Raw genomic sequence first — 51,194 nt, 5'->3', positions numbered from 1 at the left:
ACACCCCACACCCCATTCCCTATTATGATCACCACAGAACCTGTAATTTCCATTAAAAATATTAACCATTACTATGGTAAAGGGGCGCTCAGAAAACAAATTTTATTTGATATCAATTTAGAAATATATGCCGGAGAAATTGTGATTATGACTGGTCCATCAGGTTCAGGTAAAACTACATTACTGAGCCTAATTGGTGGACTACGTTCTGTACAAGAAGGCAGTCTGAAATTTTTAGGTACAGAACTATTTGGCGCTAGTCAAAGTAAATTAGTACAAATCCGGCGCAATATTGGTTATATTTTCCAAGCTCACAACTTATTAGGCTTCTTAACTGCTAGACAAAATGTGCAAATGGCAGTGGAATTAAATCAAAGTATTTCTCAATCAGTCGCTATTCAGAAGTCAGAAGCAATGCTGGGGGCAGTTGGGTTAACAGAACGAATGAACTACTACCCAGACAATTTATCTGGTGGACAAAAACAAAGAATTGCGATCGCCCGCGCTCTCGTTAATCACCCTCCATTAGTGCTGGCAGATGAACCCACGGCTGCATTAGATAAACAATCAGGACGTGATGTGGTAGAAATCATGCAGCGTCTGGCTAAAGAACAAGGAACTACTATTTTATTAGTCACCCATGATAACCGGATTTTAGACATAGCAGATCGCATTGTCGAAATGGAAGACGGGCTGTTAACTCGTAATGCCCAAAATGTAGTTAGTAGTCACAAGGTAGCAGGAGAAGTTTAAGAACCTTGTACCTTCTTATTTTGAGTTGGCGTATTCGGGGATGCAGAAGCATTGGATTGGCGAGTAGTACGGAAAGTAACATTTACCCCTTCATTTGATTGTTCTAAAACCAGCAGAGGAGTAGGTTTTGCCTTTTGATCCCAGTGCATATAAACAATTCGACCTTGAATTGTCGGCTGCCATGAATCATCATCTTCTCTAGGACTAAGATAAGTTTCTATACAATCCATGATTTGACTAATAGTCGCAGAAGTAGCTTGAGTGGGTAACTTCATCAAGCGAATCTGAATCCGAAATAACACTCGTTTAACAATATTGGGTGCAACACCAGTTTCATACTCGACATCAAAAATTTCATCTACTTGTCTACCAGTATTGCTGGCAATCCCCACTTGTCCCTGTTGAGACTGTCCAGGACGCAGTGCAATAGAAATTCTATCTTTAATCTTGAGTTTAATTTGATTAACAACGCCAAAATGAAATACTTCTTCTGACATCCGCATTCGCAGATAGTCAAGGTTAAAGTCTCTGGAGTGGACTAAATCGGGGTTGGTTTCCATTTTGCGAATGGTTTCCAGCGCCAATTTCAGCTTTTTTTCTAGTTCTCGCGTGCGAAATTTTTCAAACTTAACTTTTTTTTCATACTGTTGCATTAAAAATTTGCCATAAACAATCAAAGCCAGTACAGCAAAAAGTAGTCCTCCACTGGAAAACATTAATAAAGGTGTGATTTGAGACTCATTGGCTGGTACTGCTTTGACTGCCTTTTGAGTCTTCCCACCTGAAGACTGGGCTAGAAGCATGGTATTAAGCATGATTAGTAAATTGAAAGATATTACTCTTGTATGATTAGGATACCCAAATTTTTATAAGAAAATAGGCTGAAAACCCCAAAATTTAAATTTAAAAACCCAAAAAGTTTTTAGGTTTGAATGTATTTTAAGCCGAGGATGTAACAAAAAACCCCAGGGTAAGCCAAAGGGGTTTAGTTTGTGTGGACTCATTGTAGGCAAAGCCTACTCGAAGAGTAACAAAAATATCCGTGTCTTTAGACCAAAGGGTGTCAATATTACATTACTGTATTGTTAGTATTTTTTTACATCATAATTCCCCAATTCCTATTTTTATATGTCCAGACATATTAGCCATTCTCATGAGTTGAGAAATATTCGTCTCGTAGCCACAGATATGGATGGTACTTTAACCAGCCAGGGAAAATTCACATCTTCACTATTGCAAGCTTTGGAAAATTTAGCAGCCACAGGATTACAGGTACTGATTGTTACCGGACGTTCAGCGGGTTGGGTAAATGCAATAAGCAGTTTAATGCCGGTGGTGGGTGCGTTAGCAGAAAATGGCGGTTTATTCTATCTATCTGGACAACCTGAACCTATATCTTTAACACCTATTACTGACATAGCTAACCATCGTCAGGATTTAGCCAGAGTATTTACTAAATTACAAAGTCAATTTCCTCACATCAGGGAATCTGCTGATAATCGGTTTCGTGTCACCGATTGGACTTTTGATGTTGATTCTTTGACACCAGCTGAACTACAACATCTCAGTCATCTTTGTCAACAAGAGGGTTGGGGTTTTACTTATAGCAACGTGCAGTGTCATATTAAACCGCAAGGACAGGATAAAGCTGTAGGATTGCTACAAGTTCTACGTCAATATTTCCCGGAATATTCACTATCACAAATTGTTACAGTTGGTGATAGTCCCAATGATGAAAGTTTATTTGATCAGGGTTATTTTCCGATTTCTGTTGGTGTGGCAAATGTTAGCAAATATTTCAGCCAGTTACAATATCAACCAGCATACATAACAACTGCGCCTGAAGGAGAAGGATTTTTGGAGTTATCTAGTTATATTTTGCAAAATTTATTGATATAAGCTGTTAAACATTCACAGGTTATACAAAAGATGAGGTATGGGTTTCAGGCATTTAAACCCTGAAATCCCTATCACTGTTAAAATTAAACAAATATATATCCAGGAGTGACTATGGAAACCACTCAAGCAGTGATTAATCCCACTACTCCCCCAATTCAAGATATTCATACACATCAATTTACATTACCAGATCATAGGCAACTACCAGATTCAGATGGCACTTTCGTGAAAAATTTTCAGGAGCATCCACAAAGTATTGTTTTAACCAGTTCTATTGAGCCAGTATTGCAGAAACTACATCCAGATGGTAACTATTGTATTGGTCAAGATAGCGGTATTTATTGGCGTTTGACTGAACCACCAGAAAAAGGTGCAGAAGCTCCTGATTGGTTTTATGTACCTAATGTACCGCCAAAACTGAATGGAGAATATAGACGTTCCTATGTGTTATGGAAGGAATTTGTAGCACCATTAATCGCAATTGAGTTTGTTTCGGGAAATGGTGCAGAAGAAAGAGACACAACTCCTCCCGGTGAAACCGAAAAAGCCGGAAAATTCTGGGTTTATGAACAAGCAATTCGTATTCCTTTCTATGCAATTTTTGAAGCGAGAAAGGCATTACTGGAGGTTTATCGTTTAGTTGATGGAAGTTATCAAAAGATGCTCCCAAATGAAAGAGGAAATTTTGCCATTCCTCCTATGGGTGTGGAATTAGGTTTAATAGAAGATGACGGTGTACCCTGGGTACGTTGGTGGGATGAAGCGGGAAATTTGCTGTTGACTGGTGATGAAAGAGCTATTGTTGAAAAACAAGCTCGTTTACAAGCAGAGGAAATTGCCCAACAAGCAACTTTAGCCCAACAACAAGCTGAGGAAATGGCTGAACAAGAACGACAACAAAAAGAGAAATTAGCAGCTTATTTAAGGTCATTAGGTATCAATCCTGATGATATTTAATTGATCAATAGGTAATCGCTATCATTACTGTTTTGGTAGCGATCGCCTCTAGGATATAGAAAACTGATGGAGAAGCTTTAGCAAATATGAAGAAAGCGATCACTTTATCCAAAGTGGTAGAGGCTGATCGCTATAAAATAAGCTAGTTTAATAATGTGAAAAAAACTTAAATTTAGGACTTACGCAACAAGCATATTTAGTGGTGCGTTAGATATCAAAAATCTGTTTATTGAGAGTATTTATAAGGATTTACAGTATAGAAAACGCAGATTGTTTTTGTCAGAATCAGGATGTCCAGGATTTTAGGATTTACAGGATTTTGTGGTTAATATTTTTGGGTATGGTGATTAATGTTTGAGAATATCTGGGTGAATCCTGATGATATTTGATTTATAGGATCTATATCAATCTCCCATAGCGTGCATGAGGTTGATTACATAACCAAGCCCACATTTGATCACCAAAAGAAAAATGCCACCATTCTCTCGGATTGCGTTGAAATCCTACTTTTAACATGACATCTCGTAACAATTGACGATGGGCATGATATTCTTGATTACTATCAGCATAATAATCTGGGTGCGATCGCTCTGACATCTCATCAATCGCAGAACCCATATTCACAACTTCCCCATTCTTATCTACCAGCGTAATATCCACCGCAGCACCTGTACTGTGAGGAGGAGGAGTTTTCATATCTAAACTTGGTACAGCCCAAATTTCATACACTTGTTGCCAAATTTCTTCTCGCTGCTGATGTGATAATTCCTCTGTACTCAGTCCCCTAGCTCGCAAAGCTGCTGCAAAACTGTAATCTACCATAAACTGCTGCACACCCACAGGGCGATAAGCATCAAAGATTTGAATATACCAACCAGGATGCAGCAATTGTAAATAATTCTGCGCCTCAATCAACTTTTTCATCACACTCTCACGTAAATAATAAGGTGAGTATCCCTCATAGTTAGCACCCAACTTTTCATAGGGATGAGGAGATTCCACCGCAAATAATTCCAGGGGAATCCTCTGCAATGGTTCACCACATTCAACAATTAATATTTGGTGATAAGGTCGCATTAATTTTAGATTTTAGATTTTGGATTTTAGATTTTGGATTTATTAAGAATTTGGCAGTCAGGAGTCAGGAGTTGGAAATCAAAATCCCTAGCATCTGAATAATTTATCACGGCTATTTGTTGTGTAAAAACATCTTTTCTGTAAATACAAGCATAGCCAATTTTGGATTTTAGACTCTCAATCCTGACAAATTTAACCCTATTTACGCTTATGAAATTCAATTTGTTTTTCGAGAATTTTAATATCATAATTCTCAAAAAAACCATGACCCAGTAGACCAATACCAGCTTTAGGTGCAATTGTTACTGGTGCATTATTCACAACAACACCACCAACAGCTACAGAAGCAATTGTACCAGTTGGAAATTCAACCACACTACCATCAGCAATACTAGCTTTTGTAGTTCCCACCGGTTTAACTTTTAGAGATGTTGCCATTTTTTGAGTAATCAAAATACCACTTGCACCAGTATCAAAAACCATCTCAAATACTTGACCACCATTAAACTTAACATCAATAATTGGTGTCTTAGCCTGACGACGCTTAATAGGAACTAAAAAAACATTTTCAGTTTGTGGTGGGACTTTGCACATTTCCCCCAGACTGATAATCCTACCGGATGATGTCTTCATGTAACAAAGACCAGGATCATTAGCTTTTGCTACCAATGGCACTGTTAAAACCATTAACCCAGAAAAAATCCCAATCCATCTGCATTGAATAGGTTGCATTTTTTAGATCAACTCAATTGGTATAAATTATTTTAAACCAGATTCATCTAAAATACCTACATTTTATAGTGGCTTGGGTTGACAAAAGGCACATATAGAGAAGGTGACAGGGAACAGGCAGGAGGTTATTTTTTATTCCCCTACACCCTACAACCCTACACCCTAATTTTATTCATGATGCTGACAACTAGATTTTTCCCCTAGTTCTGGTACTGGGTCATAACCACCAGGATGAAAAGGATGACAGCGTAAAATCCGCAAAGTTGCCATCCAACTACCACGTAGTACGCCAAAGCGTTCAATTGCTTGTATGGCATACATCGAACAAGTTGGTTGAAAGCGACAAGTTGGAGGAAACAGAGGAGAAATGAATAACCGATAGCCTTTAATCAGCCAAATTAATAATATCTTCATAGCTAAATCTATTAAAGTAATTACAGAAGTAAAGAAATTTCCGTGTTGATTACATTTCCCGGTTTAGAACCTATGCCCCTATTGTGGCTGCAAATAACCTCAGCCTCAGCTTGGGTTTTACTGATCATCCTCATCGCTTGGGTAGTTAGTCGTTTTACTAATAGTGAAGCGGAAATTATCCGTAAAATAGTACATATTGGTACAGGTAATGTCATTTTACTGGCTTGGTGGCTAAATATCCCCGCATTTCTTGGCATTACAGCTGCAATTTTAGCCAGCATCATCACCTTATTATCCTACATTTTCCCCATTCTGCCTGGAATTAACAGCGTCGGTCGTCAAAGTCTCGGCACATTTTTTTACGCTGTCAGTATTGGTATTTTAGTCGCTTGGTTCTGGTATTTACAGCTACCCCAATATGCTGCATTAGGAATTCTAATTATGGCTTGGGGAGATGGACTAGCAGCCTTAATTGGGCAAAAATTTGGTCAACATAAATATAAACTTTTTGGCTCACAGAAAAGCTGGGAAGGTTCTTTAACCATGACTTTGATTAGTTTCCTAATTAGTAATTCTATTTTACTGGCAACACAAAGCAACATTTGGCAAATCTGGATAATATCAATAGCTGTGGCGATTGTAGCTACTCTTTTAGAAGCTTTTTCATTTTTGGGTATTGATAATTTAACAGTTCCTTTAGGTAGTGCAGCTTTGGCTTATATGTTAACGCAGTTACTCCTATAGTTCTTTGATTTGATTTTTCTTGACTCCACCTGTGCTTTACACTTCAAAATTTTGTACACATCTACCAGCCACATTTCCCTTCTTTCTTGTTCCCTCTTCCCTATTCCCTATCTCCACAAGTAATTTCATCAATCAAATTGGATTGCTATATAGCAAATAAATGAAAATACATCCAATATTAAAGACAACTCCTCTCAGAGTATTACTATATCGGTAAAAATTAAAAAATTTTATATCTGCTTTGAGAAGTAAAACTATAAATTGCACTTTCTAACCTTAGATTTATGAATTCCTGACAAACAATGCTTATAGTTAGTTGCATAGGTGACAAATCACCTAGTTTCGTAAGTGAGGCTAAGAATTGTGTTAAATCAAATCAATAATTCCGATTTATTTGTTGCTTTATCCGATGAGCAGCAAGAGCTAGTGACTGGTGGTGCTGACTTTGAATTAGCTGGCAGTAATTACGCTAACAAACTGTCAGCCTTACGAGGTGCAGCCACCTCCGGCCCTCAAGGTAGTACAGCTGTTTCCGTAGGTGCAAGCAATGCTATCAACACCGCTGCACAAGATTTCTTGGGCTTAGGTGGATTAATTCCTCCTAATGTTACACCTTTAGGCAATGCACCTAGTTTTAACGGAACCAACGGATTACCATCTGGGGGAGGCGCTGATCAAACAGGCATCCCAACTGTACCAGGTGTAACAGGTGAACAACCAGGTGCAACAGGTGAACAACCAGGTGTGCTACAACAACCCGAAACACTACTACAAGGTGCATCAGGACTTGGAGCAGCACCTGGACAAGGGGCAGCCCCAGGACGTTAAGATAGTTAACCATTACTCCAAGTGATTTGCAAAGACTAGCTATCACATCATTAACTACTTAAATAGCTTCGCAGATTTAGGTAGACAATGGTGAGCAGGAATTCTCAAATTAATCAGATTTCTGATCAAAACTGAATAGCTAATCATTGCAGATATCACTTGCTTCTGTTTCCCCTTAACAGCACCATCACAATCATGAATGTAGATGGTGCTGACTAATCCGAATAATCCAGAATTTTTTTCCTTAGTGTGATACAGCATTCCCTGGGGTAGTGCATGGGAAGCAGAGGAAAAAACTGACAACTGATTGCAGCAAATGAAAGTAAAAAATTAATGTATTTTCCCTATGTCCTAACTGGGTTTTACTTCTGACTGCTGCTGTAGTTTCTGCAATATTTTATTTCCAGAATACTAAAATGAGGAGGAAATCAATGTTAATGCAAATATGCAAATCTGAGTTTTTGGTTGACTTATCTGATCAGGAACAAGAATTACTATCTGGTGGTCAAGGCTTCGACTCCACCAGTTCCAATTTTAATCAAAAAACTACAAATGTAGAAGGAACAAGTAGTAATCAACCATCTGGTAATACAACGTCTAATTCTAATGTTAAAACACAAGAAACTAGTAACTCTGCACAAGATTTTTTTAGCTTGGATCTAGCAAATCCTTTCTCTGTCACAGATTTAGGTAATATAAACATCAGTTCATTATTCTCATAGGTCAATCAAAAAACCTATTCACAAATTTTATTTCATCTACCCAAGGACGGATATTAATCACATAATCGAATATGGGAATGAAAACATCTGAGAGTTATTATTGGCAATTATTGGTCGCCAATAAAAAGGGGGCAGGAGGAGGGTATTGTCATCCGCTCAACGTAAGTGAGGACTTTGAGGGAGTTTGAGCTTCCTCCTCCATAATGCCAACGCATTGACTACGTTAGATATATAAGAAAGATAATTGCTGTACCGATGGTGTTTATCTTTCTTTTCCCCTAGCACTAATTATAGAGCATGATGCTTGATTAGATGAACAGAAATTATCAATTTATAATTGATAATTGACAAGTGATAATTGGTTGATTTAGTTTAAAATCTCTAGTTTTCAAGAGAAATATCAAGAAAAACCTTTCCTTACTTTCAATTCTCTATCCTTTAAGGAGGGGTAATTGTCAATTATTGAAACATCAATTCTAACTAAAGGTGCAACATTGTGAACTTTCTGCGTCGTGAGGAAAAGTATGTTATAAATGAGCCTCAAGAACCAGATCCAGAGCAACTCCACTTAATAGACGTGAATGAATTCCTTCCTCAAATTGGTAAATGGACTAATATTGGGGGAGTGATTTTAGTGAGTATTTTTATAGCTGGAGTCGGATTAACTTCAGTTCTGAATTACCATGTCACAATTAAAGTACCTACGAGTATTAGACCTGTAGGAGACTTGCGAGTTGTTCAATCTGCTATTGCTGGCACTATTCAAACAATCAAAGTTAAAGAAAATCAAGTTGTAAATCAAGGTGAAGTTCTTGCTTATATTGATAATTTCAACCTACAAACACAAAAAAGTCAATTAACAAATAGTATTCAACAGAGTCAATTACAATTCAGGCAAATGGATGCCCAGCTAGTAGAAATAGATACTCAAATTGCTGCTCAAGTCAGCTTAATTAATCGCACAATTATTTCTGCACAAGCTCAACTCAGTGGCACTCAACGCAATTATGAAGATCAGCGAATAAAAGCTAACAGTGAGATGGAACAAGCGCAAGTAGCTTTACAATTTGCTAGGTCACAATTCGAGCGATTACAAAAAGAAAGAGCTTTAAAAGCAACTATAGAAGAAGCAGAGGCAGCTTTACGTTTAGCTATAATGCAACGCGATAGATTACAACCTATTATTCAATCAGGAGCAATTTCTCGTAATCTCCTAGAAGAAAAAGAACAAGCTGTGAGGTCTGCCGAGGCAAAATTAGAACAAGCTAAAACCAATGCTAGTAATTTACTGGAAGAAAGGGAGCAATCGCTAAAAGTTGCCGAACTTAACTTAAACAAAGCTCAAATTGCGATCAATCCTAATGATGCAAATGTAATTATCGCCTTTGAACAAATTCAGCAGGAGCGAGCAAAAGGTAATGCTAATTTAGCAGCTTTAAGAAAAGACAAGGAAATTCTTCTTCAGCAACGAATTGAATTACAAAAACAACTGATTCGTACTCGTAAAGAACTAGAACAGATAGATTCTGAACTGAATAAAAGTGTAATTCGATCGCCAATTACAGGAACACTTTTGAAACTCAATCTTCGTAATCCTGGCCAGGTAGTGCAATCAGGTGAAGCGATCGCTCAAATTGCTCCTCTTGATGTACCAATGGTAATCAAAGCTCATGTCCAGACTCAAGATATTGATAAAGTTGAACCAGGACAAAAAGTAGTTGTGCAAGTTTCCGCTTGTCCTTATCCAGATTACGGTACTCTCCAAGCATCTGTAATCAGCGTTGCTCCAGATGCCTTACCCACTGTCAAAAATGGCGCAAATCCCAACGCACCTCAGTTAGTTACCTACGAAGTAAATATTCAACCACAACAACTATACCTGGGTAAGGGCGATCGCCAATGTCATCTCAAAGCAGGAATGGAAGGTCGAGCTAGTATTATTACCCGCGAAGAAACCATACTTCAATTCATTCTCAGAAAAGCAAGATTAATCGCAGATATTTAAAGGCAAAAGCAGGTGACAGAGAAGATGAAAAGGAGCAGGGGAGGCAGGGGAGGCAGGGGAGAAATAAATTCTTCTTATTCTTCTGAACTCCTGATAGCGCAGCGTGGCGTAAGCCATACTCCTGATAGCGAAGCGTGGCGTTAGCCATACTCCTGATAGCGAAGCGTGGCGTTAGCCATACTCCTATTCCCTATTCCCCATTCCCTATTCCCTATTTACTATGTTTAATTTAAAAAAAAATTATCAATGCGTTCTCCAAGCCAGTGAAGAGGACTGTGGAGCAGCTTGTCTAGTGTCAATTTGTAAGCATTACGGACGCTTTTTCAGCATTAATCGGTGTCGAGAAGCGGTAGGAACTGGACAGTTAGGAACAACAATGTTGGGTTTAAAACGTGGTTCAGAAACACTAGGTTTTAATGTCAGAGCAGTGAAAGCTGCACCAGAACTGATTGACAGAATTACAGAAGTACATCTACCAGCAATTATTCATTGGCATGGTTATCACTGGGTTGTTTTATACAATCAGCGTGGTAGAAAATATGTAATTGCTGACCCCGCAGTAGGCATCCGTTATATTACCCGTCAAGAGCTAACAAAAGCTTGGAACGGGGTAATGCTCCTACTAGAACCAGATCCAGACCGCTTTTTTGCCCAGCCTATAGAAAAACCTAAAAATGGTTTTGGGCGCTTTTTCCAGCGCATTTGGCCTTATCGTGGTTTACTAACTCAGGTATTGTCTATCAATATTGTTTTGGGTTTACTTAGTCTAGGAACTCCTGTTCTCATTCAACTACTAACAGATGATGTTCTGATCCGTGGTGATATCGACTTACTAACTATTGTCGTGGTAGCCGTGATGATCATGAGCGTTTTTAGTAGTAGTTTGCAAGCACTACAATCAATCATGATTGCTCACTTTGCTCAACGGCTACAATTAGGTTTAGTCTTGGAATTTGGGCGTAAACTTCTTCAGTTACCTTTGAATTATTACGAAGCTAGACGTAGTGGTGAAATTACTAGCCGACTAGGAGATATCAATGAAATCAATCAGTTTGTATCCCAGATAGTGGTTTTTTTACCTAGCCAGTTTTTTATGGCCACTGTGTCTTTGTGTTTGATGCTTTTTTATAGCTGGCAGTTAACTGTAGTAGTTCTCTTGATTATTGGGTTAATAACTCTTGCCACTCTGCCGTTTTTACCTATCCTCCAACAAAAAACTCGTAGTCTTTTGGTTTTGGGTGCAGAAAATCAAGGTGTTTTAGTAGAAACATTCAAGGGCGCACAGGTTATCAAAACTACAAATGCTGCTCCTCAATTTTGGGATGAATTTCAAAGTCGTTTTGGTCGGTTGAGCAATCTTACTTTCAGCACTATTCAAATTGGTATTCTCAATGGAACTTTCTCTAAACTACTTTCTAGCACTGGTGGAATTATTTTACTTTGGCTAGGAAGTATGTTAGTCATTCAGGGAAATTTAAGTGTTGGGCAGATGTTGGCTTTTAACACTCTGCAAGTTAATGTGTTTTTGTTAGTTAGCACATTAGTTGGGTTAGTAGATGAATATTTTCGCTCGCAAATAGCAATTTCTCGTGTTTTAGAAGTTATTGACTCGACTCCGGAAGTAATTGCCGGTCAAAAACCAACTGTGACAATTTCCAGTGATGCGGATATTCGTTGTTCTCATCTTACATTTCACCACCCTGGTAGAGTTGATTTATTAGAAGATTTTTCCCTCAAACTTCCTGGAGGTAAAGTAATTTCTTTAATTGGTCAGTCAGGTTGCGGTAAAAGCACTTTAGCAAAACTAATTGCTGGGTTATATCCAGTTCATTCTGGCAATATCCGCATTGGTTTTTATAATATCCAAGATATTTCTCTCGATAGTCTCAGACAACAAGTAGTTTATGTACCTCAAGAACCGCATTTTTGGAGTCGTTCAATCATTGATAATTTCCGCTTAGGAATGCCCTATATTCCTTTTGAGCAAATTGTCGAAGCCTGTCATATTGCTGACGCAGATGGATTTATCAGTCAACTACCAAATAAGTATCAAACTGTGTTAGGTGAATTTGGTGCAAATCTTTCTGGTGGACAAAGACAAAGATTAGCTATAGCCAGAGGTATTCTCAATGATCCACCTATTCTGATTTTAGATGAAGCAACTGCTGGACTTGATCCAGTTAGCGAATCTCATGTATTAGATCGATTATTAGAACACCGCAAAGGGAAGACTACAATTCTTATTACCCATCGTCCGAGCGTGGTGCATCGTTCTGATTGGATAGTGTTGTTGGATAAAGGTAAAGTTCAAATACAAGGTACACTAGAGAATTTTCTCATGCAACCAGGAGAGCATTTAAAGTTTTTATCAATGTAAATTTTTTTCAGTCCCCCAAGGTAATACTATGTCTGAAAATTATCCATATAACCAGCATCAATTATTTAGAGATTTATCTCCAGAAGAACAAGAAAGTTTGACTGGTGGAAAATCCATGAATCTGCTCAAAGCAATTAACTTCTTTTTGCAGAAAACTGACATTGATACAGAAGCAGATAGTAATTTAAATATTGGTGTAGGTGAGGATACGGGAGAACATACTAAATATAAACTATCCCAACTCACTATAGGATATTCTATTTTATTTGCAACGCCGAATTCCCATCAAACTATGAATGAGTAAATCCATTATCAACTATCAAGGAATTATATTCAGGACTTACGCACAGAAGTTATCTGTGACGACTGGGTGTAGGGGTGTAAGGGTGTAGGGGTGTAGGGGTTTTCCTCTCCTCGACCTTGATTTTTCCATCACTTTACCCCTTTGTCGAAACCCTTGATTTTTCGTTTTTTTGCGTAAGTCCTAGTCATGACAATAAAATCTATCCATCAGCATACACATCTCCCTATTTGAAAGTATTTACATCATGTGAAAGACTGATAAATTTTATTGAATTCATCAAATATGTGTATACAGCAGATTGCAGATCAATGAGGTACAGAATCAAAATTGAAACCTATACACCAAGCCAGTTTTACTCCTGAATCCTGACTCCTGATAGCGTAGCGTGGCGTAAGCCATATTCTGCTGTATGTAACGCAAGACAGACAAAATCTATTTACTCAAAAATCACTGATAGTTTTAATAGAAATTATTACCACTAAATCTCATTCTTTAGGTTAATTAAAATTAACATAATCAACTTTATAACTAAAGCTATAGGTGTATAACACCTCAGCAAGTACGTGAGGCTAAAATCGATGTCAACTCAACTCATTAATTCTGATTTACTCGTGAATTTGTCCACAGAAGAACAAGAGCTTTTATCTGGAGGATTCTGCCGTTCAATGCGTCCTAAATATGACCAATGTGGAGGCGATAGTCAAGGTGATCAATGTGGTGGCTTTGGTAGAGGCGATCAAAGTAGTGGCTATGGTGGTGATAGAGATAATAAACCTGATTACAAAATCATATCCTATCGTCCCACCTACTACCGTCCCAAATACTTCATCAAAGCCTAAGTGCTAAAAATCCACGCACTTGGTTTTGTGTAGTCTCAGCCTTCTAATTAATCTCAGATAGCGAAGACTAATATCACTAATATACTAAGGATAAACAGGGAAAGAAAAAACTTTTTTCTTTCTCTCTTTTTTATTGAAAAATTAGTGTAAATAAAATTAAATATTTGTATACAATAAATAAATTAAATTTACCATTGGTGTATTATTTGTTCTGCTATAAGATAGATAAATATTATTTTAATTTTATACCTTGAGAATCATTTAATTAGAAAAGAATCTATTTATAAATATAATCAATAGATGTTAAACATCTATTATGTAAGTAAGTGAGGCTAACAATCATGTCTGAGAAAATAATTTCTGAACAAATGACTTCAAAGCAAGTCATCAAATCTGATTTGATTACCGAATTATCCACCGAAGAACAAGAGCTTCTAAGTGGAGGAAGTTGGTTATGTAGACGCTGCCGCTGGATCGGCTATGGCTATGGAGGCGGAGGCGGAGGCGGTTGGGATGGCTAAAACCTGCCAATAGTTTCAACTCTGCCATCGGTCAATAGAGGATAAAATTCTCATAACTTTCGTAAAATCTATCTATTATTTTGAGAATTTTATCCTTCTTCGATGTATTTTATCAAAACAATCGGGTTTAAAACCGGACTTCGTCCAAAGTTTTTGGAGCGGGGTATAAATCCCCGTTACAACAACGGCCTTCTGCCTTCTGCCTTCTGCCTTCTGCCTTCGTTAAAGGGGGAGTAAAACTCCTATAAATCAATTTTCCATAACTTCTATGAGGCGTTTATGTTGTATCCAAACAGAACTTTCTACTCCCATCAGACTAATTTTTATTTACCTAAATAACTTGCATAATCCTGAATAATCCTCACAAAAAAACATATTACTGAATGTTTAAAAGTTAAGCAATCTCTCATTAATCCAATCCAGTAAAATGGGATTTACCAATTCTGGAGCTTCATCTTGGGGGCAATGTCCCACTCCTTCTAATGGAATAAATTTTTGTACTTGAGGAAAATCAGCTAACTCTCTACCTAAATTAATAGGTTCCCAAGGATCAGCTGTTCCCCACAAAATAATTGCTGGACAAGGTAATACAGGTAAAAGTTCTTCTGGTAAAGGTCCACTGGAATAAGCTGTAAAAGCCAAGAATACAGCCGCAGCACCAGGATCTTTTGCTGGTGCCATCAGAATCTCTACTAATTCATCGGTCACTGCTTCCCCATTGGCATAAGCTTGGAGAAGAATCTTCTTAACAGTTTTTGGTTTAGCTAGTTGACTAAAAAAGAATTCACCCACTGCTGGAATAGATAAAATTCTTTGTAAAATTGGCGCACCAACACGCTTTGTCCAAGGTAAAGTGAGCCGTTTGCGATCGTGTAATAATCTGAGAGAACAATTGAGTAAGGCAGTTCCCAAGGCTATATCAGGGTTACTTACCGCAGCTTGCATAGCTACAATAGAGCCAATAGAATTACCTACTAAAAACGCAGGTTCTCCTACCACTTCCCGACAAAAATCTGCTATTTGCTGTCCCCAGGTTTCCAGTGTGTAGATCATTTTTACCCCTGGTTCGGGTTTCGCCGAAGCACCAAAACCAATCAAATCAATGGCATAAACTCGACAATTTTCTGCTAAAACTGGTATATTTTTGCGCCAGTGTAACCATGAAGCACCAAATCCATGTACTAAAACAACCGCAGGACCGGTGTTCCCTTGAGTTTGGTAACAAATAGGGAATCCTTTCCAAGTCCAAGTTTTTGTTGAGGTAAGAGTAGTTGTAGAAGCTGTCATAAAAAATTCAAATTTGCTTAACTTAACTATAGGAATCCTATTTGCTTTTTGAAAAAAACGACCTATAGTTTTTGTAATCGTTTAGATGTCTGTCGATGTGCAGGTAATAAAGATTGTAATCACGATTAATTGATTTGATAATCTGCCCGGAAACCAGAACTGGTAAAAATGCCGGCTGGTTGGATGTTAAGGTTGCTAGATTATCTATGCCTAAATCAATCGCTGCTATGGAATTAGAAATAATGTTTTTTAGTCATGAAGCTAGTGTGACAGAGTGAAAACAACTAGCAAGTGGTCAAGCTTTCTTACTTCCTTTATTATTAAACTACTATCAGCACTAGATATGGTAGTTTTACAATTTACGTGGACTAGACTAGTATATAAAATTAATTGAATATACAAAAAAAGCTCAGGCGTAGTTTTACACCTGAAAACTAACATCGGGTTTAAACAAGTTTCTGTTCCTAGTTCCTTTGAGCAAAACAAAATGATTATACTAGAAACAATAGATACTCCTATTGGCAGTTATGCTCCGGATTTTGAATTGCCTGGAATTGATGATCATGTCCACCATCTCAGCCGTTATCGAGAAAATTTACGCGCCCTATGCGTAATTTCTATGTCTAACCACTGTCCTTATGTGGATTTATATCTGGAAAGGCTCAAAAATATTCAAACAGAATTTTCTCCTAACGGTTTTACACTCATAGGACTCAATGGTACTGATGGCAACAATGATATGAATGCTGAGGCAGAATTTAGCACGAAGTTAACCTTTGAGAACATGAAAACTTTTGCCCTGCATCATCAGTTAAATTTCCCATATCTATGGGACTCAACCCAAGATGTGACTCGCAGTTTTGGGGCAATTAGCACACCAACTGCTTATTTAATTGATCATGAGGGGATTCTGCGCTACAAAGGTCAAATTGACGATCACCCGACAGACCCATTAATCAAGGGGGTAGATTATTTGAAAAATGCGATCGCCTCTTTATTTCAAGGTCAAGAAATCCAGCCAGAACAAACACAACAGGCAGGTACACCATTAATATGGCGCAAATAGATGTATCATGAGATATTTAATTATCTAACTATTTCGGCTGAATCCACTTACTGCAAGAGTCAGGAGTCTGAATTGAGGAGACAGGAGTAAATTCCTACTAAATATTTTATAGTTAACAGGTGGTATCTATCATAGAAACTATGTTGATTATGTGGTAAACAACTGCGCTGATTTAAAACTCAAAACCTGTGTTTATCAATGTCAGAATATTCAATGTTCAACATTGATAATCAAGAGATATAGAGATTAAAATGCGGCTAATAACCTGTTGAATACACCATAATTGTTTGTACGCTAGGCTCTGGCGGAAGTTACGCCCGTAGACAAGAAGTAGCCTTCTACCTTGGTGGAAGCGGGAAATAAACAGCAATGTATAGCTAATGCTATTAGCATTGTCTAAGTTTTATTGAGCAGGCAATTGCAACTTATTTGATAAAGCGTGACTTCATGGGAACGAATTACCGACGGGTTTTACTTAAACTAAGCGGTGAAGCCTTAATGGGCAACATGGGCTATGGCATTGATCCAGAAGTAGTCAAGGGAATAGCTCAAGAGTTAGGAGAGGTAGTAGCCACTGGCGTTCAAGTCGCTATTGTCGTTGGCGGCGGGAATATTTTTAGAGGCGTTAAAGCTGCATCGGCGGGCATGGATAGGGCAACAGCAGACTATATAGGCATGATTGCCACCGTCATGAACGCCATGACCCTGCAAGACTCCCTAGAACGAATAGGGGTACAGACGCGAGTACAAACAGCGATCGCTATGCAAGAATTAGCAGAACCCTATATTCGTCGTCGAGCTATTCGCCATTTAGAAAAAGGACGAGTGGTAATTTTTGGGGCGGGTTCAGGAAATCCCTTCTTTACTACAGATACCACTGCCGCCTTAAGAGCAGCAGAAATTGAAGCAGAAGTGATTTTTAAAGCTACCAAAGTAGACGGAATCTACGACGCTGATCCCGAAATTTATCCTGATGCCAAACGTTATACAACCCTCACCTACGCCCACGTCTTGGCTAAAGATTTGCGAGTTATGGATAGTACCGCAATTGCTTTATGTAAAGAAAATAATATTCCCATTCTCGTATTTGACCTAACGGTGCGAGGAAACATCCATCGAGCAGTTATGGGAGAATCTATAGGCACCCTTGTGGGAGGTTCTTGTGAAATTAGCTGAAGCTGAAAGTAAAATGCAAAAAACTGTTGAATCAACTCAACAGGCTTTTAATACCATTCGCACTGGTCGCGCCAATGCGAGTCTACTAGATAAAGTACAGGTGGAGTATTACGGTACACCTACTCCACTAAAATCTCTGGCAAACATCACCACACCTGATGCCTCAACAATCCTAATTCAGCCTTATGATAGGAGCAGCTTGAACCTGATTGAAAAGGCAATTTCTCTCTCAGATGTGGGTTTAACCCCTAGTAACGATGGTTCTGTGATCCGACTCAATATTCCGCCCTTAACAAGCGATCGCCGCAAAGAATTTGTCAAACTTGCTGCTAAGTATGCCGAAGAAGGTAGAGTCGGTATTCGCAATATCCGCCGTGATGCCCTCGACTCCATTCGCAAACAGGAAAAAACTGCGGAAATTTCCGAAGACGAATCACGAGATCAGCAAGACAAACTACAAAAACTGACTAACAAGTACACAGAAAAAATTGATCACTTGTTGACAGAGAAGGAAAAAGACATCACCACCGTCTAAGCAGTGCTGAGTAACGAGTACCGAGTGCTGTGGGGTGTGGGGTGTAGGGTGTAGGGTGTAGGGTGTAGTGTGTAGGGGAAGAATTTTCCCTGTTCCCTGTTCCCTGTTCCCTGTTCCCTGTTCCCTGTTCCCTGTTCCCTGTTCCCCGTTCCCTGTTCCCTGTTCCCTGTTCCCTGTTCCCTATTCCCTGTTCCCTGTTCCCTTTATTTATAGAAACTTTACAAAAAATTGGAAACCCTTATATATACTGGGAAATCAATTAATCAAAATAAAAACCAAAAATTCAGCCATTATGTACGACTGCATCATCATCGGTGCTGGCCCAGCGGGTGGAACAGCAGCATATCATCTAGCCAAGCAGGGACGCTCGGTATTGGTTTTAGAGAAAGAATCCCTGCCCAGATATAAACCTTGTGGTGGTGGTGTGTCACCAGCGATCGCTCAATGGTTCGACTTTGACTTTAGCCCCGCAATTTCTGTCAAAGTAGATTCTTTGCGATTCACCTGGAAATTAGGTGATCCTGTAGAGGCTAAAATCGGCATTAAAGAACCAGTGTGGATGGTGCGGCGAGACGTTTTTGACCATTTTCTAGTGAAGCAAGCTCAAAGCCAAGGGGCTGAACTCCGAGATAATACAGAAGTCACAGGCATTGAATTTAAAACTGATCACTGGCAAGTCAACACAGCTAATGGATCTGCTACAGGTCGTTACTTAATTGCTGCTGATGGTGCAAAAGGTCCAATGGCAAAATGGTTAGGTTTTAAAGACCGTAAACGTCGTTTAGCAGGAGCATTGGAAGCTGAAGTTGCCGCTGAAGTCGTCAACAAAAATATGGCTCACTTCGAGTTTGGCTTGCTGAAAAACGGCTATATCTGGAACTTCCCCAAAGCTGATGGTTACTCCATCGGTGTCGGTACATTTATTGGTGGCGAACCTCAAGACTTTAAGAAAATTTTGGATGAATACGCCCAATCCTTTAATGTAGATGTCAAAACCAGCAAGCAGTATGGTCATCCTATCTGCTTGTGGGATGGTAATCAAAAGCTACATACTCAAAATGCAGTTTTGGCTGGTGAAGCCGCTTGTGTCGTTGATCCCTTTACCGCAGAAGGTATTCGCCCCTCCATTTTTAGCGGTGTCCTAGCAGCAAAATTTATTAATGATGCTCTGAGTGGTGATATCAATGCCTTGGAAAATTACACCGAGGCTATTAATGAACAGTGGGGAACTGATATGGCCTGGGCGCAAAAATTAGCCGGCGCATTCTATCGCTTCCCTGGTATTGGCTACAAAGTCGGTGTTAAGCGTCCCTCTGGCGCTCAAATTATGGGTAAAATCCTCTGTGGTGAATTGCGATATGGTGATGTAGCAGGTCGCGCCTTGAAGAAGTTAATTCCTGGTTTTGGCGGTTAAAGAATAGGGTGTAGGGTGTGGGGTGTGGGGTGTGGGGCATTGGTAAAAATTTTATATCTTGTCTTCTGCCTCCTGCCTTCTGCCTCCTGCCTCCTGCCTTTGTTAGATAAAATACCAAAGAATTATTCCTGTTCCCAGAACGCATAGAACCCCAGCTAACCCAGCTAGGGGTTTTTTGTTTTTACCTGTCACCCATTCTGAGACTTTTCCAGTGTAGGTAATGAGTCCTGCTGTATCTATGGTAGCGATCGCCCATACCCAACCAGCATGAAGTCCCCAGGCTATCCCTAAATTACCACCATCAGCTAACCTAGCCACTACTAAAACCATTCCCATCAGCCATAATCCTGGAATTTGCGGTAAAGTTTCCTGTTGTTCCCACACTAAATGCAGTAAAGCAAAAATCAAGCTAGAGATAATCGCTGCTATCCAAACTGCATAATCTTTCTCTAAAGTAGTTAACAAAAAACCCCGAAAAACTAACTCTTCTATTCCACCAACAAACAAAGCCACCAAGAAAATCGGCAGCAAAATAGATGGGATTAATTTGATATTTGATTTTTCTAAATAGCACCACCCTAGCCAAAATTGGCCAGTAAACACTATTACAAGTCCTAATACACCTAAGCTAAAACCCAGCAGTAAAGAAGCAAAAATAGAAAGGTTGACCACTAGGCCATCATCAGCAAAAGATCCTAATCCTAGCCAATTAATTCCCCCCATAATTAGGGGTGCTAATAAATAGAGAGATACCAATAAAGGTATTTTTTGTTCTGATTGTAAAGGTTTGTTAATTTGCCAATTTAGGACAACAGCAATTATTCCCGCTAATGGCAACCAACACACTACCCAAACAACAAAAAAAGCCATGACAACAAAAACTACTGGCGAATTTTTTAGTAACGCCAGTAATGTATTGACCGATGGCTCTAAAAGTGATAAGAAGACAGACCAAAAAATCACGATAGACTTCAGGTAAAAATAGAGTTCTTGATGATTATTCAAGACTCTACTACAATTTGTGACTTATTTAAGAGGTCAAATCGTATTTTATTGTGTGAATAAATTCTTATAGCGGTTCTCAGTTGGATGAGAACAGACAGTAATCATAAAAATCCGATCCAAAAAGACTTTCAAACTGTTTCCTGTTCCCGATTCCCTGTTCCCTGCTATAAACTACAAATACTATTTACTTGTAGCAGTAGGGACAAGTTATCAAGCATTGATCTCAAACTTACCCCTACCATCAGAGAAACTTAATTCTCCTCTTCATCTTCTAAATCGGCTTCGTCAGTGTCGATATCTGGTGCGGTTAATTTTTTATCACTTTCGCCTAACTGAATCAAGTGAATATGCTTGTAACCTAGCCGAATTTCAAACTCATCACCAGGCTTTAAGCCCATTGCTTTGGTGTAAGTAGCACCAATCACAATCTGACGATTTTGATGAACACTCACACGATATGTCGGTTCACGACCACGACCATCTTTAGGAGCTTCTGGACTCAGAGGAATACCTCTAGCAGACAACAAAGCATCATAAAAATCGGTGAGATTTACCCGCACCTGGTTATTCTTAGTAACGGTGTAATAGCCACACTGCTTTGCTCGTTCTCGGCGTGGTAAATTAGAAAGCTCTTTTACTTTAGCCAGCAGTGCTTTTCCTGTTAATGGGGCGGTTGCAGTTTCAGTCATTATGCTCAAATTTTCCTTAATTTCTCCAAACTGATCATCAATTTAGTCTTATCCTTTGAACTTGGCTTCTTAGCCAATTTACAAAGCCACTGAAGACTTGAGGGTGATTGTGAATTCCTGCTGATTTAAGCGGACAAAGTACCTCTATATATGGTCAGATTATCCATATTAAACTAGAGGTCGTAGTTGTCACAGACATTTATTTCGGTGATTTTACAGCAATTTTAACCATCATCCGCCATCAGAAATCAGAATATTTTTTTTATCTTTTGGCGTTGCTGTAGCGGTGTATTTTTAAGCCACCTTTACAAATCAGGTTAGTTCTACTCCAAAAAAAGTCGTAGCTACAATAAATTGCAGGTTTTTTACTGCTAGTGCTTGCCTTTCTTGACCTTGAGTTGTAGGGTTGTCCCTACTCATCGTCTCAAGCTGAGGACAGCATAGTATTTGTTGATGGTCTTACGGACATACACCCTTTTGTCCTGCCAGTAGAGACATAAATTTCTGGTCTCTACATTACGAATAAACAAAGCAGTAGCCACCGCACTTGTGCGGTGATTGGTAACTGGTTTTGTGAGTTCGTAATTTTATATTAAATACTATCATGGACTAATAATAGCAAAATATTTGTTTAATTTAAAATACAATTTACAAATTAATTTTTTTTCAAATCCCTGGACTTGGGCAGAGAAAAAGCAGTCTAGATTTTCAACCATGCTTTATGCTGTCATGAGTATTGACTCAAGACTTTTAGAAAAAATAATCTCATGGAAACGAGCAATTGGGAGTGAGGAAGTTAAATGGAGGTTTTCTTGATATAGATGAGACAAAAAGCAGCGGGTATGAAACCATCATGTTTATCACCATCGGCCAAAATCTCTCAGATTAATATCCACCTCTAGAGAAAAATCAATCTACCACATCTATCCGCTGTTTGATTGCCATCAGCAGATTATTCTCTGCCGCTTTAACACTTCTATATATTTAAAAAATTTCTACTTCACTACTGCTTGATGACTTTTTACAAATAGGACTTGACTAAATAAGTGTGAAGTGTAGATAGTAAACTTGTGTTGGGTAAGCATTGAGCTATCCGCTCTTGGCTGTTAGCCAAAACCCGATTGACGATTAATTTTTGCTTTCGGCTTGCTGGCAGAAGATAAATTTCTCTGACAACACTTCCACAACTAAAATTTGAATGGTTATCCTGGAACTAAAATCATGAACGCCTTCAGCGTCAGGTTATTAGCCACTAGTCGGAAATAAAAGGCTAATTTTTTCCAAAAACCTGCCTGTACTCATGGTTTGTGGAGCAGATAAAGCAATTTTAGAATTGGGTTGGTAATAATGGAAGTTATTTTTAAAATTATTCGGCAACAACAAAACTCTGAACCTGTTGTACAAACTTATCCTTTGCAGGTAGAACCAGGAAATACAATCCTTGATTGCCTAAATCGGATTAAGTGGGAACAAGATGGAACTCTGGCATTTCGTAAAAATTGCCGCAACACCATTTGTGGCAGCTGTGCCATGCGAATTAATGGACGTTCGGCTTTAGCCTGTAAGGAAAATGTAGGCAGTGAACTGGCTAGACTACAAAAAATTCCATCGCCGCCAACCCAAAACAATACTATTCATGAAATCACGATCGCTCCTTTGGGTAATATGCCCGTAATTAAGGATTTGGTCGTGGATATGAGCAGTTTTTGGAATAATTTAGAAGCAGTTGCTCCTTATGTAAGTACAGCAGCACGACAAATACCAGAAAAAGAATTTTTGCAAACACCACAGGAGCGATCGCTTCTCGATCAAACTGGCAATTGTATTATGTGTGGTGCTTGTTATTCAGAATGCAATGCCCGTGAAGTCAATTCTGACTTTGTGGGACCTCATGCCCTTGCCAAAGCATATCGCATGGTAGCAGATTCCCGCGATAGTAATACGGAAAATCGTTTGGAAAACTATAACGAAGGAACTAAAGGAGTTTGGGGTTGTACTCGCTGTTTTTACTGTGACTCAGTTTGTCCAATGGAAGTAGCGCCATTAGAACAAATTACCAAAATTAAACAAGAAATTCTTGATCGCAAACAAGCCAGCGATAGCCGTTCAATTCGTCACCGCAAAGTATTGATTGAGTTAGTTAAAGCAGGTGGTTGGATAGATGAACGCCAATTTGGGATCCAAGTAGTTGGTAACTATTTCCGCGATTTGAAAGGTTTACTTAGTCTTGCACCTCTAGGTTTGCGGATGCTTGTCCGGGGTAAATTTCCCCTCTCCTTTGAACCCTCAGAAGGTACAAAACAAGTGCGATCGCTCATCGAATCTGTACAAAGTACCGAGTGCTGAGTGCTGAGTCCTGAGTCCTGAGTACCGAGTCCTGAGTTTTGAGTGCAATAAATTTTTAATTTTTAATTTTTAATTTTTAATTGTACTCACCTTGGGTCTTGTGGGATATTCAACTGTTGTCCAGAACGGTCATATAGTAAAATATCCCATTGACCATTGTTGCTAAACTCAAACGCAATTGTCGTACCATCAGCACTAATGGTTGGATTGCGAACTTCCGCTTGTAGATTAGGAGTTAAATTCCTAGATTGGCGTGTTTCCCGGTTGTAAATAAAAATACTTTTTCTCCCTAGACGACTCGCGGCAAACACAATATAACGACCATCTTGAGTCACAGAAGGATGGGAAGTAATAGTATCAAAGGCATTTAAACCTGGCAAATCCACCAAATTCCGTGTCACAGTATCAAACAGATAGACATCTTGACTACCTCTACGCTCAGTAGTAAACACAATATATCTTCCCGATATTTGTGGATTTAACTCTGGCGAAAGACTATTAAGACCCCGACCACCAGGATCAAAAGGATAACTTAATATACGAGGATAACCAAAACACCCAGTTAATAAACTAGAGCTTAAAAATAAAATAATAGGTAATTTGTAATTGGTCGTTCGATTTTGGATTTTGGATTTTAGATTTTGGATTGATTCCACAGAATTTTCTGGGGACTGTACCATTGAGGAATCATCAATCATTGTTAATTTTTAATTTTTAATTTTTAATTACTCACAGTTGAACCATTGGGAATATCTAACTCCACAGTCGGACCTCGGTCTAAAACTTCAACATCCCATTGTCCACGACCAGCAGACTCAAACACAACATAACGTCCATCAGGACTGATCTGAGGATTTCTGACCCACCCCCGATAGGTGGGAGTAAGGATTTGTGATTGTTGCATAGCGCGATCGTAAAGTGCTATCACTGGTCTACCTTGATCGCTAGTAATGTAGCAAATATAACGACCTGTATAACTCAAACTAGGACTTTCAGCAATTGTTTCGCGTCGGTTTAAACCAGGTGTGGAGATAAAACTTTGGGTTTGTAAGTCGTACATCAACAATAGCTGATTACCATTTCGATTAGAAACAAAAGCCAAAAAGCGACCATTTCCACTCAAAGCCGGTTGTTCTTCAGTATAACGACTGTTCAAAGAAGATACACCCAAAGGAATCTCACCAGAACCACAAGACACAAGTAAACTGGTCAAACTAAAAACTAGGCTCCAACGAATAGGTCTTTGGAGCCAATATATAGACGTAAATGTTTTCACATCAACCGCTTTCCGTCGCCTTTGAAACTTCCATCACCTAGCTGTGTTAAATATCATCATCGAAATCGTTGCCATTCTCTGATTCCTGATTTGGCTTTTCAATTGGATTATATGGTACATAATCCGTGGGAATAGCATCATCATCTTCCCTTTCTCTCCGAGAAGAAGAATCAGACGGTGGACGACGTTTTCTCGGTCTAGGAGTAACATCATCTTCACGGCTTTCTGGGCGTTGAGGTCTGTTACTACTGTTAGTGCTGCGACGTGACGGTTTTCTTACTTCCTCTGAGGAACTTTCCCAATCATCTACTTCCCTAGGGACAGATCCCCAATTTTCTTCTTGATAACTTTCACTAGGGCGACTTACTGAACGTCCAGAACTAGTGCGACGTTTGCTTTCAGTTGTTTCTGGTTTTTCCCTATTATTGCGGCGTTCTGTGCGTCGTGGAGGTTGCTCTTCATAGTAATTATCACGGGTTGAACGCTCATCTCGGCTACCGCGAATCCTGGGACGTGGAGTCCGTTCTTCTTCCTCCTCTTCGTAATACGGTAGCGGTTCTAAATCTGCATCCATCTCAGCTTGATAATTCCGACGTTCAGAGTAAGAGTATTTTCTGCTTACCTCTCGCTCATCGTCCACAATGGGAGTATTCCGTTTCGCTTGTTGGGTAGCTATACTTCGTAGACGAATACTTTCAACCGCAAAAAATACAGTAGTACCAACCAACAGCAACTGACCAAATTGTAAAATTGGGTCAAGTCGCCATCCTTGGAAAATAAGAATAAATCCGCATAACAAGCCCACTGCGGCAAAAAAGATATCCTGATCTCTCGACAGTTCTGGACGCACAGTACGGAGAAAATATAGTGCTGCCCCAGCCACAGCCAGGAAAATTCCTAGAACACTGGCTGAGTTAGCCCCAAAATTTACCTGAGCCAAAACACTGGCTGAGTTCAGCCCAAAATTTATCATTGCTGTTTTCCCAATATCAAATCTATGTTAGCGAGTCAAAATTAAAATCACTACTTTAGCTATTGAAAATATATTTAAGCTTCAAAGCATCTGGCAAAGAAGCTCTGAAGCTATTTACCTTAATTGGGAACTGGAAAGAAGCAGGGGAGCAGGGTAGCAGAGGAGCGGAAGTATTTCTTCTTTTTGTCACCTTTCACCCTATGGCTAACTCCACGCTACGCTATCGGGTTCAGCAGTCACTCATGGAGGAAACCCCTAAGACCGCGCTGCTTCACCTGTTACCTGTTACCTAACACCTGTTCCCTATTGTTTAAAAACGTTGGATTTTATCTTTCTGGCTAATGAAAATCAAACCAACAGTAGCAGGGATTACCACAATAGCAGTACCCCAAACCAGACTCCAAAGAAAATTTGCTAAAGAGGGTGTCATAGTTCTCAACCTTTTTTTACACAGTTCATTTTAATTTTAATGGTGTATCACTTTCTTGAGAAGCCATTAACAGTTATCTGTTATCTGTTACCTGTTCGAGAAAATGACAGCATTTGGTTACAATGTGAGAGAGAATGCTTTACAAAGCTTAAACTTTTTTGGCTTACGCCCTCCAAGTTCTTTTGATTTGATTTCTTCACAGATAGAATAGTAACTCAAAGCCATGACTGGTGTTAACCTGACTGTTTGGATTCTCGGCCCTGTTTTGGGATTGATGACCTTTTTGTTCATTTTCCGTATCATTCTCACTTGGTATCCACAAGTGAATCTCAATCGGTTACCGTTTAGTCTCATAGCTTGGCCGACAGAACCATTTTTAGTATTGTTGCGAAAAGTAGTACAACCCATTGGTGGGGTAGATATCACCCCCATTATCTGGGTTGGTATTTTTAGTCTTATCCGCGAAATTTTACTAGGCCAGCAAGGATTACTGACTATGATGGCTCGTGTGAATTAGGTGACAGGTGACAGTGAAGAAAGCAGGGGAAGCAGGGGAGGCAGGGGAGGCAGGGGAGGCAGGGGGAAATTTTCGTTCTTTCCTCTTACTCCTGATAGCGCAGCGTGGCGTTAGCCATACTCCTGGAACTCCTCAACTCCTGAACTCCTGAACTCCCTAATTACTGATCTTTCATCTCCTGCACAAAATTGGTATAAACGTTGCCTTGTAAAAACTGTGGGGTTTCCATAATTTTTTGATGAAACCCAATAGTGGTGGGTAGTCCGGTGATTGCACACTCTCGCAATGCCCGTTTCATGCGGTTAATAGCTGTAGCTCGGTCAGGACCCCAGGCAATTAGCTTACCGATGAGGGAGTCGTAATAAGGCGGAATTTGATAATCTGTATACACATGAGAATCAATCCGCACCCCTGGACCGCCTGGTGGTAGATAGCCGCTAATTCTGCCAGGGGAAGGACGAAAATCATGATCTGGGTCTTCGGCGTTGATGCGGCATTCAATAGCGTGACCCCGCAAAATCACTTGTTCTTGAGTTAGTTTGAGTCTTTCACCTTGGGCAATGCGAATTTGTTCCACTAGCAGGTCTACACCAGTTACCATCTCTGTGACTGGATGCTCAACTTGTATGCGGGTGTTCATTTCCATGAAGTAGAATTTACCGGATTTATCTAGCAGAAATTCGATAGTTCCTGCGCCAGTGTAGTTGATGAATTGGGCTGCTTTCACGGCGGCTTGTCCCATTTTTTCCCGTAGTTCTGAGTCAAGTGCAGGACTGGGAGCTTCTTCTAGTAACTTTTGGTTACGGCGCTGAATTGAACAATCTCTTTCGCCTAAATGAATAACATTACCGTAGTTATCTGCTAATACTTGAAATTCAATGTGGCGCGGACGTTCGATAAATTTTTCTATATAAACGCCTGCATTACCAAAAGCTGCGCCGGCTTCCCCTTGGGCTGCATGGAAAAGTTTGACGAATTCATCTTCGGAACGGACAAGCCGCATACCCCGACCACCACCTCCGGCTGTAGCTTTAATCATGACAGGGTAGCCGATATCTTTAGCGATCGCTAACCCTTCCTCTTCTGTTTCTACTAAGCCGTTGCTACCAGGTACAGTTGGTACTTTAGCTTTTTGCATGGTTTCTTTTGCTGTGGACTTATCCCCCATTAAGCGAATGGCTTCAGGAGTCGGGCCAATAAAGGCAATTTGATGATCAGCACAGATTTCTGCAAATCTAGCATTTTCAGCCAAAAAGCCATAACCAGGATGAATAGCTGTAGCACCGCGTGTTAAGGCAGCGGCAATTATATTGGGAATATTCAAATAACTTTTACTGCTGGCAGGTTCGCCAATACAAACGGCTTCATCAGCAAGTTGCACATGAAGAGCATTCCGGTCAACGGTGGAGTGAATTGCAACTGTCGCAATTCCCATTTCTTCACAGGCGCGGAGAATGCGAAGAGCTATTTCTCCCCGATTAGCAATTAAAATTTTGTCAAACTTCATTTTCTAGCTGCGATATTAGTACCAGTAGATTGACATTCTCTCTTATCCTGTGGGAATAAAGCTGTCGCATTACTGCAAATTCTCAAAAATTTGTCAGGGACCAGGGAACTCTGAACAGGGAACAAGTAAAGAATTTTCTCCCCATCGCCCCATCTTCTCACTTCCCTAATGCCTCATGCCCTGATTAAAACATTTAGGAAAATTTGGAAAATATTTGCTTATATCTATTTTTTATGCTATATTATATATCTAGTCAACTTTTGCGGATGTGGCGGAATTGGTATACGCGCACGCTTGAGGTGCGTGTGGCTTTGCCTTGGGAGTTCGAGTCTCGCCATCCGCATTTTTCAACTTTTATCGGCGATTTGTGGAATAACCGCTAAGATGCTGACAGCTGATTGGTGATCATTTTTCAGAACATTTTACCCAGTCTCCCTGTATGAATCTGGGTTTTTTGTGCTTTTATAGAAGTAAGTGAAGTTTAGTAACTAAAATTGTAAATAAAATTGACTACTATTATTACGCCCACAAATAACCTTACACTGCCAACCGATTGGCATCGCCTCAATCCTATTTGGCAAGGTGAAGAAGAAGATATTCAAAAAGGTTTACCTCACTCTCAGTTAGCACCAGCATGGCAATTGCTACTTTTAGGTGATGGTTCTCCAACCAGACATTTACAATTACTCACTTGTGAGCCAATAGAAGTGGATGTAATTGATATGTCTTTAATTGGTATGAACTCGGATCATGCTCCTAGCTTAATCCAAGTTGTTCCAGGACCAAGACTGCGCCGGCAAGTATGGCTGCGTACTCCCTCTGGTCAGCGTTTGGGTTATGCTACTTCCTGGTGGGAAGCTAGTCATGTGGATGAGTTTTTGCAAAATCGCTCTCTACCGATTTGGGCAAGTTTAGCTCGTATCCGTACAGAGTTGTATCGAGATATTAAAGGAATTTACTGTGGTTATTCAGCCGCGTTAGAGTCGGGCTTTGGTGAAGTTGGTCCGTTTTGGGGTCGCCATTATTTATTTTGGCATCATGGACAACCTCTAACTTTAATTTATGAGGTTTTTTCACCTTATTTAACTAAATATTTGGGTCAGCAAGAAGGGTGTAGGGTGTAGGGTGTGGGGTGTAGGGGTTTTTCTCATTCCATTGACCTATCCCATGAAAACCTTATTTTTTCGTTCTTTTGCGTAAGTCCTACCAATGATTTCTGCTCCAATCTAAAATCCAAAATCCAAAATCGGATAGCATCCAGAGATGTCTTCTGCTTTTGTAGAGTGAAATTTTACAAACCGTGCTAAAAGAAATATCTATCAACCACAAGATTTCCAACTGCTTTGAGAAGTCGGGAGTCTGAACTGATATCTGTCTGATGTAATGAAGAAACACAAGAAACCGTCTTTGACGCTGACATTATCAGCATCAGGGTTATTGATTGGTCTAGGAAGTTTAGCCTACTGGTTTTTCACCCAAGGACAACCATTTTCTAGAAACTTGCCAGTGGGTGCAAATATTATTCCTCAAGATGCATTGTTTACAGTTTCTTTGACTACGGATACTAAACAATGGCAAAAGTTACAGGAGTTTGGGACACCGGAAACTCAACAGGAACTAAATAAAAATTTGCGACAACTGCGCGATCGCTTATTAACTAATAATGGCTATGACTTTGAAAAAGATATTAAACCTTGGGTAGGAGAGGAAGTCACCATCGCTGTTTTAGCTCCGACCATAGTTAAACCTGTGCCGCCTGTGCCTAAACCCGTTGCAACTAACACGGCTGAAGAACAATCTACTGTGATGGTGTTACCAATTAAAAATCCAGAAATTGCTACCAGGATTTTGGCACAACCCAAACCCCTCAAACAAGGTAAATGGATTGATAGCACTTATCAAGGAATCACTATTAAACAAACTGAAGGAAATACTGGAGAGAAACTTTCCGCAGCATTAATAAATGACAAGTTACTGGTCATTACTGATAATGCTAAAGCAATAGAAAAAACAATTGATGCCTATAAAAATAGAACATCAATGGCAAACTTGGGAGGTTTTGCTGAAAATTTTGCTAAAACCTCTAGTTATCAACCATTTGCTCAATTTTATATAAATGTACCATTAGCAGCAAAAATAGCAGCTACAGCCCCAGAGCGGCGTTTACCGTCTCAGGTTCTCGCTCAACTTCAGAATAACCAAGGTTTAGCGGGAACTGTTACCCTAGAACCCCAAGGAATGCGTTTAAAGGGTGTTTCTTGGTTAAATCCTAATAGTCAGCGAGTTTTGGCAGTAGAAAATAAAGCTGGAAGTATGCAAAATCGCCTTCCCAGCGACACCTTCATGATGTTATCTGGTAGTAACTTAAAGCGTTTGTGGGTAGACTATGTTTCTACTTCTGGGGGAAATCCTTTGTCTCCCATCAAACCTGAAGAATTACGACAGAGTGTAAAAAATTTGACAAATTTGGATTTAGATCGAGATTTGCTGAGTTGGATGCAAGGGGAATTTTCTGTAGCGATGATTCCCAATACACCGAAGGATGGTTCACCAGAAAATTTTCGGGTGGGTTTAGTGTTTATGCTCAACGTTGGTGAGGCTAAGGGTGAAGTACGCCAGTCAGCTAAAACAGCTTTGCAGAATCTGGATGATGTGATGAAAAATCAATACCAGTTTAAAATTCAGCCAGCAACTGTTGCGGGTAAACCTGTTGTCAACTGGATTTCACCTTTTGGGACTTTAACTGCTACTCATGGTTGGCTAGATGACGATGTGGTTTTTTTCGTCTTTGGCGCTCCTGTCAGCGATAAAATCGTTTCCAAACCTAGCAACACACTAGCCAGCACTTTACCTTTTCAACAAACTGTTCCTCAAGAATTGAATCCAGCCAAAGGTCAGTTTTTTATAGATATGGAACGGACTGTTAAAAGTTTTACTCCTAATTTTGCATCTCCCAGTCAGCAAGCATTCCTGGCCGCAATACGCACTATAGGCATGACAACTGCTGTCAACGATAATCGTAGTCAGCAATATGACATTTTTGTGGAATTGAAAAAAGGGAATAGGCAGAAGAAGGAGTTCAGGAGTTCAGGAGTTCAGGAGTATGGCTTACGCCACGCTTCGCACTTCAGGAGTTCAGGAGTTACAGGAGAAAGAATTAATTTTTCTTCCCCTGCCTCCCCTGCCTCCCCTGCTCCCCTGCTTTCTTCACTGTCACCTATCACCTGTCTTCTGTCCCCGTTTCCCAAAACTAGATAGGATCAGGGTAGTCGGTTTGAGTTAAATTGATTCTCTAACTGGGTCTGATAACTGATAACTGATAACTGATTCACTGGAGAAAAGAGTGTATGAATCTGGTTGTACTCCAGAACTGGTTAGATAATGCTTCCTTTGCCGTCTTATTCTGCACTATGCTGGTGTATTGGGTAGGGGCGGCTTTTCCGAATTTATCGTTGACAGCGGCTTTGGGGACGGCTGGAATGGCGATCGCAAATTTGTGTATTGCTACTCTATTGGGAGCGAGATGGATTGAAGCTGGTTATTTCCCTCTCAGCAATCTCTATGAATCCCTATTCTTCCTGACTTGGGGAATTACTGCCATCCATCTAATTGCAGAGAATAGCAGCCGCAGTCGGTTGGTGGGAGTTGTCACTGCACCTGTAGCAATGGGAATTAGTGCTTTTGCAACTTTGACTCTACCATCCGAAATGCAGGTTTCTGAACCTTTAGTTCCAGCTTTGAAGTCGAATTGGTTAATGATGCACGTCAGTGTGATGATGTTGAGTTATTCGGCTTTGATGGTGGGTTCTTTGTTGGCGATCGCTTTTTTAATTGTGACTCGCGGCCAAAATATTCAATTACAAGGTAGTTCCGTTGGTAATGGTGGTTATCGTAGCAATGGTTACAAACTAATTAAAGTTGGAGAATTGGTGACTCAATCCCCAACTCCTGCATCTGAAAATAATGGTTTTTCCCGGTTGGAAAGCAATAACAATGGTCATGGTACTGCTGTTTTGGATGTAGTTAAAACTACGCCTATTTCCACTGCACAAGTTCTTTCTCCCCAACGTCTCACCCTGGCAGAAACCCTGGATAACATCAGCTATCGTGTAATTGGTTTGGGATTTCCTCTCCTCACAATTGGTATTATTGCCGGTGGTGTTTGGGCGAATGAAGCTTGGGGTTCTTATTGGAGTTGGGACCCGAAAGAAACTTGGGCTTTAATTACTTGGTTGGTTTTTGCTGCCTATTTACATTCTAGAATTACTCGTGGTTGGCAAGGAAGAAAACCTGCAATTTTAGCTGCTGGTGGTTTTGTTGTGGTTTGGATTTGTTATTTGGGTGTGAATCTTTTGGGTAAGGGTTTACATTCTTACGGTTGGTTTTTCTAATTCAGTTTTTACCCCCTTTCTGTTGAGAGGGGGAATATTTCTATCAGGACTTACGCACAAAATTTATCATCCGGGCTGGGTGTAGGGTGTAGGGGTTTTTTCTTTTGATGAACCTATCCTCCGAAAACCTTATTTTTTCGTTCTTTTGCGTAAGTCCTATCTATAAGAAAATAGGCTGAAAACCCCGGACTATTTAAACTAGTGACAAAAATTAATTAGGTAAAAATTACTGTAAAATAGTCACAAACGTGAGCCAAACACCTATGCAATCAAAACAAAGGATCAATCAACTAGAGTTTGAGCGTGTATTTAATAAGCTGACAGATCGACGCAAAGAAGTATTGCAAAAAATATTAACTGGCGAAACGGATGCTGACATAGCTGAAGCCATGAGTATTGGAGAAGCATCTGTCAGAAAATATATCGAAAGAATATGTCAGGAATTTGGACTAAATAATGAACCTTCTGATACTCGTCGCTACAAACGCTCGGAGCTAGTTGCGTTATTTGCTAAATACAAACCTGAGTTACTGACTGAACGTAAACCTCAGTTTGGAAAAGATTCAACACCAGCAGAAACCCTAGAGGAAGATGATGCCAACATTACAGACAATATTTTGCACTTGTTATCTGTTAACCAGCCAATATCAGAAGATTTCAAACAGGTACTAAATCGCATTAACTTTAATGAACATGAAAGGAAACAAATTGCTAAATATCTCAATCAAGTTGGACATAAACACTACCTCAACAGTGATTTTTTAATTGCTGGCTCTTATCTGGAATTAGCAGTTGAAGTGAATCCTAACAATGGATTTGCTCACTATAATCTAGGTGCAACTTACGAAAAGTTAGATAATTTAGCAGGGGCTTGTTATCACTATCAGATTGCAATTAAATATCAAAATCGTGCTGCTGATGCTGCTGTGAATAACTTAGCCCGGTTGCAAATACTCCAAGGTAATAGTGCAGATGCTTTGAAAATAATTGAACCAATTTTATCCAGGGTAAAAGATACAACAGTCGAAATTACATTGCACAAAAATATTGGTTGGGCTTATTTTCAGCAAAATCGTTATGAAGAAGCCAAACAACATTTACTCCTGTGTTTGGAATTAGAAAGTGATTATGCTCCCGCGTATTGCTTATTAGCACAAGTTCAAGCAGCACTGGGGGATCAAAAAAATGCTGTCATATCATGGCGAAATTTCTTAGAATTTTACTCCCATGACCAGCAACTTAAAAAAGTTCGTTGGCAATTACCAGAGCTAGAAGTTTGGAAGCTTGATGCCATGAGAATTTTGAATGTTCAAGACAACTGATGTATATCAGATGCAACTGCATCTACCATTCAGATAGGGAGCATCCCAATGAAAGAGAAAATAACCTCAGCAACACCAAAAACTCTCTGAAACTCTTTTACCTTTGTTTCCTTTGATCCCTTTGCGGTAATGCCTCCGGCACGCTACACGGACAATCATATCAAGCCTTGGATCATTTTATTTCGTTAGATAAAAATAAATTTACATATTTGGGATGCTCCCTTCAGATACAGAACTTATCATCATGTACATCTTGATCAGGATACTTCAGATAAAAAATAATTGTTGATAGTTGCCAATTTATCAAGTCTGAAGCATCCTACAAGATACATTATCTATTTGCTTTTCCTGAGTGATAAAAAAGCAATATCTAATTAGGAGGAACTATGGGATTGTCTTTATCATCTCCCCCTGAAAAATTTTGTATAAATGGAATGGTTTCTATTTTCAGTGTTTGTACTGGGGTGAGTCGAACCATATTCTCTTGTCTGTTACCATTCACAACTTCTGTTGGTGAAATAACTAGATACTCAATTGTAGGTGTGAATGAGTATTGGTGAGACATATCAACCTCTTTTTTGTCCTTACACAAAAAAGTATCTCGGAGATATATGTGATAGTCATCACTAACTTATTTAAGTATTTATGTTAATAAAGTTAATAAAATGCATACATATTAAGATACAATCCAGAATACGTGAGCGCGAGAAACATAGATTATGGATGGGAAAGAGTTAATCAAACTACTCAAGGATTGGGGAAAGAATCAAAAAGGAATAGAGTTAGAGTTAGAGTTTTGTGAAGAAGCTATGTTAGAATATTCTTTAGCAGGTCAATCTGATAGTGAGAGGAGTGACTATATTACCAATTATGAATTAAGTAAAATCAGGAATATAAAAGCTCCCAAAATATTTAGACAATTGAGACAAGTCACAGAGAAAGAGGTTACTAAAAAAAAGTGCAGATTAGTTTTAACACAACTATTAATACAAAATAATCAGCAAATTAATAATAATACTAATACTAATAATTTTTCACATATAGATTTGAATCAAGCACCAGATATCAGTGATTTTGATTTTTATGGACGTGAAAAAGAATTGTCTAATTTACAAAAATTGATAGTCACAGAACGCTGTCGTGTAGTAGGTGTGTTGGGGATAAGCGGGATTGGTAAATCTGCACTTGTTAGGGAGTTAGTTGAAAATATTCAACAGTATTTTGATTATGTCATTTGGAAGAGTCTGAAATATTCTCCATCTTTGGCAGAGATTTTGACTGATATCGAATCTTACTTTCCCTGCAACAATTTAGTAACAAGTATAGATCAAAGAATTTTTAACCTGATTAATTACTTCAATACTCATCGTTGTTTGCTAATATTTGATCAATGGGAAGGGGTGATGGAGACTAGTGAAGCATCACCAAAGCAACAGCAAATTGACTCTAGCTATGAGATTTTTCTAAAAATAATTGGCACATCAAAACATCAAAGTTGCTTGGTTTTTACTAGTCTACAAAAACCTAAAGTAATGGATTTATTGGTCACTAAATCAATTAAGCAATTTTCATTAACAGGTTTAGAAAATAAAGATGCTAAAACATTATTACAAGATTTAAAACTTTCAGGTCAGGGCATGGAATTATTGATTGAACGCTACCAAGGGCATCCATTAGCTTTAATTGTAGCGTCTGATCATATTAAAAGGATGCATAATGGACAAATTGAACAATTCCTAAAAGGAACACTTTTTTTGCCTGGTGTAATACTGACTTTATTGGATAAACTCTTTTCTTATTTATCAAATTTAGAAATAAAGATTCTGCAAAACTTAGCAATGGAAACAGAGCCGAAATTATTGTCTCAATTTTACGGATATTTTCCATCTAATCCCCAATCAGACATTAGTCAAGCTATAGATAAGTTATGGCAAATAGGACTAATTGAAAAAGAGGATATACAAATAATCGACGAGAAAAATAGACAAGAATATAAAATTCTTTGGGTTATTAATCCTTTACTGAAAAAATACATTATCAAGCGATATAAAAACTAGAATTGAAAGTTATATTCTTTGTATTTCAATATTTCAGGTACATGGCTGACGGCTGAATGCTTACTAAAAAACATATAATTTCAACCAGCTTTTGATTAACTTAAGAGACACAAAATTATGATTGAACCAGGAGATATAATCAATAATCGCTATCATGTAATTAAACAATTGGGTAAAGGATCTTTTAGTAAGACATTTGAAGTAGAAGATAAATTGATTGGTGATCATAAAGTTATTAAAATTCTCACTTTATTTGATTTTGGTAACTCCAAAATATTGCAACTCTTTGAACAGGAATTCAATGTATTAAATAATTTAAATCATCCAGGAATCCCCAAGGTAGAAATTGATGGATATCTGAGATTTTTATGCACTCACACTAATGAAATTTTACATGGTTTAGTGATGGAGAAAATCGAAGGACATGATTTAGGTGAATGGTTAAGACAAAATAAAAAAAATGCTAATGAAACACAAGCTATTGATTGGCTAAAACAACTAATTGATATTTTAGCTCATGTTCATAGTCAAAATTATTTACATCGAGATATTAAGCCAGATAACATTATGTTAAAACCTAATGGTAAATTAGTATTAATTGACTTTTGTATTGTTAAAGATTTTATACAAAGAACTCAAAGACAAACTAATCCCTCTACAATGGTCGGAACACCAGGTTATTGTTCACCAGAACAAGAGGTTGGCAAAGATATAAACTATGCCTCTGATTTTTTTTCTTTAGGCCGTACCTTTGTTCACTTACTAACGGGAACTTTTCCTGGCAATTTCCTAGAAACAAAAAATTCAAAATTATTATGGCGAGATAAAGCACCAGAAATTTCCGAAACTTTCAAAGATTTAATTGATGATTTAATGGAGGACAATCCGAAAAGAAGACCAAAAAATATAGCAGATATTTTACAAGTAATCAAAAAAATTGAAGAGAAAAAACAACACGATCTATTACCTGCACCAATTGTATTTTTAAGCTTTGCTCTCAATCTCATTTTTATAACTTTACTAGCTACAGGATTAACATTAAATATAGGTTGGATAGTTTTTTTCGTTGTTGTTGTATGTGTGATTGGTGGTTTCCTATTTGTATCTTTAATTTAAATATTTCTTCTATATAGCTGTAGCCAGGATAATTAGGACATTATGAATCCTAGAAACGTAGATATAACAAGGCTTTTCCTCCTGCTATACATCCCACCTTCTTTAATCACTATTCTGTATGATCTGGACTCCCCTGCACGCTAAAATACATCGTACTAACCGCGATCGCCATTTATTTGCACGCAACCAAAAACTATTAGTAGCGGTTTCTGGTGGACAAGATTCTTTATGCCTAATTAAATTATTATTAGATTTGCAGCCTAAATGGGGATGGGATGTAGGTATTGCTCATTGTGATCATCGCTGGCGTGAAGATTCCCAAGCTAATGCTCATCATGTAGAAAATTTAGCACAAACTTGGCATACACCTTTTTATTTGCAAACAGCTAATGAACCTATAAATAGTGAAGCATCAGCGCGAAATTGGCGTTATCAAGCTTTAACAAAAATTGCCCAAGTTAATAATTATCAATACATAGTTACTGGACATACTGCCAGCGATCGCGCAGAAACTCTACTCTACAACTTAATGCGTGGTACAGGAGCAGATGGTTTACAAGCTTTAACTTGGCAACGTTCATTAACTGAGAATATTATCCTAGTACGTCCACTATTAGAAGTTACCCGCAATCAAACTCAGCAATTTTGTCAAGAATTCAACTTGCCGATTTGGGAAGATTCTACCAATCAAGATTTACAATATGCCAGAAATCGTATTCGTCGAGAATTGCTACCGTATCTAAAACAAAATTTTAACCCCCAAGTAGAAAAAAATTTAGCCCAAACAGCAGAACTCCTGCAAGCAGAAGTAGAATATCTGGAACAAACAGCCCATCAGTGCAGGTTAGAAGCCTCAGCAAAGACAGATCATGGTGATTTACAACTAAATCGTCGGATTTTAAAAAAAGTACCCTTAGCCTTGCAACGTCGGGTCATGCGTCAGGTTCTTCAAGAAATACTTCCCAATACTCCCAACTTTGAGCAGATTGAAAAATTAACCGCTTTAATCACAGCCCCCAATCGTTCCCAAACCGATCCTTTTCCTGGAGAATGGACAGCGATAGTACAAGATGACTGGATTAATATTATACCGACTTGCGTTTAAATATCTGAGTTATGTCCCGCAGAAGAACAGCGGTGCAGAGGAGAAAATTTACCAAAAAAAACGGGTCAAAAGCCTTCCCTTTAAAGGGGAAAAACAAAAAAACTTATTCCTTGTTCAATCCTCTTGATTGATCAAGAGGTAATACTTTTGACTTTTGACTTTTGACTTTTGACTTGTGAACCTACACCCTACACCCCACACCCCATACCCTCTTCCTAAACATTCGGCAGACTGATCAAACTTTGCAGAGTTTGACGCATCTCAGTAATAGTCTGGAGTTGAGAATCACCAGTTTCTTGCACATGGGTTAAAGAGTCCGAAATTGTCTGCAACTTATCCCGTAAATTATCCAAACAATCTTGAATCGGTTGTAGTGCCTCTTGATAAAGCTTGACCCTACCCCAACATTCAGCAGTTGCTGTTTGCAAATTGAGTAAATTTTCTTCTATTGATTTGAGTTCTTGACGCTTGGACTCCAACTCATGGGTTTGATGATCAATTTCTCCTTGCTTCATCTCAATATCAGTACTCAGCTGTTGAATCTCATTTTCCAACCTTTGCAGTTCCTGGGACTGTTCCTGTCGTTGGTAATCAATTTGGGCAAGAATAGACTCTAGATCAACTGCGTTATCTCCTGGAGAATAGGTAACAGGCTGTCCTTGTCGTTGTAAAAGTACATTTTGGTGTTGTTTGAAAGTTTGCTGTTGTTTTAATAAATTATTGCGTTGTGGAATTAAACTTTTATTAAGCATCTGATAGAGGTCTTTTTCTTCAGCTAGTTCCAGTTCCAATTTATTTAACTCTTCTCCAGATACTTGCTGTATCTTTGCTTCTATTTCTTTTATACCTTGTTGTTTGTAATTTAATTCTTGTTCCTGGTCTTGAACAAAACTAGAGTCAATTTCCAGTTTCTCCTGCAAATCGTGAACTATTTTTTGTAGTTCATCTAATGGCATATTGTGCAAAGCTTCCACATCAACTTGATGACCAAACACCAAATTTCCAACCATTGCCGCCAAAGTCTGGGTATTGTGGTATAAATCTGCTTGAGTCTGCAACTGCTCTTTAAATATTGCAGACAATTGCTGTTTATTATCAAGTTTTGCCTTTTTCAGTTGTAAATCGGCTGTTTTTTGCTCCAGAGAATTTTGTAAATGTTGCAATTCGGTTTGGCGATCGCGCCAAGTTTGGGATAATTGTTCTACTTCACCTTGTTGTTGATGAGCTAAAGACTGTTGCAGTTCCAGTTGTTGCCAATGGGGATTGAGAGTAGCTTGTTGTTGTTCTATCAGTCCAAAAGCAAAATTGAGGTTTTCCTGCAATGTAGCAGTAGAACTCACACCACCAGATAAACGATTGAGCAAATCAATGATTGCCCTAGTTTGCGACTCATCGACAACTGTTCCTTGGGGGGAACTGGCTTTCAGGTCTTCTAACCGATGCTGTTCTCCTCTCAAATGCTCCCAAGCGCCTTCTAGTTCCTGACGATTGCGCTCAACTTCTGCCTGTAATTTTTCAATTTGTTCACGGGCTGTTTTGACTTCCTGCTGTTGTTTTTCTAAGTTTTGCACCTCCTGTTCCAGATGTTGCAGTTGTTCCCACCGCGATTCCATGTCCATTTCTCGGCGATTTAGCTCTTGGACTTGAAACATGAGGGACTGCTTCCACTGGTCAATTTCATCTTCTTTGAGCTTAAATTTTTCCATTTGCCGGGAAAAATTCTGCAAAATATTTACTAGCGGACGACCTGCTTCCTGAATCCGCTGTACTTGACGATTCGGACTCAATTCCACTAGTACCAATGCGCCATCATTTAACTTGCTTGCTTCTTCAGCCGCAACAGTTTCTTCCGACACAGTATTCCAATTCTGCTCGCTGCGTTGACAAGCTAGTAGTTTGAGTTCAGTTTTAGAACCACCACCGAGTAAACCGCCTTTCTGCTTTTGTACTTCTGCTAGATACAGCACACCGCTAGTCCTTTTGATGCACTTTACGTCCGTGTTTTGGGATATACCTTGGATTATTCTGTTAATTTATCTTGTTTAACCTAAGTTTAGCAGCACAGGATAGACAAAACTATTTATGGAACTGATATCTCACATATTGATATATCTTGATATTTGGTAGATGCAGCTAGAGCGCATCTTCTAGATTCTGTACACCATAATAGTGACTGTGACTACAGTGTGAACAGTATCTTTGTCAAATATCTATCACAAAAGGTTCATGTCCAGCTGCCTGAACTGATTGAATAGATAATCATCCTGCCATTCTAATGGAAATATGAAAAAACTGACGGTAACAATTAATCACGAAATCTCTCTAGAAAGCCCAGGAGGGTATTGGAGCTAAATGCAAGGAAATTTAAATGAGATTGATATTTGCAGTATTCTACAACTGATATCTTTAGGGCAAAGAACTGGACAGTTGTGGGTGGAAGCACACAGTTCTTATCATAGTCACAAACTTAGCCCAGAAGACACTATCAAGTATCGTCAATCTGGAGAGAGCAAGCCACAGTCTTGGTTTGTATTTTTTCTCAATGGTCAAATAGTTTATTGTCAAGCTGGTGAAAGCAGTTTATCCCGAATTGATGATTACTTACGTCATTACCGAGTTGAGCAACGGCTGAATAAAACTCAGCTTGCCACCTTAGCATCAATGAATTCTCCAGAGTATGGTTACATTTGGGCGCTCTTAGAACAAAATATTATCACTCCCAAAATAGCCAGGAATATCATTCACGGGTTAGTACATGAGACACTGTTTGATTTGCTGAGTTTACACCAAGGTAGTTTTATTTTCGATTTAGGTGCAGCACTTGTACCCCAATTAACTAGCTTAGAAATTAAATCTTTAGTAACAAAAATCACTAAACAAGTACAGGAATGGAAACAGCTATATCCACATATCCAATCTCCAGAACAGTTACCAGTATTGGCTGACATAGGTAAATTGAGCGACTCACTACCAGCATCAACAGTGAATAGGTTACAACAATGGGCAGATGGTAAAACATCTTTACGCCAGTTGGCTCGTTATCTTAATCGTGATATTTTAACCGTTGCCAAAGCTATATATCCTTACGTACAACAAGGATGGCTACAGTTAGTATATTCAGGAACTTCTAGTCCTAGTAGTCAAAGACCAGACTGGGAGCAGATAGATAAACGCAAAGGACGGGTAGTATGTATTGAAGATGCGATCGCCATCTGTGAAATTGTAGAGTCCATCTTATGTCCACAGGGGTACGAAGCCATTTCCATTACCAAACCCTTAGAAGCCCTCAGCCTCGTTTTTCAACTCAAACCAGACTTAATTTTATGCGACATTGCCATGCCAGAATTAGACGGATACGAAATTTGCTCCATGCTGCGACATTCCACTGCCTTTCGCCTAGTACCCATTATCATGTTGACTGGGAAAGAAGGATTTATTGATCGCGTCAGAGCCAGGATGGTTGGGGCTACAGATTATTTGACCAAACCATTTGCAGATACTGAATTACTGATGTTGGTAGAAAAATATATCAACATAGATTCTGTTGTGGGAATATAAACAGAATATCTAGACTTGTGGATTTGCTCAAATATGGGGTAAAAAATGTTATCACAGAATCAGCCAACACCAGCAAAACTGCCATCATCAGTAAGATAGTGAAATTAGTAGAATTAATTTATACAAAAAATAGCTTGTATAGAGAATTGGTGAAAATTCCCAAACAGAAAGTCTCAAGCAGGAGGTAAATAGAGATTTATGAGTACAGTTCTCATTGTTGAAGACAGTATCGCCCAGAGGGAGATGATTACAGACCTCCTCAAAGCTAGTGGACTTACTGTCACCCATGCCGGGGACGGAGTGGAAGCTTTAGAAGCAATTCAAAGCACACCTCCCGATTTAGTCGTTTTAGATATTGTCATGCCCCGGATGAACGGCTATGAACTGTGTCGGCGCTTAAAATCAGATCCCAAGACCCAAAATGTTCCTGTGGTCATGTGTTCTTCCAAAGGAGAAGAATTTGATCGCTACTGGGGGATGAAACAGGGAGCAGACGCTTACATAGCCAAACCGTTTCAACCAACCGAGTTGGTGGGAACAGTCAAACAACTGCTGCGAGGATAAGGATGAAAACAATATGGTTAGCAAACCAGACTTTTTAAGCGGTAGTGGTCAAGACCAATTTCGCCCGGAATTACAACTAGAAAGTCCTGAAGGCGAGCTACATCTAAGATTTTACATTCCCTCGCATCAGGAGTTTGCATTACAAGCAACTGGCATCCGGGAAGTGATTGAACTCAGTCCTGATCGTATCACCCCAATTCCTAATGCTTCTCCGCTGCTATTAGGCACTCTGAATTTACGAGGGCGATTAATTTGGGTGGCAGATTTAGGTCAATTTTTGGGGGAAGCAACTCCGTTAAACACAGATAAATCTGAGATACCAGTAATTGCTATTGAAGATCAAGACATAATAGTAGGCTTAGGAGTAGAACAAATCTGTGGCATGGGTTGGCTTGATACACAGTATCTCATGCCAGCAAATAACGTCCCGGATACGATGGCTCCTTTTTTACGTGGAGAATGGTTAGATACTAAAAATAATAAGTATCTGCGACTGATAGATCAAACGGCAATTTTGCGGAGTGCTAGGTGGGCAGGATGAAGTCGGGAGGGTGGAAATGGCAACAAATATAGATGATCACAATTCCAAATATCAGCAGGCAGTAAAAGCATATACACAAGGAGATTATGAAGTTGCTGCTACTTTAGTAGACCAAGCAGTCAGTAATCTACCGGATGATCCTAATTCTCATCTGTTGCGGGGTCACATATACTATGTTTTACAGCAGTTTGCAATAGCAAAAGCCGAATATCAACAGGTGTTTCATTTGACAGATGATCAAGAAATTATTAGTTCTGCTACTAGTTGTCTGGAAAATATCAATCAATACCTAAATCCATTTGGCGAAGAGAACTCAGCCGTAGCTTTGAATGAACTGATCGGTAGTGGAGAATTTTCTAATGGTTTGGTAACTAATGAAGGAGAATTACTAGAGTTAGGAGTTGGTAGCGACTTGGATAACAGTGGTTTTGATCTGAAATCTTTTGAGGATTATGAACTATCGGCAGAGTCTCTCGAAGATATATCTATGCATAATCCTTTTGATAGTTCATTAGACAGTATGGACTTTGATCAACTATCAAGTAATTCATTAGATTTTAGTCATGATCCTTTTGCTTTAAATGAACAATTTACAGAACCAGCAGCAAGTGGTGATGGTGATGAATTAGGAGTATTTGATTCACCTCTGACTTATCAACCATTTACAGAACCAGTAGCAACAGATAGTCAAGTATCAGGTGATTTGGAGTTACCATCTTTTTGGCAAGAAGATATTGCTTCAGGGAATATAGAACAGGCAGCAGAAAATGATCATTTTGCTGACTTGGAGGTAAATCCCACACCCACAGATGCCGCTGCAATTAGTGATGAGCAGATTAGTTCAGCTTTGGGAGATATGGATCAATTAGCTGACGACAAATGGGAATCTTTACCTGCATCATTTACAGAACAAGATGAACTAGAATTGGCAAATATGAGTATGGGGAATCTGGGCTTCTCCAGTAACATTCAGGCAAATGTTAATGTCGTCGTTGCTGAACAGGAAATCAATGATGATTTAGAAGATTTAGAAGATTTAGAAGATTTAGAAGATTTAGAAGATTTAGAAGATTTAGAAGATTTTAGAGACAACAGTGACGAGACATCTTTGAGTGGCGCAGATAATTGGTTAGCACAAATGCCAGAGGCAGTACAAAACCAATCAGCATCCAGCTTTAATAATCAAGTATCCTCATCTTTGAACAGTAACTTTGCTAGTTCTGACCAGCAGGTTAACTCAAATTACCAACATGATCAAAAAAACTTTGATGATGATAGTTTTGACTTAGAAGCCTTTGAATCTGCTTTTGGCTCAGAAAGCTTTGTCAGTGATGAAGAGCAAAACCATAACTCCCAGGGAAGCAATGCTCAAAACATCACCTTTTTAGATGATTTTGATGAATTTGATGATTTAGGTGGTATTCCCAGTTTTGATCTAGGAGGAGATTCTGGCTACAGTGATGTGGAGTTATTATCTGACACTACCAGTAGCAATAAAACTAGTTCCATCAATTCTTTTAGTGAAGACTTTTCTATTAATAACTCCATTGACCGTGATGAGGAACTGTTCACAATCACTGGAGCCCAGGAAGCAGTTCCTGTATTTACGGAAACAGACGCTGCCAAACTAGAACCAACTGTCAGCGTAGATCAAGGTTTGTTGGGATTTTTTGAGAATGCTTCTTTAGATAAAAAACAATGGTACATTGCTGTTACAGTCGGATTAACCTCCTCAGTAGTAGCTGCTTTGATTAGTTTTGGGGCGACACATTTTTCCGAACCTGCACAACGGGAATCGGTGCGGAATACAGGTTGGGCAATGGCTTTAGCCGCAGGAGTAGCAGGTGGGGTAACGGCTGGTTTTATGAGCAATCTGGCACTCAAGCAAATTCGGCGCACTACCAAGGATCTGCAAGTGCAGTTTGATGCTGTGCGAGAAGGAAATCTGAATGTTCAAGCCACAGTTTATTCAGAAGACGAATTAGGTTACTTAGCCACCAGTTTCAACGACATGGCGCGGGTAATTTTCACAACTACCAATGAAGCGACAAGAAAAGCCGTTGAACAGGAAGAAGCAAAAGAAAACCTGCAACGTCAAGTGATTCGATTGTTGGATGACGTGGAAGGAGCAGCTAGAGGAGACTTAACAGTTCAAGCCGAGGTGACAGCAGACGTACTCGGCGCTGTAGCAGATGCCTTTAACCTGACAATTCAAAACCTGCGGGATATTGTGCAGCAGGTGAAAGTAGCAGCCAGGGAAGTAACCAAAGGTTCAACTAATTCGGAAACCTTTGCTAGAGCTTTATCAGGTGATGCTTTGCGTCAAGCGGAAGAGTTGGCTGTGACTTTAAACTCCGTACAAGTCATGACGGAATCTATTAAACGGGTAGCAGATGCTGCTAAAGAAGCAGAAGCTGTAGCCCGTGATGCCAGCGTCATCGCCGTCAAAGGAGGAGAAGCAGTAGAAAATACCGTGGCGGGGATTTTGGAAATTCGGGAAACAGTGGCGGAAACTACCCGCAAAGTGAAACGGTTAGCGGAATCTTCCCAAGAAATTAACTCTATTGTCGCCTTGGTATCTCAAATTGCTTCTAGAACCAACTTATTGGCACTCAATGCCAGTATTGAGGCAGCAAGAGCCGGAGAAGCAGGTAGAGGATTTGCGATCGTGGCTGATGAAGTCCGCCAATTAGCTGACAAATCCGCCAAATCTTTAAAAGAAATCGAACAAATCGTCATGCAAATCCAGAGCGAAACCAGTTCTGTGATGACAGCGATGGAAGAAGGTACACAACAGGTAATAAAAGGTACTAAACTAGCAGAAGAAGCCAAGCGATCGCTAGAAAATATTATTCAAGTAGCTGATCATATTGATCGGCTAGTGCGCTCAATTACCAGTGACACCGTAGAACAAACGGAAACCTCTCGCGCTGTAGCTCAAGTAATGCAATCAGTGGAACTCACAGCCCAAGAAACTTCCCAAGAAGCACAGCGAGTTTCCGGCGCTCTCCAACACCTAGTGGGAGTATCCCGTGACTTAATTGCTTCTGTGGAACGTTTCCGAGTGGAAACCATTGAATCCAGGTAAAGGAGAAATTAAATTTTGGATTTGCGATTTTCAATTGGAGATTGTTCAATCCAAAATCCAAAATTCAACCTGAATCCTGCATTAATCCTTCATCCTTTATTCTTCATCCTTGTTTATGCAGCCGGAACAACAACAACGGATTTTGGGTTACTTTATCGAAGAAGCCAGAGAACACCTGAATACAATCGAACAGGGGTTACTGAAGCTACAAGATACCCTCAATGACCCAGAAATGATCAACGAAGTCTTCCGGGCTGCTCACTCGATCAAAGGGGGAGCAGCTATGCTGGGTTTGGGGAGTATCCAGCAGACATCTCACCGTTTGGAAGATTGTTTTAAAGTTCTCAAAGAGCATACAGTCCAGGTTGACCAAAAGTTAGAATCTTTGTTTCTGGGTGTCTCTGATACTTTAAAAGCGTTGTTAGATCATTTGGGTAGTCCGTTTGGTTTGTCAGAAGAAACGGCTAATACTTTGATGTTAGAAACAGAGCCTCTTTTTCAAGGACTCAACGAGCATCTAGAGCAACTTGTCAAATCGCAAGATAGCAATACACCTGTGGCGACACAGACAGTTATAAAACCACCAATACAAGACGCAGCACCTCAACAACAGCCACAAAAAACCGTAGTAGCCAACGAGCAGTGGTCAGAGTTTCATACTCAAGTGCTACAGTCGCTGCGGGAAATGTTACAACTGTTTAAGCAAAGCAATACATCTTCATCTAGGGAAAAATTACAGGCTTGCTGCCAGAGATTAGTTAAACTGGGTGAAAAGTTGAATTTGACGAATTGGTGTAGATTGTCTCAAACCGCAGGCAATGCGATCGCTAATCCTGACAATACCTATCTCACTTTAGCTAAAATTGTGATTACCGAAATTAAACAAGCACAAGAATTAGTTACTCAAGGTAGAGAAGCAGAAATAAACGTTAGTCCAGAACTAGAAGCATTAGAGTTAATTCCAGAACTTGAGTTCCCAGAAATACAATTGGATTGGGTTGATGACCAACCACAGGCAGAAACACAAATTGCCAATACATTAGAAATACACACAGATAATGTACTGCTACCAGCAAACAGCACAATTAAATTTACACCAATACAAGAACTAAATTTAGCAGCAGATACAGATCAACTGCCAAATCTAGCACGAACTGATACAAATGCTACTGCTGAAAGGGCAGATTCCTTATTTACTAATCAAAATGACATATTTAATCTCAACAGTGATATTTTTGATCTGAATGGACTAGAGGTAGGAATTGCTGAATTAAATACCCTAGCCGATTTGTTTGAAGGTGATACTCCCGAACTAGAAATAGAAGCAGGTTGGCAACAACCAGAAATAGTAGAAACTACTACTAATATCATAGGAATTAGTGACAGTGAATTTGAAGATGTTGATCATGATTTCAGTGATATCCTGTCATTGGATAATGACACCAGCAATCATCAACCACAAAGGCATACCAATATTACAGAAGACCTAGCCCTATTATTCGGTGACACATTTTTAGAAACGGAAAATCCAGAACATAATGATGTGTCCCTGACTAATCCAAATTTAGAATTATCTGTCACCAATATTAACAGTGAAGACCTGGCGGTAGATACTCTAGAAATAGCACAATCTATTGAAGAAAATGATTTAACAAATATTAATGCTGTTGAATTAATAGGCAGTCTCTGGGAATTAACACCTGATGCTAATGAATCAATTTCTCTAGAAACAGTCACTTCATCAGCATCTTTAGGAACTGCCAACAGCTTGGATGATTTATTAGCAAATACAAATGCCGATGTTCTGGAGGAACTTGCTTTTGGTGAACCAGAATTAGAAACGAGCATTCCTCAATCAGAAAGCTTGTCTTTGGATAATTTGTTTGGCGAACTTACAACTCATACATCAGCCAATACAATCGCCACCACCGATGATTTAGAAATTAATGAGATAAATATATTTGCTTTACCAGAAACAATCTCAACAGCAAGTTCCCAAATAGAAGATGACTTCAACAACTTCTGGAATTCAACAGATATAACCTCAACATTGCCCCTGACTCCAGGAGTTAGAGAAGATGTGGTCAAGGAATTAGAGGATGATATATTTGCAGCCGCATCTGGGGAAACAGTAAATGATAGCCAGCAGTCGCAGGTCAGCCTCAGTTTTTACTTGGAAGACTTTGATTTCACTATTCCTAAGCCAGTAGAGACAGGATACATAACATCAAACACAGATGCAATTGATAACTTATTTGCTGACTGGACAGATTCCCAAACTACTTCTAGCACCGTTGATGATGATAAATTGTCCTTACCGACGATTGATAGCTTCTCCCAAGAGCCAGAAGTCCTGGATTTTATCCCAGAATTTACTCACCAATCTTCCCAAATAGATGCTGATTTAGAAGATTTGTTTGCTGGTTTTGATGACAATCACAATGAGAATAGACTAGCATTTTTAGAAAATGTAGTTACGAGTCTCTCAATTGATGAACACGATCAAATCACAGAGGTTGATCCTGATCAAGCTGTAGATCTCAGTTTGAGTGAACTAACACAGCTAGAATTATTAGACCAAGAGAGTGATACAGGTTTGGTACAAGAAGGTGAAATAGCTTTGGATTCTCAGTTGCTAGAATTGGAACTGGGACTAGAAGCAGAAATCACTGCTGATATCGCTGATCAAACTCCTGTCACCCTAGAAGAAGCACATCCGCAACAACTAGAACCAGAAATTACAGCCGCATCTACCCAGACAAATCAGGCGGCTATGGCAGAAGATGAATTTGCAGCCTTAGATGCCTTACTAGATCAAGAAGCAGATTTATCCACAAATCAGGTTTCCATCCCAGACTTGGATTTTGCGGCTTTAGAAGCATTGTTGAACACAGATGAAGTCCAAGCAACAGAAATTCCCACACCAGCACCGATAGTCGATCCACCTATGACTATTAAGGTTCCGAGTGCGATCGCATCTTCAGCACCCACAGATGAATTTAAGGAATTAGAGGATTTGCTCGCTCAAGCGGATCAAACCATGAACGCAGCAGGGAGAACTGCCAAATCCAATACCAGCAAAACACCACGTCCAAGTATTCGTCGTTTTAAAGAAGAAAGCATGAAGATTCCAGTCAAGCAACTGGATGAGATGAGTAACTTGGTTGGGGAGTTGGTAGTAAATCGTAATACCTTAGAACAGGATCATGAACGTCTGCGACAATCATTAGATAACTTGCTGATTCAAGTGCAACATCTTTCCGATGTGGGCGCAAGAATGCAAGAGTTATACGAGCGATCGCTTCTGGAAGCATCTCTGTTGAGTAGCCGTAGAACCAGAGAATATGGACATTCTAACCATGCCCATGACAGAGGGTTTAGCGAGCTGGAAATGGATCAATTTACCCTCTTCCATACACTCTCCCAAGAAACAATAGAATACATTGTGCGAGTCCGGGAGTCAGCCAGCGATATTGATTTTGTCACGGAAGAAACCGAACGAGTAGCTAGACAGTTCCGTCAAGTCACCACCCAACTACAAGAGGGATTGACCAGAGCGCGAATGGTACCTTTTGCCCAAGCTATTGATCGCTTGCGCCGAGGAGTGCGGGATAACGGTATTAAGTATGGAAAACAAGTTGATTTGGTGACAGAAGGGGCGGATACACCAATAGACAAGATGATTTTGGATCATCTGACAGATCCGCTCACTCATATGCTCAACAATGCGATCGCTCACGGGATTGAAACCCCAGAAGTCCGCAAAGCCAAAGGTAAACCACCGATAGGCACTATTACCATTCGTGCTTTCCACCAAGGCAACCAAACTGTCATTTCTGTCACCGACGACGGTGCTGGTATTGACCACGAAAAGGTGAAGCTAAAGGCGATTCAAAAAGGTGTTATCACACCAGAAGAAGCCCAAAAAATGACTCGCCAAGACTTTTATGAGCTGTTGTTCCTACCCAGTTTTAGCACTGCCGATGAAATTGATGATATCAAAGGCCGGGGTGTAGGCATGAACGTGGTGGAAAATGATATTAACGAAATTCGTGGCACAGTTAGCACCGATTCAGTATTGGGTAAAGGAACTACCTTCACCATTCGCTTACCACTGACCCTTCAGATTTGTAAGGCTTTGTGTTGTATCTCCGATAAGTCCAGAATTGCCTTCCCAATTGACGGCGTAGAAGACACACTAGATATACCCGTCACAGATATTCACAAAGATTTTGATGGACAATCATTTATTTACTGGCGCGATACCTCTCTACCATTCCGACCTTTACAGGAAATTTTAGCCTTCAATCGCCAGATCAGTCGCGGTAGTGTCTATAGCAGCACCAGAGAAGATGACATGGTTTCTGTCGTCGTTTTGCGATCTGGTAACACAATGGTGGCTTTACAAATTGACCAAGTTCTCAGCGAACAAGAAATTGTTATTAAACAATTTGAAGGTCCAGCCCCCAAACCAAGCGGTGTAGCTGGTGCGACAGTTCTCGGTGATGGTCGCATTATGCCCATTGCCGATGTTTTAGAAATTATCGACATCTTCCAAGGTAAGATGTCCAAACACATTGGTGGTGGTTCTTGGCAGCGGAAAGCCGTTCCTCTCATGCATGAAACCCCAGATGTGAAGATTGAACCCACAGTTTTGATTGTGGATGACTCAATCACTGTCCGGGAATTACTGTCTCTCACCTTTAACAAAGCAGGTTATCGCGTTGAACAAGCCCGTGATGGTCAAGAAGCCTGGGATAAACTGCGTTCGGGTTTACCTTGCGATATCGTCTTCTGTGACATCGAAATGCCCAGATGTGATGGGCTGGAATTGCTCTCTCGTATCCAAAAAGATGGTACTCTCAATCACTTACCTATAGCCATGCTCACTTCACGGGGTGCTGATAAACATAAACAAATGGCTGTTCAACTCGGTGCTAGTGGTTACTTCACCAAACCTTATTTAGAAGAAGCACTGCTAGAAGCAGCTACCCGGATGCTGAGAGGGGAGAAATTAGTAATGGCTTAGGGGTGTAGGGGTGTAGGGGTGTAGGGGTGT

Annotated in this window: 44 protein-coding genes and 1 tRNA gene; 31 read left to right on the top strand and 14 right to left on the bottom strand. The window is 39.5% G+C overall.

Annotated features, from left to right (window positions below; genetic code table 11):
* Positions 1-24: 24 nt before the first annotated feature.
* The gene (locus A0J48_RS11285; protein ID WP_200323113.1) at positions 25-753 is read left to right on the top strand and encodes a DevA family ABC transporter ATP-binding protein; all 729 of its coding nucleotides are present in this window, start codon (positions 25-27) and stop codon (positions 751-753) included.
* On the opposite strand, the gene A0J48_RS11280 is transcribed toward A0J48_RS11285, so the two are convergent.
* Positions 750-1,568: a hypothetical protein gene (locus A0J48_RS11280; RefSeq protein ID WP_200323111.1), complete on the bottom strand. Its 819-nt coding sequence runs from the start codon at positions 1,566-1,568 to the stop codon at positions 750-752. The genes A0J48_RS11285 and A0J48_RS11280 overlap by 4 nt on opposite strands.
* A gap of 313 nt (positions 1,569-1,881) precedes the next feature.
* Here A0J48_RS11280 and A0J48_RS11275 point away from each other — a divergent pair, with 313 nt between their 5' ends.
* Together A0J48_RS11275 and A0J48_RS11270 are read left to right on the top strand one after the other, a co-directional pair.
* Complete coding sequence (locus A0J48_RS11275; protein WP_200323100.1) at positions 1,882-2,652, top strand: HAD family hydrolase; 771 nt, start codon at positions 1,882-1,884, stop codon at positions 2,650-2,652.
* Between the two features lie 111 nt (positions 2,653-2,763).
* Entirely contained in the window at positions 2,764-3,609 is an 846-nt protein-coding gene (locus A0J48_RS11270; RefSeq protein ID WP_200323098.1) for a Uma2 family endonuclease, read from the top strand.
* Positions 3,610-4,008: 399 nt separating this feature from the next.
* Here A0J48_RS11270 and A0J48_RS11265 read toward each other — a convergent pair whose 3' ends face one another.
* From A0J48_RS11265 to yidD, 3 genes are all read right to left on the bottom strand, one after another.
* A complete protein-coding gene (locus tag A0J48_RS11265) occupies positions 4,009-4,686 on the bottom strand; it encodes a M15 family metallopeptidase (protein WP_200323096.1) in 678 nt (225 codons plus the stop codon).
* A 198-nt stretch (positions 4,687-4,884) separates the two neighbouring features.
* A complete protein-coding gene (locus A0J48_RS11260) occupies positions 4,885-5,418 on the bottom strand; it encodes a retropepsin-like aspartic protease family protein (protein ID WP_200323094.1) in 534 nt (177 codons plus the stop codon).
* Positions 5,419-5,586: 168 nt separating this feature from the next.
* Positions 5,587-5,832: a membrane protein insertion efficiency factor YidD gene (gene yidD / locus A0J48_RS11255; protein WP_200323091.1), complete on the bottom strand. Its 246-nt coding sequence runs from the start codon at positions 5,830-5,832 to the stop codon at positions 5,587-5,589.
* A 42-nt stretch (positions 5,833-5,874) separates the two neighbouring features.
* On the opposite strand from yidD, the gene A0J48_RS11250 reads away from it, so the two are divergent.
* From A0J48_RS11250 to A0J48_RS11215, 8 genes are all read left to right on the top strand, one after another.
* Positions 5,875-6,576, top strand: a complete 702-nt coding sequence (locus A0J48_RS11250; RefSeq protein ID WP_325078660.1) for a diacylglycerol/polyprenol kinase family protein — start codon at positions 5,875-5,877, stop codon at positions 6,574-6,576.
* 363 nt (positions 6,577-6,939) lie between these two features.
* Positions 6,940-7,404, top strand: a complete 465-nt coding sequence (locus A0J48_RS27585) for a CTB family bacteriocin (protein ID WP_200323089.1) — start codon at positions 6,940-6,942, stop codon at positions 7,402-7,404.
* A 431-nt stretch (positions 7,405-7,835) separates the two neighbouring features.
* Positions 7,836-8,126 carry a CTB family bacteriocin gene (locus A0J48_RS11240; protein ID WP_200323087.1) on the top strand — a complete coding sequence of 97 codons (291 nt, stop codon included), beginning with the start codon at positions 7,836-7,838 and terminating at the stop codon, positions 8,124-8,126.
* Positions 8,127-8,622: 496 nt separating this feature from the next.
* Positions 8,623-10,131, top strand: a complete 1,509-nt coding sequence (locus tag A0J48_RS11235; protein ID WP_200323085.1) for an HlyD family efflux transporter periplasmic adaptor subunit — start codon at positions 8,623-8,625, stop codon at positions 10,129-10,131.
* A gap of 220 nt (positions 10,132-10,351) precedes the next feature.
* The gene (locus tag A0J48_RS11230) at positions 10,352-12,508 is read left to right on the top strand and encodes a peptidase domain-containing ABC transporter (protein WP_200323083.1); all 2,157 of its coding nucleotides are present in this window, start codon (positions 10,352-10,354) and stop codon (positions 12,506-12,508) included.
* Positions 12,509-12,536: 28 nt separating this feature from the next.
* Positions 12,537-12,812 (top strand): hypothetical protein, encoded by a 276-nt coding sequence (locus A0J48_RS11225; RefSeq protein WP_200323081.1) that lies wholly within the window; start codon positions 12,537-12,539, stop codon positions 12,810-12,812.
* 578 nt (positions 12,813-13,390) lie between these two features.
* Positions 13,391-13,651: a hypothetical protein gene (locus A0J48_RS11220; RefSeq protein ID WP_200323079.1), complete on the top strand. Its 261-nt coding sequence runs from the start codon at positions 13,391-13,393 to the stop codon at positions 13,649-13,651.
* A 341-nt stretch (positions 13,652-13,992) separates the two neighbouring features.
* Complete coding sequence (locus A0J48_RS11215) at positions 13,993-14,172, top strand: hypothetical protein (RefSeq protein WP_200323077.1); 180 nt, start codon at positions 13,993-13,995, stop codon at positions 14,170-14,172.
* Between the two features lie 387 nt (positions 14,173-14,559).
* Here the strand turns inward: A0J48_RS11215 and A0J48_RS11210 are convergent, their stop codons facing one another.
* Positions 14,560-15,459, bottom strand: a complete 900-nt coding sequence (locus A0J48_RS11210; protein WP_200323075.1) for an alpha/beta fold hydrolase — start codon at positions 15,457-15,459, stop codon at positions 14,560-14,562.
* Positions 15,460-15,593: 134 nt separating this feature from the next.
* On the opposite strand from A0J48_RS11210, the gene A0J48_RS11205 reads away from it, so the two are divergent.
* The 5 genes from A0J48_RS11205 (at position 15,594) to A0J48_RS11185 (ending at position 19,650) form a co-directional block, all read left to right on the top strand.
* The gene (locus A0J48_RS11205; protein ID WP_200323073.1) at positions 15,594-15,737 is read left to right on the top strand and encodes a hypothetical protein; all 144 of its coding nucleotides are present in this window, start codon (positions 15,594-15,596) and stop codon (positions 15,735-15,737) included.
* A 209-nt stretch (positions 15,738-15,946) separates the two neighbouring features.
* Positions 15,947-16,525: a thioredoxin family protein gene (locus A0J48_RS11200; protein ID WP_200323071.1), complete on the top strand. Its 579-nt coding sequence runs from the start codon at positions 15,947-15,949 to the stop codon at positions 16,523-16,525.
* A 447-nt stretch (positions 16,526-16,972) separates the two neighbouring features.
* Positions 16,973-17,701, top strand: coding sequence for a UMP kinase (gene pyrH / locus A0J48_RS11195; RefSeq protein WP_200323069.1), 729 nt, complete (start codon positions 16,973-16,975; stop codon positions 17,699-17,701).
* Entirely contained in the window at positions 17,688-18,236 is a 549-nt protein-coding gene (frr, locus tag A0J48_RS11190; protein WP_200323066.1) for a ribosome recycling factor, read from the top strand. Before pyrH ends, frr begins: the two co-directional genes overlap by 14 nt.
* Positions 18,237-18,528: 292 nt before the next feature.
* A complete protein-coding gene (locus tag A0J48_RS11185) occupies positions 18,529-19,650 on the top strand; it encodes a geranylgeranyl reductase family protein (RefSeq protein ID WP_200323064.1) in 1,122 nt (373 codons plus the stop codon).
* A 102-nt stretch (positions 19,651-19,752) separates the two neighbouring features.
* Here A0J48_RS11185 and A0J48_RS11180 read toward each other — a convergent pair whose 3' ends face one another.
* Together A0J48_RS11180 and A0J48_RS11175 are read right to left on the bottom strand one after the other, a co-directional pair.
* Positions 19,753-20,613, bottom strand: a complete 861-nt coding sequence (locus tag A0J48_RS11180; RefSeq protein WP_200323062.1) for a CPBP family intramembrane glutamic endopeptidase — start codon at positions 20,611-20,613, stop codon at positions 19,753-19,755.
* 293 nt (positions 20,614-20,906) lie between these two features.
* On the bottom strand, positions 20,907-21,344 hold the full coding sequence (locus tag A0J48_RS11175) for an AbrB family transcriptional regulator (protein ID WP_200323060.1): 438 nt from the start codon (positions 21,342-21,344) through the stop codon (positions 20,907-20,909).
* A gap of 1,347 nt (positions 21,345-22,691) precedes the next feature.
* On the opposite strand from A0J48_RS11175, the gene A0J48_RS11170 reads away from it, so the two are divergent.
* Positions 22,692-23,690 carry a succinate dehydrogenase/fumarate reductase iron-sulfur subunit gene (locus A0J48_RS11170; RefSeq protein WP_200323058.1) on the top strand — a complete coding sequence of 333 codons (999 nt, stop codon included), beginning with the start codon at positions 22,692-22,694 and terminating at the stop codon, positions 23,688-23,690.
* 86 nt (positions 23,691-23,776) lie between these two features.
* Here the strand turns inward: A0J48_RS11170 and A0J48_RS11165 are convergent, their stop codons facing one another.
* The 4 genes from A0J48_RS11165 to psbX form a co-directional block, all read right to left on the bottom strand.
* Positions 23,777-24,388 carry a TolB family protein gene (locus tag A0J48_RS11165; RefSeq protein WP_234300852.1) on the bottom strand — a complete coding sequence of 204 codons (612 nt, stop codon included), beginning with the start codon at positions 24,386-24,388 and terminating at the stop codon, positions 23,777-23,779.
* Positions 24,389-24,411: 23 nt separating this feature from the next.
* Positions 24,412-24,966 carry a TolB family protein gene (locus tag A0J48_RS11160; RefSeq protein WP_200323056.1) on the bottom strand — a complete coding sequence of 185 codons (555 nt, stop codon included), beginning with the start codon at positions 24,964-24,966 and terminating at the stop codon, positions 24,412-24,414.
* Between the two features lie 46 nt (positions 24,967-25,012).
* Entirely contained in the window at positions 25,013-25,939 is a 927-nt protein-coding gene (locus tag A0J48_RS11155) for a Ycf66 family protein (protein WP_200323054.1), read from the bottom strand.
* A gap of 310 nt (positions 25,940-26,249) precedes the next feature.
* Positions 26,250-26,369: a photosystem II reaction center X protein gene (psbX, locus tag A0J48_RS11150; RefSeq protein WP_028083398.1), complete on the bottom strand. Its 120-nt coding sequence runs from the start codon at positions 26,367-26,369 to the stop codon at positions 26,250-26,252.
* Positions 26,370-26,592: 223 nt separating this feature from the next.
* On the opposite strand from psbX, the gene A0J48_RS11145 reads away from it, so the two are divergent.
* Positions 26,593-26,886 (top strand): YggT family protein, encoded by a 294-nt coding sequence (locus tag A0J48_RS11145; RefSeq protein ID WP_200323053.1) that lies wholly within the window; start codon positions 26,593-26,595, stop codon positions 26,884-26,886.
* Positions 26,887-27,046: 160 nt separating this feature from the next.
* On the opposite strand, the gene accC is transcribed toward A0J48_RS11145, so the two are convergent.
* The gene (gene accC / locus A0J48_RS11140; RefSeq protein WP_200323052.1) at positions 27,047-28,393 is read right to left on the bottom strand and encodes an acetyl-CoA carboxylase biotin carboxylase subunit; all 1,347 of its coding nucleotides are present in this window, start codon (positions 28,391-28,393) and stop codon (positions 27,047-27,049) included.
* A gap of 262 nt (positions 28,394-28,655) precedes the next feature.
* Here accC and A0J48_RS11135 point away from each other — a divergent pair.
* The 5 genes from A0J48_RS11135 to A0J48_RS11115 all read left to right on the top strand — a co-directional run bounded on the left by A0J48_RS11135 (position 28,656) and on the right by A0J48_RS11115 (position 34,106).
* Positions 28,656-28,736, top strand: a tRNA-Leu gene (locus tag A0J48_RS11135).
* A gap of 163 nt (positions 28,737-28,899) precedes the next feature.
* A complete protein-coding gene (locus A0J48_RS11130) occupies positions 28,900-29,517 on the top strand; it encodes a chorismate lyase (protein WP_200323051.1) in 618 nt (205 codons plus the stop codon).
* A gap of 259 nt (positions 29,518-29,776) precedes the next feature.
* The gene (locus A0J48_RS11125; RefSeq protein WP_234300850.1) at positions 29,777-31,651 is read left to right on the top strand and encodes a DUF3352 domain-containing protein; all 1,875 of its coding nucleotides are present in this window, start codon (positions 29,777-29,779) and stop codon (positions 31,649-31,651) included.
* A gap of 89 nt (positions 31,652-31,740) precedes the next feature.
* Positions 31,741-32,784 carry a c-type cytochrome biogenesis protein CcsB gene (gene ccsB, locus A0J48_RS11120; protein ID WP_200323050.1) on the top strand — a complete coding sequence of 348 codons (1,044 nt, stop codon included), beginning with the start codon at positions 31,741-31,743 and terminating at the stop codon, positions 32,782-32,784.
* Between the two features lie 263 nt (positions 32,785-33,047).
* The gene (locus A0J48_RS11115; protein WP_234300849.1) at positions 33,048-34,106 is read left to right on the top strand and encodes a tetratricopeptide repeat protein; all 1,059 of its coding nucleotides are present in this window, start codon (positions 33,048-33,050) and stop codon (positions 34,104-34,106) included.
* 370 nt (positions 34,107-34,476) lie between these two features.
* Here A0J48_RS11115 and A0J48_RS11110 read toward each other — a convergent pair whose 3' ends face one another.
* The gene (locus tag A0J48_RS11110; RefSeq protein ID WP_200323049.1) at positions 34,477-34,671 is read right to left on the bottom strand and encodes a hypothetical protein; all 195 of its coding nucleotides are present in this window, start codon (positions 34,669-34,671) and stop codon (positions 34,477-34,479) included.
* A gap of 154 nt (positions 34,672-34,825) precedes the next feature.
* Here A0J48_RS11110 and A0J48_RS11105 point away from each other — a divergent pair, with 154 nt between their 5' ends.
* From A0J48_RS11105 to tilS, 3 genes are all read left to right on the top strand, one after another.
* Positions 34,826-36,163: an NB-ARC domain-containing protein gene (locus A0J48_RS11105; protein WP_200323047.1), complete on the top strand. Its 1,338-nt coding sequence runs from the start codon at positions 34,826-34,828 to the stop codon at positions 36,161-36,163.
* A gap of 117 nt (positions 36,164-36,280) precedes the next feature.
* On the top strand, positions 36,281-37,279 hold the full coding sequence (locus tag A0J48_RS11100) for a serine/threonine protein kinase (RefSeq protein WP_200323045.1): 999 nt from the start codon (positions 36,281-36,283) through the stop codon (positions 37,277-37,279).
* A gap of 118 nt (positions 37,280-37,397) precedes the next feature.
* Entirely contained in the window at positions 37,398-38,384 is a 987-nt protein-coding gene (gene tilS / locus A0J48_RS11095; RefSeq protein WP_200323043.1) for a tRNA lysidine(34) synthetase TilS, read from the top strand.
* A 215-nt stretch (positions 38,385-38,599) separates the two neighbouring features.
* On the opposite strand, the gene hmpF is transcribed toward tilS, so the two are convergent.
* Complete coding sequence (hmpF, locus tag A0J48_RS11090; RefSeq protein WP_200323041.1) at positions 38,600-40,351, bottom strand: pilus motility taxis protein HmpF; 1,752 nt, start codon at positions 40,349-40,351, stop codon at positions 38,600-38,602.
* Between the two features lie 385 nt (positions 40,352-40,736).
* Here hmpF and A0J48_RS11085 point away from each other — a divergent pair, with 385 nt between their 5' ends.
* The 5 genes from A0J48_RS11085 (at position 40,737) to A0J48_RS11065 (ending at position 51,164) form a co-directional block, all read left to right on the top strand.
* On the top strand, positions 40,737-41,942 hold the full coding sequence (locus A0J48_RS11085) for a response regulator (RefSeq protein ID WP_200323039.1): 1,206 nt from the start codon (positions 40,737-40,739) through the stop codon (positions 41,940-41,942).
* 198 nt (positions 41,943-42,140) lie between these two features.
* Complete coding sequence (locus A0J48_RS11080; protein ID WP_013193093.1) at positions 42,141-42,506, top strand: response regulator transcription factor; 366 nt, start codon at positions 42,141-42,143, stop codon at positions 42,504-42,506.
* 13 nt (positions 42,507-42,519) lie between these two features.
* Complete coding sequence (locus A0J48_RS11075; RefSeq protein WP_200323037.1) at positions 42,520-43,047, top strand: chemotaxis protein CheW; 528 nt, start codon at positions 42,520-42,522, stop codon at positions 43,045-43,047.
* A gap of 16 nt (positions 43,048-43,063) precedes the next feature.
* Positions 43,064-46,135 carry a methyl-accepting chemotaxis protein gene (locus A0J48_RS11070; RefSeq protein WP_200323035.1) on the top strand — a complete coding sequence of 1,024 codons (3,072 nt, stop codon included), beginning with the start codon at positions 43,064-43,066 and terminating at the stop codon, positions 46,133-46,135.
* 115 nt (positions 46,136-46,250) lie between these two features.
* Positions 46,251-51,164, top strand: a complete 4,914-nt coding sequence (locus A0J48_RS11065) for a hybrid sensor histidine kinase/response regulator (protein WP_200323033.1) — start codon at positions 46,251-46,253, stop codon at positions 51,162-51,164.
* Positions 51,165-51,194 lie beyond the last annotated feature (30 nt).

It is taken from the genome of Sphaerospermopsis aphanizomenoides BCCUSP55 (assembly GCF_001586785.1).
In the GTDB taxonomy this organism is placed as follows: domain Bacteria; phylum Cyanobacteriota; class Cyanobacteriia; order Cyanobacteriales; family Nostocaceae; genus Sphaerospermopsis_A; species Sphaerospermopsis_A aphanizomenoides_A.
Note: the sequence above shows the minus strand (reverse complement) of the source record. Positions and strands in the feature narration are given on the sequence as shown.

Bases quoted from the DNA above. Each gene is read 5' to 3' on its own strand.
- pyrH (WP_200323069.1), top strand. From the start codon at position 16,973: ATGGGAACGAATTACCGACGGGTTTTACTTAAACTAAGCGGTGAAGCC.
- A0J48_RS11275 (WP_200323100.1), top strand. From the start codon at position 1,882: ATGTCCAGACATATTAGCCATTCTCATGAGTTGAGAAATATTCGTCTC.
- A0J48_RS11110 (WP_200323049.1), bottom strand. From the start codon at position 34,671: ATGTCTCACCAATACTCATTCACACCTACAATTGAGTATCTAGTTATT.
- A0J48_RS11210 (WP_200323075.1), bottom strand. From the start codon at position 15,459: ATGACAGCTTCTACAACTACTCTTACCTCAACAAAAACTTGGACTTGG.
- A0J48_RS11075 (WP_200323037.1), top strand. From the start codon at position 42,520: ATGGTTAGCAAACCAGACTTTTTAAGCGGTAGTGGTCAAGACCAATTT.
- A0J48_RS11145 (WP_200323053.1), top strand. From the start codon at position 26,593: ATGACTGGTGTTAACCTGACTGTTTGGATTCTCGGCCCTGTTTTGGGA.
- A0J48_RS11200 (WP_200323071.1), top strand. From the start codon at position 15,947: ATGATTATACTAGAAACAATAGATACTCCTATTGGCAGTTATGCTCCG.
- A0J48_RS11220 (WP_200323079.1), top strand. From the start codon at position 13,391: ATGTCAACTCAACTCATTAATTCTGATTTACTCGTGAATTTGTCCACA.
- A0J48_RS11115 (WP_234300849.1), top strand. From the start codon at position 33,048: ATGCAATCAAAACAAAGGATCAATCAACTAGAGTTTGAGCGTGTATTT.
- A0J48_RS11225 (WP_200323081.1), top strand. From the start codon at position 12,537: ATGTCTGAAAATTATCCATATAACCAGCATCAATTATTTAGAGATTTA.
- accC (WP_200323052.1), bottom strand. From the start codon at position 28,393: ATGAAGTTTGACAAAATTTTAATTGCTAATCGGGGAGAAATAGCTCTT.
- A0J48_RS11240 (WP_200323087.1), top strand. From the start codon at position 7,836: ATGTTAATGCAAATATGCAAATCTGAGTTTTTGGTTGACTTATCTGAT.
- A0J48_RS11170 (WP_200323058.1), top strand. From the start codon at position 22,692: ATGGAAGTTATTTTTAAAATTATTCGGCAACAACAAAACTCTGAACCT.
- A0J48_RS11230 (WP_200323083.1), top strand. From the start codon at position 10,352: ATGTTTAATTTAAAAAAAAATTATCAATGCGTTCTCCAAGCCAGTGAA.
- A0J48_RS11280 (WP_200323111.1), bottom strand. From the start codon at position 1,568: ATGCTTAATACCATGCTTCTAGCCCAGTCTTCAGGTGGGAAGACTCAA.
- A0J48_RS11260 (WP_200323094.1), bottom strand. From the start codon at position 5,418: ATGCAACCTATTCAATGCAGATGGATTGGGATTTTTTCTGGGTTAATG.
- ccsB (WP_200323050.1), top strand. From the start codon at position 31,741: ATGAATCTGGTTGTACTCCAGAACTGGTTAGATAATGCTTCCTTTGCC.
- psbX (WP_028083398.1), bottom strand. From the start codon at position 26,369: ATGACACCCTCTTTAGCAAATTTTCTTTGGAGTCTGGTTTGGGGTACT.
- yidD (WP_200323091.1), bottom strand. From the start codon at position 5,832: ATGAAGATATTATTAATTTGGCTGATTAAAGGCTATCGGTTATTCATT.
- A0J48_RS11125 (WP_234300850.1), top strand. From the start codon at position 29,777: ATGAAGAAACACAAGAAACCGTCTTTGACGCTGACATTATCAGCATCA.
- A0J48_RS11100 (WP_200323045.1), top strand. From the start codon at position 36,281: ATGATTGAACCAGGAGATATAATCAATAATCGCTATCATGTAATTAAA.
- A0J48_RS11080 (WP_013193093.1), top strand. From the start codon at position 42,141: ATGAGTACAGTTCTCATTGTTGAAGACAGTATCGCCCAGAGGGAGATG.
- A0J48_RS11065 (WP_200323033.1), top strand. From the start codon at position 46,251: ATGCAGCCGGAACAACAACAACGGATTTTGGGTTACTTTATCGAAGAA.
- A0J48_RS11105 (WP_200323047.1), top strand. From the start codon at position 34,826: ATGGATGGGAAAGAGTTAATCAAACTACTCAAGGATTGGGGAAAGAAT.
- A0J48_RS11185 (WP_200323064.1), top strand. From the start codon at position 18,529: ATGTACGACTGCATCATCATCGGTGCTGGCCCAGCGGGTGGAACAGCA.
- A0J48_RS11265 (WP_200323096.1), bottom strand. From the start codon at position 4,686: ATGCGACCTTATCACCAAATATTAATTGTTGAATGTGGTGAACCATTG.
- A0J48_RS11155 (WP_200323054.1), bottom strand. From the start codon at position 25,939: ATGATAAATTTTGGGCTGAACTCAGCCAGTGTTTTGGCTCAGGTAAAT.
- tilS (WP_200323043.1), top strand. From the start codon at position 37,398: ATGATCTGGACTCCCCTGCACGCTAAAATACATCGTACTAACCGCGAT.
- A0J48_RS11215 (WP_200323077.1), top strand. From the start codon at position 13,993: ATGTCTGAGAAAATAATTTCTGAACAAATGACTTCAAAGCAAGTCATC.
- A0J48_RS11285 (WP_200323113.1), top strand. From the start codon at position 25: ATGATCACCACAGAACCTGTAATTTCCATTAAAAATATTAACCATTAC.
- A0J48_RS11070 (WP_200323035.1), top strand. From the start codon at position 43,064: ATGGCAACAAATATAGATGATCACAATTCCAAATATCAGCAGGCAGTA.
- A0J48_RS11270 (WP_200323098.1), top strand. From the start codon at position 2,764: ATGGAAACCACTCAAGCAGTGATTAATCCCACTACTCCCCCAATTCAA.
- A0J48_RS11085 (WP_200323039.1), top strand. From the start codon at position 40,737: ATGCAAGGAAATTTAAATGAGATTGATATTTGCAGTATTCTACAACTG.
- A0J48_RS11165 (WP_234300852.1), bottom strand. From the start codon at position 24,388: ATGATTGATGATTCCTCAATGGTACAGTCCCCAGAAAATTCTGTGGAA.
- A0J48_RS11175 (WP_200323060.1), bottom strand. From the start codon at position 21,344: ATGACTGAAACTGCAACCGCCCCATTAACAGGAAAAGCACTGCTGGCT.